This is a genomic window from Altererythrobacter rubellus, assembly GCF_030284385.1.
GTDB classification, from domain to species: Bacteria; Pseudomonadota; Alphaproteobacteria; order Sphingomonadales; family Sphingomonadaceae; genus Erythrobacter; species Erythrobacter rubellus.
The window spans coordinates 1,581,878-1,638,148 of sequence record NZ_CP127221.1; the positions used below are offsets into that span (position 1 = coordinate 1,581,878).

A 56,271-nucleotide genomic window follows, 5' to 3' on the forward strand; every position below is an offset into this window, starting at 1 on the left:
TGCAAACAACCGGTTCTCGCTTCCGATGAAAATCCGCGTAGCTTCGGCTTCGCGCGCGCTTTCCAGCAATTCGGCAACTGATTGCTTGCTTTCCAAGTCTTCGATCAGGCTGCGCACACGCTCAATGTCCTGCATCGCTGCGTCATCGAGAAGATTCGCTTGTCCGCGTACGATTAAAACCGGACGCTGTGCTGCGTCTTCGCTAAGAACCGCAAGACCACGCTCGACCAGATTGCGGCTTGCGCTGTCGAGCTGAGACTTGCCCGATTTGATTTCTGCCCCGATCGCAGCATTGGCTTCGGCCAACGTCCGCCCAGCAAGACGTGCCGTGATGTAATTGCTCGCTTGCTCCAGCACTGAAGGTGCCAATGAACCACCCAACTCGATTACGCGGTTCTCGATCGATCCATCTTCGCTGACGAGCACAGCTAGCACCCTCCCCTGGCCCAGATTGACCAGGCTGAACTGTGCAAGCTTGGCCTCGCGGGTTGGGACCAACACCATCCCGGCAGCGCCTGAAATGTCAGACAGGATTGCGCTGGTTTGCTCCAATGCTTGTTCGATCGGGCCGCTGTCTGAAAGACGCCCCTCTATCGCGGCGCGCTCCTCCGCATTGGGCTCTGACACGCGCATCATCCCGTCAACAAACAGGCGCAAGCCGCTTTCGGTTGGCATGCGCCCTGCACTTGTGTGCGGCGCGGATAGCAAACCGTGTGCCTCAAGGTCCGACAACACCGCGCGGATCGAGGCCGGCGAAAGATTGACCGTACTATCGCTGGCAAGCGTTTTTGACCCGACCGGCTGCCCGCGATCCAAATAGCCTTCGACCACGAGACGGAAAATCTCTCTCGCACGGTCGGTCAATTCTGCGATGGGTGGTGTGGACATATAACGCTATCTAGCGCTTTGCTCCACAGCCTCAAGCCTTGCAGGTGACACCGCGCACAGCCTATCCCGGCGGCAACGAATCAAAACACAAGGGATTCTCATGCGACCTTCCGGCCGCGCGCCTGACGAAATGCGCGCTATTAGTATCGAAACCGGCTTTACCAAGCACGCTGAAGGCAGCGTGCTGATTAGTTGCGGCGACACGCGGGTGCTGTGCACAGCGAGTATCGAAGAACGCATTCCACCCTGGCTGCGCGGCAAAGGCGAAGGTTGGGTCACAGGCGAGTATTCTATGCTGCCCCGTTCTACGCATACGCGCAGTGGGCGCGAAGCAGCGCGCGGCAAGCAATCGGGCCGAACGCAGGAAATCCAGCGCCTGATCGGCCGGTCATTGCGAGCTGTCGTTGACTTGAAGAAGCTTGGCGAGCGTCAGATCACTCTCGACTGCGATGTGCTTCAGGCGGACGGCGGAACACGCACGGCATCCATTTCAGGTGCCTGGGTGGCGCTGCGTTTGGCGGTGAACGGCCTCATGGCGTCTGGCGACCTCAAAGAAGATCCGATCACAGGCCAGGTCGCTGCAATCAGCTGCGGAATCTACAATGGCACACCTGTGCTTGACCTCGATTATGATGAAGATTCCAGCGCCGATGCAGATGCGAACTTTGTCCTGATCACAGGTGGCCAAATCGCCGAAGTGCAAGCAACAGCAGAAGGCGCAACCTATGATGAGGAGGGCCTGCTACGCTTGCTGCGTTTAGCCAAAATCGGCTGTGACGGCATCTTCAAGGCACAGCTGGACGCCTCAAAATGACTCGGAAGCTGGGCGGAGGGTCACTCGTTATCGCCACTCACAATGAAGGCAAATTGCGCGAAATCTCTGCCCTGCTTGCGCCATATGGCCTGAAATGCATTTCGGCAGGTTCGCTTGGTCTGCCGGAGCCCCCCGAGGATGGAAAAACCTTCGTCGACAATGCGTTGATAAAGGCGCGCGCAGCCGCCGAGGCGTCGGGTCTCGCGGCGCTGGCCGACGATAGCGGATTGTCCGTGGACGCATTAGGTGGTCGCCCCGGTGTGTACACCGCGGACTGGGCCGAACGGCAATGGTTCGAAGGCGATCCGGGCCGCGATTGGTATATGGCGATGGGCAAGGTCGAAGGGATGCTCCAACAGCTTGGCCCGGATACAGACCGCAGCGCGGCTTTCCATTGCGTACTGGCGATTGTGTGGCCCGGTGGCGAGCATGAGGTTTACGAGGGAACATGCTCGGGTTCGCTGACGTGGCCGCCGCGCGGTGAGATGGGTTTCGGTTACGATCCTGTTTTTGTCCCTGAAGGCCGCGATCAGACCTTTGCTGAAATTGACCCGCAAGAGAAACACAGCATGAGCCACCGCGCGGATGCGTTTGCCAAGCTGGTCGCGGACCAGTTTGGCAGTTAGTATGGGCGCATGGCGCGCGCACTATACATCCATTGGCCCTTCTGCGCGAAGAAATGCCCCTATTGCGACTTCAATAGCCACGTCCGCGACTTGGTGGATGTGGCGGCGTGGCGCGATGCCTTGTTGGCGGATATGCGCCACGAAGCCGAACTGGCAGGCGGTGAACCACTGCATTCGATATTCTTTGGCGGTGGAACGCCTTCCTTGATGCCACCTGCCCTGGTCGAGGCATTGCTTCAGAAAGCGGAGGCGTTGTGGGGTTTTGACGCCAATATCGAAATCACGCTCGAGGCCAATCCATCGTCGGTCGAGGCTGCGAACTTTGCCGCTCTAACGCAAACAGGCGTAAATCGGGTTTCTCTTGGTGTTCAATCACTTGAAGACGATACCTTACAGTTTTTGGGGCGCCTGCATGGGGCGCAGGAAGCGCTGGATGCGTTCGAGACTGCGCAACAGAATTTCGACCGCGTCAGCATCGATCTGATTTATGCGCGCCCGGGGCAGTTGGCTGAACAATGGACAGCGGAGTTGAGCCGCGCTCTGGCGCTCGGCACGGACCACATGTCACTCTATCAACTCACGATCGAGCCAAACACGCGCTTTGCCACCGATGTCCGACGTGGCGTGTTCACCCCGCTGGACGACGATCCGGCAGGTGATCTGTATGCGCTAACGCAAAAGATCATGAACGCGGCGGGCCTTCCTGCCTATGAGATCAGTAACCACGCCAAACCGGGGCAGGAAAGTCGCCATAATCTGACCTATTGGCGGTATCAGGATTATTGCGGGATCGGCCCCGGCGCACACGGACGACGCGGTGGAGTGGCAACCGAACGCCACAAGAAGCCGGAGAATTATCTGTTGGCGGTCAGCGAGCACGGACATGGCATCAAGGATCAGCGCGCACTCTCGATGGGTGAACAAGCATCCGAAGCGCTGCTTATGGGCCTGCGCCTCGCTGAAGGGATTGATTTGAGCAAGTTGGAGGCGCGGTTTGGAATCCCTTCTACCGATCTGATCAATGCGGATCGCCTTGCACTTCATAGTGACCTTGGCCTGCTTGAATACGATAGTGGCCGGATCACCGTGACGCCCTCCGGAATGCCGTTGCTGGACGCGCTTCTTGGCGAAATTGTTGCGGACGCGCTGGTAACCGCATGAGCGCGGCGGATCTCCTCGAAGCGTGGAACAATGAGTTGACCAATTCGCGCCGGCGTAGCCCGCATACGGTGCGCGCCTATCTGGGCTGTGCGGATCGTTTGCTGAAAGCGCGTGATTTGGTCGATTGGGATGGTGTGGCCTTGTTGGAGGCCCAAGATTTACGCCGTCATCTGGCCGAGCGCCGCGCGGATGGAATCGGCAATGCCAGCGCCGCGCGTGAATTGTCCGCGCTCAAAAGCTTTATCGCTTTTGCACGTGAGCAAGCGGGCGATCCTGACCCCGCCTCACCGCGCCTACGCGGGCCGCGCGTCAAGAAGGGCTTGCCCCGCCCGGTTATGCCCGATGAGGCAAGCAATCTCGCCGATCTGGTCGCGGACAATGCCAAGGCGGAATGGCTGGGCGCGCGCGATCGCGCGGTGCTGCTGCTGCTGTATGGTTCAGGCTTGCGGATTGCCGAGGCGCTGTCGCTCAAAGCCAATGACGTGCCGTTGGGAGAGGTGCTGCAAGTGACGGGCAAAGGCGGGAAGCAGCGTATGGTGCCGGTGCTGCCGATCACCCGCGCTGCGGTGGCGGATTATTGCGCAAAATGTCCGTGGCCGCTGCCGGGCAATGAGGTGCTGTTCCGCGGCGAGAAAGGTGGCCCGCTTAGCCCCGGCATGGTTCAGAAGGCGACCGCGCAAGCGCGCCGCGCGCTGGGCTTGCCTGAGACCGCCACCCCGCATGCATTGCGGCACAGTTTTGCGACGCATTTGCTCGGGGCGGGAGCGGATTTGAGAAGCTTGCAGGAATTGCTCGGCCATGCTTCTTTGGGATCGACGCAGATTTACACCAAGGTTGATGCGGCCACGATGCTGGAAAACTACCGCGACGCGCACCCGAGGGCGAAGAAGAGGTAATTTCCACCAAAAGCAGACATTCCGCAAACGACCCAATTGCAGACATTTGGCTGCAAGATCGGCTAAATCTTGAGCGGACCTAAGCTAATCGCGCCTCAATCGCGTCCCAGATCATTCCGGCGGTATCGGTGCCGTTGAACTTATCAATCGCAACAATCCCGGTCGGTGAGGTGACGTTGATCTCGGTAAGGTATCTGCCGCCGATCACATCGATGCCGACGAATGTCAGCCCGAGCCGTTTCAGTTCCGGTCCCATCGCATCGCAGATTTCCTGCTCGCGCTCGGTCAACTCGGTCGCTTCGGCGCTGCCGCCCATGGCTAGATTTGAACGAAACTCGCCCTCGCCCGGCCGGCGGTTGATCGCGCCCGCCACCATGCCATCGACCAGCACGATGCGCTTGTCCCCTTCGGCCACTTCGGGAAGGAAAGGCTGCACCATATGCGGTTCGGGCCAGGTCTGGTTGAACACTTCGAACAGTGCAGACAGATTGTCGCCATCGGCGGGCACGCGGAAAATTGCCTTACCGCCATTGCCGTGTATCGGCTTCACCACCACCGCGCCATGCTCAGCCATAAAACGCCGCACTTCGTCGACTGATCGCGTCACCAGCGTAGGCGGCATAAAGCGGCGATAGTTCAGCACCATCACCTTTTCCGGCGCATTGCGCACGCTGACCGGATCATTGACCACCAGCGTCTCGTCCTTAACTCGCTCGAGCATATGCGTGGCGGTGATATAGCCCATGTGGAATGGCGGGTCCTGCCGCATCAGAACAACATCGATATCCTTGCCCAGGTCGAGCCGCTGCGCTGCGCCCTTAGTCACATGGTCGCCCTTAACGCGTTGAAGTTTGACCGGATGGCATTCGGCATAAAGCCGATCGTCTGCATCCAGCGTCAGGCTCTCAACGTGGTATTCAAATACCTCATATCGGCGCTCCTGCGCGCTCATCATCAGAGCAAAGGACGAATCCCCGTCTATGTTGACGGTTTCGATCGGGTCCATCTGAACGGCGACGCGTAGGCTCATTCTGTATTCCTAATTCTCGCCCTACTCAGGGCATCAATGCATTGGTGATGTGGCGAGGGATGCTCGCGGGTGCAAGCAGGATTACATCAACTCGTATATCATCGCCGTCGCGAACATATTGATGTGCAACCGCTACTGCCGCTGCGGCAAGCCTACGCAGCCGGTATTCATCAATCGCATGATCAAGGTCTTCGCGGCGTTTGCGCCTTTTAACCTCGGTGAATGCGACCACACTATTTCGCCGCGCGATCAGATCAATCTCGCCCAGCGGGGTTTTCACCCGCTCAGCCAAAATTTGCCAGCCTTGCAGCCGCAAAAAAATGGCGGCGCGAAATTCGCCTTGCCGCCCAGCTCGCTCGGCACGTTTTCTGGTCGCTGCGGGCCGCTTCATTCGGCCTTCAGTTCCATAGCACGAGCGTATAGCGCCTTACGGTCAAGCCCGGTTGCCTTCGATACCCTGGCGGCAGCCTGAGAAGTCTTCATCGTAGCAAGCGCCTCTCGCAGCAGCACGTCCGGATCAACATCGCAAGAGTTCTCGACCGGCGGACCCACCATCAGCACAATCTCGCCCTTGGGCGGGTTGGCAGTATAATGATCGGCCAGTTCCGTCGCTGTCCCGCTGCGGCATTCCTCGTACAACTTGGTCAGCTCGCGCGCGACCGCCACTTCGCGGGTGGGCCACAGTTCCCCCAACATATTCAGCGATTTCACCAGGCGCGGTCCGCTTTCGTAGAATATCAGCGTAGCGTGGATGCTGGCCAATTCCGCAAGTGCGTCTGCACGCGCTTTTTCCTTGGTCGGCAGGAATCCCGCAAACAGAAAGCGGTCATTGGGCAGCCCGGACATGGTGAGCCCCGCGATTGCAGCACACGCGCCTGGCAAAGTTGTGACCGCAACGCCGCTTTCGCGGGCAGCCTTCACCAGACGATATCCCGGATCGGATATCAAAGGTGTGCCTGCATCGCTGACCAGTGCAATCGCTTCACTGCGGGCGCGTTCGACAATTGCCAAACCCGCCGCCTCGCTCGCGTGATCATCATATCGAATCAATGGTTTATGAGTGAGCAGACGCTTCAGCAGCTTGCCCGTCACCCGCGTATCTTCGCAGGCGACAGCATCGCATTTGCTCAGTATATCGACCGCACGGAGCGTTATATCGCCAAGATTGCCAATCGGCGTGGCGACGATGTACAGCCCCGGATGAAGAGGTTCAGACAGGGCTTGCTCAGGGGCGATTGTGTTCACAAGATGCTCTTTGGAACAGCCAAGACAGGGTCGGCAAGTATGAAGCGTAATTTGTTTAATCGGCGCAATCTGGTTGTGGGCGCCACAGCACTGCTTTTGGCAGGGTGTCAGGTCATACCCAAAACCGGTCCTGCCACAACTGAGCCAGTAGCCGGTCCAACTCCCGAACCAAGCGCAACAGCGCTTCCCACAGACGAAACACGCCACCGGATAGCAATTCTGGTGTCTTTGTCCGGTCGCAACGGCGCGGTTGGCGAATCGATTGCCAATGCGGCCAACATGGCGATCCTCGATACCGGCGCGGATAATATCCGTATCACGACCTACGATACATCCAGTGGTGCGGCCGAAGCTGCGGCCCAAGCGGTCGCAGATGGCAATCGACTGATACTTGGCCCGATGCTGGCAGACAATGTTCCCGCGGTGCGTAACGAGGCTGCCCGCGCGGGCGTTCCGCTGATCTCGTTCTCCAACGACACCAATGTTGCGCGGCCAGATGCATTTGTGATGGGTCACATCCCGGAACAGTCTATCGCGCGCTCTGTCGCCTACGCCCGTTCGCGCGGGGCGGAACGGTTTGCCGCATTGTTGCCCAGTGGCGACTATGGTGATCGAGCAGCCAGCGCGCTCGACAATGCATTGCAGGACTACGGAGGTCTGTTGTCTCAGACACGCCGTTACGACCGGGGCAGCAGCGCGGTCATCAGCGCAGCGACGCAGATGCGCGAAGCTGGTGGCTATGACACCGTTCTGATCGCAGACGGGGTACAATTGGCGTCGCAAGGTGCCAATGCCCTGCGTGAAGATGAGACAGGCTTGCCGCCGCGGGTGCTGGGCACAGAGCTTTGGAGTGGTGAAAGCGCTGTGACGCGGACCAGCGCATTGCGCGGCGCGATCTTTTCCGCGGTGTCTAACCGTCGGTTCCAGCGTTTTCGCGATAGCTATCAGGAGCGCTTCGGCAGCGCGCCCTACCGGATTTCGACATTGGGCTATGACGCTGTCTTGCTGACCTTGCGGGTTGCGCGCGATTGGGAGGTTGGCCGCCCTTTCCCCACGCGTCAGCTGACGACCAACGACGGGTTCCTAGGTCTCGACGGGGCTTTCCGCTTTGGCGGCAATGGTGTGATTGAACGGGCCATGGAAGTGCGCGAAGTTCAGCAGAACCAAGTTTCCGTTGTGGATCCAGCGCCTGCCCGCTTCAGTGACTGAGCAAAACATTCTGTGCCCGCTTGTCGCCGTGATCGCGCGCGGCATATAGGCTGACCTATGTCCGATGACCTGTTTGAAAACGCGCCAGCTTCCAGCGGTGACTATGATTCCTCCTCGATCGAGGTCTTGGAGGGGCTTGAGCCTGTCCGCCGCCGCCCTGGCATGTATATCGGCGGCACCGATGACCGCGCGTTGCACCACTTGGCAGCCGAAGTGCTCGATAACTCAATGGACGAAGCGGTTGCCGGCCACGCCAACCGCATTGAGGTGCGGTTAGATGAAGGCAACAGGTTGTTGATCAGCGATAATGGTCGCGGCATTCCGGTTGACGAGCACCCCAAATTTCCGGGCAAGTCCACACTCGAAGTGATCCTGTCTACACTGCACTCAGGCGGGAAATTTTCTGGCAAGGCCTATGCCACATCTGGCGGTTTGCACGGCGTGGGCGTGAGTGTGGTCAATGCGCTGTCGAGCCACACCCGCGTCGAGGTGGCACGCGACAAACAATTGTTCGCGCAGGAATTCTCGCGAGGCCAAACCCTTGGCAAGATCGAAAAGCTGGGCGCTGCGCCCAATCGCCGTGGCACAACGGTCAGTTTCACGCCCGATACGGAGATTTTCGGCGACCGGCAGTTCAAACCGGCCCGCCTGTTTAAACTGGCCCGGTCAAAGGCGTATCTGTTTGCTGGCGTCGAAATCCGCTGGAAATGCGCACCTTCGCTGGCAAGTGAAGATGTACCCGAAGAAACAACCTTCAAATTCCCCGGCGGATTGGCAGATCACCTGGCCGAACAGATCGGTGAGCGCGAATGCGTGACGGCTGAAGCCTTTACCGGCAGCCAGGATTTCCCTGAAGAAAAAGGCCGCGTGGAATGGGCCGTCGCATGGCCGCTATATTCCGACGGCTCGACCAGCTGGTATTGTAACACTGTGCCCACCCCGGATGGCGGCACACATGAACAAGGCTTGCGCGCGGCATTGACCAAAGCATTGCGCGCGTTTGGCGAACTGACCGGCCAGAAGAAGTCAAAGGATATCACGGCAGACGATGTGATGACCGGCGGCGAAATCATGCTGTCGGTTTTCATTCGCGATCCGCAATTCCAGTCACAGACCAAGGACCGGCTGACTTCATCGGAAGCCTCTCGCCTGGTTGAAAACGCTGTGCGCGATCATTTCGATCACTTCCTGACCGCTAATATGGAGCGCGGTAAAGCGCTGCTGGGTAGCGTGATGGAACGCATGGACGAGCGGCTGAAGCGCAAGCAAGAGCGCGAGATCAAGCGCAAGACCGCGACCAATGCAAAGAAGTTGCGGCTGCCCGGCAAGCTTACCGATTGTAGCGGTGAAGGTGACCGCGAGACCGAGCTGTTTATCGTCGAGGGCGATTCTGCGGGTGGCAGCGCCAAACAGGCGCGCGACCGCAAGAGCCAGGCAATTCTGCCGATCCGCGGCAAGATCTTGAACGTTGCCAGCGCCACCGCTGACAAAATCCGCGCCAATCAGGAGATAGCCGATCTTTCGCTGGCGCTGGGTTGTGGCACCCGCAAGGACTGTGACCCAGAACAGCTCCGCTACGACCGCATCATTATCATGACCGACGCTGACGTTGACGGCGCGCATATCGCAACGCTGCTGATGACATTCTTCTTTCAGGAAATGGCGCCCATTGTGCGTGGCGGTTATCTCTATCTAGCGCAGCCTCCTCTATATAAACTCAGCAGTGGCAAAGAGACGCGTTACGCGCGCGATGATGATCATCGAGCCGAACTGGAAGAGACTGTCTTAAAAGGCAAAAAGGTCGAAGTGGGCCGTTTCAAGGGCCTTGGCGAAATGAACCCTGGTCAGCTGCGCGAAACCACCATGAATCCGGAAACGCGTTCATTGATCCGTATAACCTTGCCCGAACAACATGAGCAGCGTTTTGCGGTGAAGGAACTAGTCGACCGTTTGATGGGACGCAATCCAGAACACCGGTTCAACTTTATCCAGAACCACGCCAGCGATGTCGATCGTGACATGATTGACGCCTAAAAAGGTGCGCCTTCGATAGGCATTGCAGAGAATATCGATATCTCTGGAGGTATGATCGCCAACCCGCCAATCTGCTGAACAAATGTACCGGATTAGGGCACTGCAAAGTGTCTTTGAACGGTATCCATATCACGCCATTGCTCGAAGAAATGTATCCGGTTCGCATCCTCGGCATCATCACGCTTGGTCGGATCAATAACGACCGTGCCTGTGATAATGATCATTGAGCGACCTCCGTATGAATATGCAAGTGTCCTTCGAGCGTGCGGTGCACCGGGCATTTGTCAGCAATTTAGATCAGCTTGGCGCGTTGTTCCTCGTCTGGCTCCTTACCCAGGATCTCGATCTTTCGCTTCAGAGCCTGGATCCGCACCTTTTCATCCAGCACATGATCGCAATCTTCAGCGTGATCGCGTTCCTTCGAACGGCCATTCCTTGCGATCCGCATACATTTTCATAGTCATCGCCGTGCATGTGCCAAGCGCTGCATTGAGCAAATCGTATGGCGTCGGGCTGGTGTCGTCACCGTACATAACTCACTGGTTCATCGGCAACGAAGCGATGGCTGACAGTGTGCACCTCTGTGCCGAATTTGCCATTGCCGGTCTGCACGATCACGCCCTCTTCCGGCATCTCTAGCTGATCTTTCTGGGGCAGATATCGCCCCGCCCATGCCGCGATCATTTGCGCAGCAAACCTGGCGTCCGCCTCGTTCAGCAGCAATTGATCCGCACCTGCCAAGCTGACAAAGTTCTTGGGATGCTTGGCCGCTGCGAACAGGTTCGATGCATGCTCAACACCAACAATGTCGTCGGTCGGCGAATGCATAATCAGCAAGGGCACGCGCAGAGCGCCGATGCGATCAAGCAGATCAATCTCGCGCGTCTTGTCGAGGAATTCCTTGCTCAGCTTAAACGCGCGGCCACCGATGGTGACATTGCCTTCGCCATTGCGCTCGATCTCGTCCAGATCGCCTTTGATATTGTGTAGGACATGTGGCACTTCGCGAGGCGCGCCAATAGTCGCAACCGCGGCGACATTGTCCCGCTCGAGTTCGGTGGCAGCAGCCAATACCGCCGCCCCGCCCAAACTGTGGCCGACAAGCAGAACCTGGCAATCGAACCGCTCGATCAAATGCTCTGCCGATGCAATCAGATCCTCGACATCGCTGGCAAAGCCCGCCCGCCCGAATTCGCCCTGGCTGCCGCCAGTCCCGTAAAATCGAATCGCAGCGATGCGATGCCTTCGCGCGCCAAAGCTTGCGTTACCGCCTTGGCGCCCTTCGATTGCTTGGTGCGCGTAAAACAATGTGCAAACACCGCCGCCCCCCGCACCAGCCCAGTTGGCAATTCCAACGCGCCAGAAAGCTCATGCCCTTCAGATGTTGTGATCTTTAGCGTTTCAGTTGGCATTGTTCTCTCCTTGGCCTGATAGCTCTAGAGCTTTATTCGCGCGCCAGTGTCAAAGGTTTCATGGACTGCATTACCCACTCGCCAATTCGATAGCTTACGCAGCGTCACCCTTGCGCTGGTCGCGTGTGTAACTTAACGCGCTCGGCAAGTTTCAAACGAAAACCTCATGGGAAAATTCATGACCGATCAGCCGCAACGTTTCGAAGGTACAAACGACTATATAGCTACTGACGACCTGAAGGTTGCGGTGGATGCTGCGGTCATGCTGCGACGGCCCTTGCTGGTCAAGGGTGAGCCAGGCACCGGCAAAACCGTGTTGGCACACGAGATTGCCAAGGCAATCGGTGCCCCGCTGATCGAGTGGAATGTGAAGTCGACTACCAAGGCCCAGCAAGGTCTGTATGAGTATGACGCAGTTGCCCGTTTGCGCGATGGCCAGTTGGGCGATGAGCGCGTTCATGACATTGCGAACTACATCAAGAAGGGCAAATTGTGGGAGGCATTCACCTCCAAAGAACTGCCTGTCTTGCTGATCGACGAGATTGACAAGGCGGATATCGAATTCCCCAACGACCTTTTGCAAGAGCTCGATCGGATGAGCTTCGACGTGTATGAAACGCATGAGACAATCACTGCGAAAGAGCGCCCGATTGTCGTGATTACGTCGAATAACGAGAAAGAGCTGCCCGATGCGTTCCTTCGCCGCTGCTTCTTCCACTATATCAAGTTCCCAGATCGCGACACGATGCGCGACATCATCGAGGTTCACTATCCCGGAATTCAGAAGAACCTTGTCAGCAAGGCGATGGATATCTTCTACGAATTGCGCGACGTTCCCGGCCTGAAAAAGAAGCCGTCAACCAGCGAGCTGCTCGACTGGCTCAAGCTGCTTCTGAATGAAGATATGCCGATGGATGTCCTGCAAGACAGCAATCCGAACAGCGCCATTCCCCCACTGCATGGTGCCTTGCTGAAGAACGAGCAGGATGTGATGATGTTCGAACGGCTCGCGTTTATGGCGCGCCGCAATCCGAGTTAAGCCAGCGGCCAGCTTTAGTCGAAGCTGTAGGCCAGTTCGTAATTACCGCAGCTTTCCGGAATCATGTCGAGCGCACTCGCGCTTCCCGTGTCGATCTCAATTGGCTTCATGCCGTGTCATGCCCCTGAATTTCCGTCTTGAGAACCTCGGTAACCGCGTATGGTTATCGTTGGGTTAAATTAGATAGGGGTTTGCACTCAGGGCTGGCGAGGCCACGATAGGTGCGCTATCGAAATCGTCATGTTCTTCAATTTCGTCGATGAGCTTCGCGCTGCGGGCATACCCGCTAGTTTCAAAGAGCACCTCACATTGCTTGAGGCGCTCGACAAAGATGTGATCGAGCAAACGCCAGAAGCGTTTTACTACCTGTCGCGCGCCACATTCGTGAAGGACGAAGGCCTGATCGATCAGTTCGACCAGGTCTTCAACAAGGTATTCAAAGGCATTCTGTCAGACTACGGGCAAAACCCGGTCGAGATCCCGGAAGACTGGCTGAAGGCCGTAGCTGAGAAGTTCCTGTCCGAAGAGGAAATGGAAAAGATCAAGTCACTGGGCGACTGGGACGAGATCATGGACACGCTCAAGAAGCGCCTTGAAGACCAACAAAAGCGCCACGAGGGCGGTAACAAATGGATCGGCACCGGCGGCACATCCCCGTTTGGACATTCCGGCTACAACCCGGAAGGCGTGCGTATTGGCGGCGAAAGCAAGCACAAGCGTGCAGTGAAGGTGTGGGAAAAGCGCGAGTTCAGGAACTTGGACAACACCAAGGAGCTTGGAACGCGCAACATCAAGATGGCGCTGCGCCGCTTGCGCCGTTTTGCGAGGGAAGGTGCGCAGGACCAGCTTGATCTGGACGCGACAATCGATGGCACGGCCAAGCAGGGCTGGCTCGATATCCATATGCGCGCCGAGCGCCGCAATGCGGTGAAGCTACTCTTGTTCCTTGACGTAGGCGGTTCGATGGATCCGTTTATCAAGCTCTGTGAAGAGCTGTTCAGTGCGGCGACTAGCGAGTTTAAAAATCTGGAGTTCTTCTACTTCCACAACTGCCTTTATGAAGGTGTGTGGAAGGACAACAAGCGTCGCTGGCAGGAACGGACCAAGACCTGGGATGTGCTGCACAAATACGGACATGACTACAAGGTCGTGTTCGTCGGTGACGCCGCGATGAGCCCTTATGAAATCACTCATCCGGGCGGCAGTGTAGAACATATGAACGAAGAAGCCGGTGCGATTTGGATGCAACGTGTCACGAACACCTATCCAGCGACTGTGTGGCTCAATCCGGTGCCGGAGAAGCAATGGGGCTATTCACAAAGCACCAAGATGCTGAAGCAACTGGTCAATGACCGGATGTATGGGCTGACATTGGATGGCCTGGATGAAGCCATGCGCGAACTCAGCCGAAAGCAAGGGCATTGACCTTCAGATCGGAATATCAGGCATTTGCCGTAATTATCGCTTGTTCCCGTCACCAACTAAGGCGTAGGTGTATAGCGTCACTTTCGTGCAAGCTAGAGGGGCATGTGGTCGCAAGCCAACCTTAAGGGTCGCAAAACCTAAAAGGGGGAATGACCAATGAAACGCATTATACTGAGCAGCATCGCAACTGCATCTTTAGCCTTTACCGCAGCACCTGTAACTGCACAGGATGAACCGGAAGAGGCGCGCACAACCTACACCGTCGAGTTCTTGCGTTTTGAGCCGGACAAGGCGGAAACATGGACGGAAATGCGCGAAAAATACTGGGTCCCTGCGGCCAAAGCGGCAGGCCTACCCGTACCCACAGTTCATTGGATGATGGATGGGGAATGGGATCTGATGGTGATTCGTGAGATTCCACGCGGCATGGCGTCTTTCGACAGGCACGGGTCTCCTGAGGGGGAGCGCTGGAATGAAGAGTTTCTGAAGCTGGTCGGCGGTGAATAAGCTGCTGCAGCCCTTCGCGAGAAAAACGGCCAACTGATCGAAGCCTCGGCAAGCTACTTCACACACACTCATCCTGACTAAGCGAAAGCCAGTCGGACAGTTTGAATTGATTACAAGGGCGTCATGTCATTCTGGGTGTGGCGCCCTTGCTAGGTCTGAAATCGTTCAGCCGCCGGCATCTGTATTGCTAATAAATCAGCAAATCCCGCACATCGGCGATCCACGCCGCTTCGTCATTGCTCGCTAGCGCATCCAGATCGGCAAGCCTGGCGGCAGGATCATCGACCCATTCGCGCAGCGCCGGCCCACCATTGATCACATCAATCGCGAGCACATTGTCCGTGTACTCGTATTTGAAGTCGGACCCGCGCCACAATTGATAGCCCGGATACACGTTACGGATCGCCTTGAACGCGAGCGCCTGCAACCTCCATGGTTTGAAGGCATGATGATCATAAAACGGCCCTTCTGCGTGGATCATCAATGCGTTACACAGCTTACCTGCATGTTTGTGAAAAGTAGGTTCGAACCAACATTCACGGATCGCGCAGCCTTCGATCCAATCAGGCGCTAGCCTCCACATTTCGGCCAAGACAGCCTTTGTGTCGATGTCAGGCGCACCGAACAATACCTCCAGCGGGCGAGTAGTGCCCCTGCCCTCGCTCACCGTCGCGCCTTCGATCATCACCGTTCCGGCATAGGCGCGCGCCATGTTTACATTGGCGGCATTCGGTGAGGGATTGATCCATATGCGTGTCAAAGGCCAGCCATGGCCTGGACCGTCAGGCTCCCAACCCTGCATCTCGATCACGCGATAATCTACGTTCAGGTCAAAATGGCGGATGAACCAATGCCCCATTTCTCCCAGCGTCAGCCCGTGCCGCATCGGCATTGGAGCGGCCCCGACAAAGCTTTCATTGCCCGGAATCAGCAAACTTCCTTCCACGGGCCGGCCTGCCGGATTTGGCCTGTCTAGTACCCATACGGTCTTTCCAAATTTCGCGGCTTCTTCAAGTAGGTAGAGCAGAGTGGTGACAAATGTGTAGATGCGGCAACCGAGATCCTGCAGATCGAACAGAAACACATCCGCACTCGACATCATCTGACACGTTGGCCGACGCACTTCGCCGTAAAGCGAGAATACGGGAATGCCGTATTGCGGATCGTTTTCATCCGCGGTTTCGACCATATTGTCTTGCTTGTCGCCTTTCAGCCCATGTTGCGGGCCAAATGCGCTGGCGACGTTGACCCCGGCGGCGATCAGCGCGTCCAGACTATGCGTCAGGTCTCTGGTCACTGATGCGGGATGAGCGACCAAAGCCACGCGCTTGCCATCGAGCTCACGGAGAAGCACTGGATCGCCAAGCAGCCGGTCGATACCGAATTGCACGCTCATTCTCCTCGCTCCACCCGCAATTGGCGGCAAACCTCGCTGTGGAATTCCGGCTTTCCATCGGGGAATGCCAATGCCCAGAACTGGATATTGCCCTCAAGGTCCTCGACAATTGCATTGAGCGCCACTTGCGCAGGGTCCCCTAGCTCGGACGCAATGCCCGCGCGCAGCAGCAGACCATCGGCGGAATGGGTACAAGCGACCGCAATTGCCTCAACTGGCCCATCACGTGAATTGAGGCGGAAATCGTCAAAATCATAACACGCCCATTTCGATGAAGGTGAAAGATTGAATTCGCGGTACCACTGGCCACCGTTTGGCTGCCAGAAGATCTCGAAACAGGTGGTCTTCCATAGGAAATCCTCGCGCAAGGGTGTCGCTTGCGTCGGAATCTTTATTGCGCCGATGTCTCCTTGAAGGCGAAACTCGGCCGTACAACCCCCTGCCGTTGGTGAGAGGCTGGCCGTTACCGATGTAATCGGCCCAGGCTTGCAATCGGGATGAAGAACTAGCTTATGCATGGCTTTCAGCCCTATGTCTGTGCGAACAGGCAAGCAAGAGGCTTACCTTCCGCAAAATGCATTGCTAGAGGCCTCTCCACAATGAGCACATACAAATCCGATCTTCTGCGCGTCCTCGATGAACGCGGTTATATCCACCAAACAACTGATGCAGAGGGTTTGGATAAGCTTGCCTGTGACAGAGTGATCCCGGGCTACATCGGCTTTGACGCGACTGCACCCTCGTTGCATATTGGCAGCCTGGTGCAGATCATGATGCTGCGCCGCTTGCAGCAGGCGGGGCACAAGCCGATTGTCGTGATGGGCGGCGGGACGACCAAGATCGGTGACCCGTCTGGCAAGGATGAGAGCCGCAGGCTGCTGACCGCTGAACTGATCGATGAGAATATCGCGGGCATCCGCACGGTATTTGAGCGGCTTTTAACCTTCGGCGATGGTACGACCGATGCGATCATGGTCAATAACGATGAATGGCTGAGCACGCTTGGTTATATCGAATTGCTGCGCGATGTTGGCCCGCATTTCACAATCAACCGCATGCTGACCTTTGATTCAGTCAAGCTGCGGCTTGAGCGAGAGCAGCCGCTCACCTTCTTGGAATTCAACTACATGATCCTGCAGGCCTATGACTTTCTCGAGCTGGCACGCCGCTATGGCTGCCGCTTGCAGATGGGCGGCAGCGACCAGTGGGGCAACATCGTCAACGGTATGGAGCTTTCACGACGCAAGGATGGGCGCGAGCTCTACGGTTTGACTACCCCGCTGCTGACCACTGCCGATGGCGCGAAAATGGGCAAGACCGCAGCGGGTGCTGTTTGGCTGAACGAAGCCCAGCTGCCCGGATACGATTTCTGGCAATACTGGCGCAATTGCGATGACCGCGACGTCGGGCGTTTCCTTCGCCTGTTCACCGATTTGCCGCTGGATGAGATTGCCCGGCTCGAAGCGCTAGAGGGTGCAGAGATCAACGATGCCAAAGTCGTGCTGGCCAATGAGGTGACCAAATTGGTCCGCGGCGAAGATGCAGCAAGAGCGGCGGAGGCCACCGCGACGCAGACTTTTGCTGGCGACGGAACCGGCGATGACCTGCCCAGCGTGGCAGTCGGCGACGAAGGTATGCGCATAGGCGCATTATTGACTGAGATCGGGTTCACAGCTTCGAATGGCGAAGCGAAACGCAAGATTGCCGAAGGCGCGGTGCGACTTGATGGATTGCCCATTATCGACCCTTCAACCTTGGTCGAGGTCGGTGAAGGTGATCAACGCAAGCTGAGCCTTGGAAAAAAGAAGCACGGCATCGTGACACGTTAACCGCACTTAATATCTGTATCATAAAGTCGTTTGCTCAGACCGGCACGAAGAGCCTGGCTCAATTGTCGTTTTGATCCAACCGGTCCTTACCAAATATCAGCCTTTAGCGCGCATACCGCATCCTCAGAACGATAACTGGAGGTTGTGTTGTGAGTGCCGGAGCAAATCTGAGCGTTACTGATCTACGTCGCGCTGCGCGTCACCCGGTTGATTTCCCGGTGATTGCAGAACACCGCCGTCTCGGTGATATCGAACTGCACGTGGCCAATCTGTCAGCCCACGGTTTCATGGTCGATGACGCTGAGAGCCTTCAACGTGGAGACCGGGTTATCATCCGTCTGCCAGTTGTCGGACGCATCGAAGCCTATGTGATCTGGACCCGCGACGAGCGAGCCGGCTTCCAATTCGAACGCATTTTGCGCCTGGACGATTTCCTCGCCATCATCGACGAGCTTCAGCCAAACCCGCGTTTGCGCAAACTGCGCTGAATAATCGCAACTCCGATAAGATAAATTTTTGATATCTTGGCACAGGGCATTGGCCCTGCCATGGCGGTTGGGTGAATAACGCAGCCTCCCCCTCTCCGGATGACTTGAGCGAGCCTTCGCACCCGTTCCGTGTCGCTAACTTCCGTTACTATTGGGTCAGTCGTCTCAGTATGACACTGGCGCAATATGCCATGCTGCTGATCATCGGTTGGCAGACCTACAATATCGCGCGTGATGACGGGATGGGCATCGCCGAAGCATCTGGCCAACTGGCACTGATCGGCCTGCTTCAGTTTCTGCCCCTGTTTATCCTGACCCCGTTTAGCGGGCTCGCAGCAGACCGGTTTGACAGGCGTAAACTGGGCCGGCTCACCGTGCTGCTTCAGCTAGCATCTGCGTTGGTTCTGGCATGGTTCAGTTGGACCGAAGAGATTACGATCCCGATCCTGTTCAGTGTGGCTGTGGTGTTGGGAATTGCGCGCGGCTTTGCTGGCCCTGCGCTCTCCGCACTGTCTCCAAACCTGGTGCCCAGAGCTATACTTCCCACCGCAATCGCGCTTTCCTCTATCTCTTGGCAAGTCGGCATGATCGTCGGGCCAGCGTTGGGCGGCGTGCTCTACCGGATCGCGCCCGCACTACCCTATGCCGGTGCCGCAATTCTTTTTGCTATTTCAGCTATTGCACTGACTTTGATCGGTAAGGTTCCGCAGCCAGCCACGCGCAAGGATCAGCGGCCAATTGGTGCGATCGTTGACGGCTTGGCCTATGTCGTGCGCAACAAGATGGTTCTTGGTGCAATAACACTCGATCTTTTCGCGGTGTTTCTGGCTGGAGCGACTGCGCTTTTCCCGGTCTATGCGCGTGATATCCTGCAAGTAGGTGAGATAGGATTGTCCATGCTTGCTGCCGCACCTGCTACTGGTGCAGCGCTCACCGCTCTATTTTTCAGCTTCCGTCCCTTGGAAAGCAATGTTGGCCCGAAGATGCTCTTGGCCGTGGCGATCTTTGGCGTTGCGACAATTGTCTTCGGTCTATCAACCAGCATGCCGCTGAGCCTTGCGATGCTCTTCATTGTCGGCGCGGCGGACATGTTCAGCGTCTACATACGCCAGTCGCTCATCCAGCTGCACACACCCGATGACAAGCGCGGGCGCGTATCATCGGTCAGCCTGCTGACCATCAGTGCTTCCAATGAAGGGGGGGATGCTTTTTCAGGTGCCCTCGCCTTCGTTATTGGCCCGGTTGCGGCAGTGGTGGTTGGCGGTGTCGGTGCGCTTGTAACCGTTGGGCTTTGGAGCCGAATATTCCCTGTATTGCGCACGACAAAGACCTTCGATCCGCCAGAAGACGTGCTACAAGCAGGTCGACGAAATTAATCTCAGGAGGCCTGACATGAAAGCCGCAAACATCCTCGAAACGATTGGCAACACCGCACATATCCGGCTGTCGCGTATGTTCCCTGACCATGAAGTGTGGATCAAGAGCGAGCGATCCAATCCGGGCGGATCAATCAAGGACCGGATTGCACTGGCGATGGTGGAAGATGCCGAACAATCGGGCGCTTTGAAGCCGGGTAGCACCATCATTGAACCGACAAGCGGCAACACGGGCATCGGCCTGGCTATGGTGGCGGCTGTAAAAGGCTATAGGCTGGTTTTGGTCATGCCGGAGAGCATGTCGCTTGAACGTCGGCGTTTGATGCTGGCTTACGGTGCATCCTTCGATCTGACCCCGAAAGAAAAAGGGATGAAAGGCGCGATCGAACGCGCGCACGAATTGGTCGAGAGCACCGAGAACTCGTGGATGCCCAGCCAGTTTGACAATCCCGCGAATGTCGCTGTTCATGTGAAGACCACCGCGAAAGAAATTCTGGCGGATTTTGCCGAAACACCGATTGATGTGATGATCACGGGTGTGGGCACCGGCGGGCACCTGACAGGGTCTGCAGAGGAGTTGAAGCGTCATTGGCCGGACATGAAGGCCTATGCCGTGGAACCGACGCTTTCGCCGGTGATCAGCGGCGGACAGCCAGGCCCTCACCCGATCCAGGGTATCGGCGCCGGCTTCATTCCCGGCAATTTGCACACACAAGCTATCGACGGCGCGATCCAGGTTGATCCCGAAGACGCAAAGGAAATGGCGCGCCGCGCAGCAAGCGAGGAAGGCATGCTGATCGGTATCTCGTCCGGCGCAACTCTGGCAGCGATTGCGCAGAAACTCAGCGATTTACCTGCTGGATCGCGCGTACTCGGCTTCAACTACGACACAGGCGAGCGGTATCTCTCAGTGCCGGATTTCCTGCCAGTCGAATAAGCGAAAGAACAGGCCACAATACAAAAGGCCCGAAGGATTGTTCCTTCGGGCCTTTTTTGTTTCCGAATTCAGATCGGTTTAGGCTGCCGTGGCAAAGGCCTCTTCACCCAGCGCCATCATGCTCTCGCTACCTGCTTCGATCTTGCGGCGAAACGCACCGGCATCCGGCAAATACCGTTCAGCGTAATAACGCGCGCTGGTAAGCTTTGCTTCGTAATAGGCCTTGTCCTCGGTATCCGCGGCCAAAGCCTGCTTCGCAGCCTTTGCCATGCGCAGCCACATCCAGCCAAGCGTAACAATGCCCATAATGTGCATGTAGTGATGCGCGCCCGCGCCGAGGTGGTTCGGGTTCTGCATCGCATTGTTCATGAACCACATGGTGGCCGCTTGCTGCTGCCCGAGAGCTTTCTCCAGCATTTCGGCGATGTCTTTCAGCGCTTCGTCTTCCTTGGCTGAAGCGATGTCTTCACCAACGATCTTGAAGAAGGCCTGGATTGCGGCGCCACCTTTGCTCGCGAGCTTGCGCCCGCAAAGGTCCATCGCCTGCACGCCGTTGGTGCCTTCGTAGATTTGCGCAATGCGCGCATCGCGAACGAACTGGCTCATGCCCCATTCTTCTACATAACCATGGCCGCCGAAGACCTGCTGCATGTTGGTGGCAATGTCATAGCCCTTGTCAGTGCCATATCCCTTGATCACCGGGGTCAAGAGACCAATCAAAGCGTCCGCCTGGTCGCGTTCTTCCTCAGTCTGCGCCTTGTGAGTCAGGTCGACCTGCAATGCGCCCCAAAGGCACAATGCCCGCATGCCTTCTGTGAAGACCTTCGCGTCCATCAGCATCCGGCGAACGTCAGGGTGAACGAAAATCGGATCTGCTTTTTCTTCTGGCTCCGCTGGACCGGTAAGCGCGCGGCCCTGTCGGCGATCGAGCGCATAGGCAACTGCATTCTGATATGCCGCCTCAGCCTGTGCGAGGCCTTGAATGCCAACGCCAAGACGCGCGGCATTCATCATCACGAACATGGCCGCCAGCCCCTTGTTCTCCTCGCCAACCATCCAGCCTTTCGCACCGTCATAATTGAGCACGCAGGTAGCGTTTCCGTGGATGCCCATCTTGTGCTCGATTGAACCACACGAAACCGCATTGCGGTCGCCTAGCGAGCCGTCATCATTGACCAGCACCTTTGGCACCACGAACAGGGATATGCCTTTGGAGCTATCCGGTGCGCCTGGTGTCTTGGCGAGTACCAGGTGAATGATGTTTTCAGTCAGGTCGTGCTCGCCTGCCGAGATGAAGATCTTCGTTCCGGTAATCGAATAGCTGCCGTCTGCCTGTGGCTCTGCCTTGGTGCGGATCATCCCCAAATCCGTGCCGCAATGCGGCTCAGTCAGATTCATAGTGCCAAGCCATTCGCCCGAGATCATTTTCGAGACGTATTTCTCTTTCTGCTCTTCAGTCCCCGAAGCGATCAGCGCCGCCACGGCTCCAGTGGTCAAACCCGGATACATACCGAATGCCTGATTGGCTGATGCAACGAATTCCTCAATCACGAACCCCAAAACGTGCGGCATGCCCTGTCCGCCGAATTCTTCAGGCGCAGAGATCGTACCCCAACCTGCTTCACGATATTGCTTGAAGGCTTCCTTGAAGCCATCTGGTGTTGTCACGCTGCCGTCATCGTGGCGCGTGCAGCCTTGCTGGTCGCCAATCTGGTTGATCGGGGCCAAAACCTCGGAGCAGAACTTGCCGGCTTCGTCCACAACCGCTTCGACCATGTCGGGCGTTGCCATTTCAAAGCCTGGCAGATTACCGAAGGATCCTAGCTCCAACATTTCGTTGATTACGAAACGGGTGTCACGGGTGGGGGCGTTGTAGGTGGGCATCTGTGTGTCCTTGCTGCAATAGGGTTGCGACTATAGGAAAAAGCTCACTTGTTGAGGTTGAGCGTTTCGATCTGTTTGATGAATTCGCTGAGCTCTTTGATCGAGGAATCAATGTCTGCGCGCTGGCGCTTCAGCTTTGCAACATGCGCCTTGCATTTTTCGATTGTAACGCGGCGCTGTTCAACACGGCCATCATCGAGATCGTAAAGGTCGATCATTTCACGGATTTCGACGAGGCTAAAGCCGACATTCTTTGCCCGCATGATCCACGCCAGACGAGCCCGATCGCGCTTCGAATATACGCGCGTCAATCCGACCCTTGCGGGCGAGATCAATCCTTCGTCCTCATAAAAGCGCAGCGCGCGGGCGGTGCACTCAAATTCCGTTGTCAGATCGGAGATTGAGTATTGCTGGCGTGCGAGTTTATCGGGTCGGTCGATATGGGCCCCGGCATGCTTGCCGTCTTGAGCTATTTGATTCGATTTTGCTGGTGCTGTTGCCATACCACTGGCTATAGCTTACCTTTACGTTAGCGTCAAGTCTTGACCCTTACGAGAGTGCCGTCACTGACAATCCGATAAAAGCACGAATGCTCTCCGGTATGACACGCAGGACCGGCTGGATCGACGTAAAGAAGCAGCGCATCCTGGTCGCAATCAGTACGCATTTCAGTGACGCTCAAGTTATTGCCCGAGGTCCCGCCCTTCATCCAAAGCTCTTGCCGCGAGCGTGACCAGAAATGCGCTATTCCACTACTCTGCGTTTGAGCAATGGCATCTGCATTCATATGTGCCACCATCAGAACATCCTTGGTCGAATTCTCGATCACAACCGCGGTAACAAGCCCGGCCATGTCGAACTTAGGCCGGAACTCTAATGACAGTTCGGGTGATTCAGATCCGCCATTGTGATCAGTCAAAATATCTTCCTTCGATGAACGGGTGGTGGCTTACGATGGGTTGTTGCAGGATAACCACATTGCCGCTCCAAAATCTATTGGCAAGCGACTTCACACTTTGAGTTTTGACGCTGCAGTGAGACGTAGCGTCATCGGGCTCAGGCTCGACCACCGGACAAAGGTGCAAAATGCGCCGGGTTCAGGGGGCAGTCGGAATGCAGCACTCCTTTTGGAAGAGCTCTTTCGGCAAGAACGATGAGGGATAGGACCCGAACAACCAAAAAGGGGGTGGTTGTTCAAGCTTCTATGAAGAGGGTTTGTTTAATTTCGTCACGTGGCGCCCGGGGCCTTTTCGGCCTCGGGCGTTATGTTTTCAGACCTTGGGGTATCGCGGCATGATCGCCATGCAGAGCACCCGACATCACCCTCCCAAAACACGCGATGGAGACGGACCGCGCTCCGCTTTTCAGAAGTACGCGCGTGCACACATCACTGGTTGCTCCGCTGGTCAGCACATCATCGACCAATATGATATCCTGACCAGATAGCATTGTTGCCCGACGCGGGTTCAATCGAATCGCACCTGAAAGGGTTTTCTCGCTTTGTTTAGGAAGCATTCCGCCAAGCATTGGCGTATTCCTGATTCGGTATAGCCCGTCGACAAGTGCTTTCCCTTTTCCCAACTTCTCCAGTTCTAGCGCGAGAAGCGCGGATTGATTGTATCCCCGCCGCCATAGCCTCCACCTGTGCAGTGGCACCGGCACCAGCAAGGGAGGTGGCACCACACCATCCGTTTGTGGAATCTTGGACCCGATCATTTCTGCGAGCTGCCGCGCCAATCCGATCTTTCTGCCATGTTTGAAAGAGAGGATCAGCTTGCGCGACGCGTCATTGTAAATCGTTCCTGCGTAAATCCCGGAGTGCTTCGGCATACGCTCGAGGCAAACGGCACATTGTGCGCCATCGGGATTGGTCATGTCGCTTGGAAAAGGCCTGGAGCAAGTCGCGCAAGCAGGATCACCGGGAATAACAAGCCCACTCCAACATGGTGCGCAAAGCCCGTCTTGATTGGCTGTCGCATTTCCGCAGATCGGGCAGCGCGGCGGGTAAACTAGATCAATCATCGGCGCGAAGGCTTGCGCGGCCTGCGCAAGAACTCTTCCGCCCGATCTGCTGCTGGTCATGCGGCCCTCTTGCGTTGGCAATGTAAGCACGGCAGTGATCGCATGATGTCGCAAACACAGGTACCTACTATATTCTCAAGAGCGCGCCGGGAGCAGCGAGAGCAACGGGCGTCAGTCCGCATCGGCACAAGCTGGCTCTATGACGCTATGCAGGAAGATATCGGTGAGCGGCTCGACTTCATGCGGCACGAGGCAAAGAGTGCCCTTCTGGTGGGGCACGAAACTTCCTTGCTTGAGACAGCACTTGCGGCCTCAGCATCGAATATCTGTTCAGCCCGCACTCTTGATGAAGAAGAGCCACTGCCATTCTCCGAGCTTAATCTGCTTGTCAGCCTCGCCCGGCTAGATAGCGTCAACGATCTGCCGGGCGCGCTTATCCACGCGCGCAATGCACTGGCTCACGGAGGGCTGATGATCGCGCAGATTATCGGGGCTGGTAGTTTAACATCGCTTCGGGAGATCATGCTGGCTGCGGACGGCGATCGGCCAGCGGCGCGCATTCACCCACAGATTGATGATCGCGCGGGGACTGCTCTGCTCCAACGCGCCGGGTTCTCAAAACAAGTGGTCGATACACACAAACTTACGGTGCGCTATAAATCAGTGACGACGTTGATTGATGATCTTCGCGATCAGGCGCTGACTTCAGTGCTGGTATCACCGGCCCCGTATTTGGGAAAGTCGGGTCTGGCCCGCGCGCAGGCCAAGTTCGATGAGCTGCGCGAGGACGACGGGAAAGTTTCCGAAACCTTCCAGATCCTGACGCTGACCGGTTGGCGCTACGCCTTCAGTGATGATTGCGCCGCCGCCAGTCGCGCGATCGGCACGCGGTATGGCGATGCGCTGACATAATCCAGGCCAACGCTCTCGTAGAAGGCGATGCTGGCAGGATCACCGCCATGCTCGCCGCAGATGCCTAGCTTGATATCAGGGCGCGTTGCCCTGCCGCGCTCTGCCGCGAGTTCGACCAGTTGCCCGACACCTTCGATATCCAGACTCACAAACGGATCACGCGGGAAAATGCCCTTCTCAACATAAGGCGCCAGGAAACGTGCACTGTCGTCGCGCGATACACCAAGCGTGGTTTGCGTAAGGTCGTTCGTGCCGAAGCTGAAGAATGCACCTTCTTCCGCGATCTCTCCGGCCATCAAGGCCGCGCGTGGCAGCTCAATCATGGTGCCTACTAGATAGTCGACCGCAATACCCTGCGCCGCGAACACCTCAGCCGCGGCTTTGTCGACCAAGGCTTTGAGAATCTCCAGCTCCCGCTTGGTCGCAATCAGCGGGATCATGACTTCCGGAATCGGGGCTTCGCCCGATGTCTTTGCCACCTCACACGCGGCTTCAAAGATCGCCCGCGCCTGCATCTCGTAGATTTCAGGGAAGGTGATCCCAAGGCGGCAACCGCGGTGGCCCAGCATCGGGTTGAATTCGTGCAACTCTCCCGCGCGGCGCTTTAGGTGATCCACGCCAAGGCCGGTTGCATCCGCGAGATCGGCAAAGTCTGCATCCTCGTGCGGCAGAAATTCGTGCAGAGGCGGATCAAGCAAACGGATGGTGCATGGCAAGCCGACCATCACTTCGAAAATGGCCTTAAAGTCTGCGCGCTGTTCCGGCAGCAGTTTATCGAGTGCAGCACGCCGTGTTTTCTCGTCTTCTGCAAGGATCATCTGACGCACTGCCCGGATCCGGCTCGCGTCGAAAAACATATGTTCTGTGCGGCAAAGCCCGATGCCTTCAGCACCAAATTGCCGCGCCATCTTGCAGTCTGCGGGCGTTTCGGCATTGGTTCGCACACGCATGCGGCGGTGTTTGTCCGCCCATTCCATCAAAACACCAAAGTCGCCGGCCAGTTCTGGCTCGATGGTGCGAACCTCACCGGCCATGATCTGGCCATTCGCGCCGTCTATGGTGATGGTATCACCCTCTTTCAGCTCACGATTGCCGATGCGCAAAGTCTTGCTCGCGCGGTCGATCGAAACGGTCGACGCGCCCGAAACACAGGGCCGCCCCATACCGCGCGCAACCACGGCTGCATGTGACGTCATGCCGCCACGCGCTGTCAGAATGCCTTGCGCGGCGTGCATTCCGTGGATGTCCTCTGGCGAGGTTTCTACCCGGACCAAGATCACTTTCTCGCCGCGACCGGACCACTGTTCCGCGGTGTCTGCATCCAGCACGATCTTGCCTGAAGCTGCGCCTGGTGAGGCGGGCAAACCGGTACCCAGAATATCGCGGTGCGCCTTGGGATCAAGCGTGGGGTGCAGCAACTGATCCAACGCCATCGGATCGACGCGCAGGATCGCGGTTTTCTCGTCGATCAGGCCTTCACCAACCATATCGACCGCCATCTTCAGGGCAGCCTTGGCAGTGCGCTTGCCCGATCGTGTCTGCAGCATCCACAGCGTGCCCTGTTGCACGGTGAATTCGATGTCCTGCATGTCCTTGTAGTGATGTTCCAGCAGGTCAAACACGCGGGCTAGCTCGCCGTAAGCCTCTGGCATCGCCTCTTCCATACTCAGCGGTTTGGCATTCGCTTTCTCGCGCGCAGCTTTCGTCAGATATTGCGGCGTGCGGATGCCAGCCACCACGTCTTCACCCTGCGCATTGATGAGATATTCGCCATAGTACGCACGCTCGCCTGTTGCCGGATCGCGCGTGAAGGCAACGCCAGTGGCCGATGTGGCGCCCATATTGCCGAACACCATGGCCTGCACATTGACGGCGGTGCCCCAGTGGGCAGGAATATCGTTCAACCGGCGGTAAACCTTGGCGCGGTCGCTATCCCAGCTGTCAAACACTGCCTGGATCGCGCCCCACAGCTGCTCGGTCACGTCTTGCGGGAACGGATGGCCTAGCTCTTTTTCGGCGATGGTTTTGTATTCGGCGACCAGTTCCTTCCAGTCGCGCGCCTCCATCTCGGTATCGGCGTAGAGGCCCTTCTCGTCTTTCGCGATCTCCAGCGCTTCCTCGAACAATCCGTGATCTAGGCCGAGCACAACGTCCGCATACATCTGGATGAACCGGCGATAGCTGTCCCACGCGAAGCGTGCATCGCCCGATGCACTGGCGAGGCCAGCAACGGTATCATCGTTGAGGCCGAGATTCAGGACGGTGTCCATCATGCCCGGCATGGAAACGCGCGCGCCCGATCGGACCGAAACGAGCAGCGGGTCACTCGCATCACCAAAGCTTTTACCAACGGTCGCTTCGATATGCTTCAGCGCGCCTGCAACTTGCGCGCGTAATTCTTCCCCGAATTCCGCACCTTCTTGCAGATACTTCACACATTCTTCAGTGGTGATGGTGAAGCCCGGAGGGACCGGCAGGCCGATGCTCGCCATCTCTGCCAGATTGGCGCCCTTCCCGCCGGTAACGGTCTTGTCCTTTTGGCGTTCATCCGAGTGATCTGCCGATCCGCCGAAAGTGTAAACCGTTTGAACCATCAACCTTCAATCCTTGAGAAATCTGCTACTTGATGCACTGCATCGTGGAAGCGCGATAGCAGCGTCAGGCGCGCTGCGCGAACATGCTTTTCTTCAGCGTTGACAATCACGTCTTCAAAGAAGTGGTCGATTGGCGCGCGCAGACTGGCGAGAGCAGACATGGCAGCAGCAAAGTCTTCTTCGGCAATCGCTGCGACTACCTTGGGTTCCGCAGCCTGAAGCGCATCGATCAGAGCCTTCTCGGCGTCTTCAGGCGCATGCGAAGGCTCGGTCGGCTCGAATTCCTCTTTCTTGAGGATATTCGCGGCACGCTTGTAGCCTGCTAGGAGGTTTGCGCCATCTTCGGTGTCTAAGAACACTTGAAGCGCTTTGGCGCGACGAACAACGCGATCCATTCGAACGTCTTCCCGGAAGTTCCAGCGGTCTGAAGCGTCAATTCGATCGTGCTTAATACCCTGCTCTTTTAACTGAACCTTGAGACGATCAAGTAAGAAGACCGGTATCGCCGTTAGAATGCTTCGACGCGCAATATCCTGCTCAGAAAGATGCTGCGTCGGATCAGCCTGTCCGAGCCACTTCTCGATTACAAAGTCTGTTTGGACCCTAATGTCATTTTCTAGAAGCAACCGAAGGATTCCCAGTGCCGCGCGCCGAAGGGCAAATGGGTCCTTCGACCCGGTCGGGAATTCCATGATATCAAAGAATGCGATGAGCGTATCAAGCTTATCCGCCAAACTCACCGCCACGGTCACCGGCTCGGTTGGCACTTCATCACCCTGCCCCACCGGCTTGTAGTGATCGCGGATTGCGTCGGAAACTTCCTGACGCAAGCCTTCCTTCTCGGCGTAATATCCGCCCATCAGGCCTTGTAGCTCGGGGAACTCGCCGACCATTTCAGTGACGAGATCGGCCTTGCACAGGCGCGCGGCCCGTTCGGCCAAATCGGGATTGGCTTTGACGATCCCTTCCTCGCACAGCCAGCGGGAAAGCTTCGCCACACGCTCGACCTTGTCGGCAACGGTGCCGAGCTTCTCGTGGAAGGTAATCCGCTCCAGCTTTTTTGCGTGATCTTCAAGGAAAGTCTTCTGGTCCAATTCCCAGAAGAACCGCGCGTCGGAAAGCCTTGCGGCAAGGACTTTGCGGTTTCCGTCGACCACAACCGCCGGATCGTCGGCTTCGATATTCGCAGTGCAAATGAACGCATTGGCCAGTTTGCCATTCGCATCCTCGCACACGAAATACTTCTGGTTCACCCGCGCAGTCAGCTGGATCACTTCGGGCGGAACGTCGAGATAACTCTCATCGAAACGGCCGAGCAGCGGCACCGGCCATTCGGTCAGGCCGGCATTCTCGATCACAAGACCTTCATCTTCGACTAGATTCAGGCCCGCATCTTCCGCTGCCTTTTTCGCACCCGCGCGCACAGCATCCTGCCGCTCTTCATGATCAACGATCACATGACATGCGCGCAGCTTCTCGACGTAGTCATCAGCCGAACTGATGGTGATTTCACCTTGGTGATGGAACCGGTGGCCAACCGTGGCATAGCCGCTTGTGATGCTGTCTACGCCGCATTCGATCAGATCTTCGCCCAATATCGCCACAATGCCAGACAATGGACGCACCCAGCGCGGGCTTTCCGTGCTGATCGAGGCATCGCCCCAGCGCATCGACTTGGGCCAGGCGAAATCGCGGATGATCGCAGGGATAGCCTCAGCGAGCAGATCCTTCACTGCCCTGCCCGGCTTTTCGATCACGGCAAAATAGGTATTGCGCCCTTTGACCTCGCGCACTTCCAGCTGATCACGCGTCACGCCGTTCTTGCGGCAGAAACCCTCGATTGCTTGATCGGGCGCGCCTTCGGGCGGCCCCTTGGCTTCTTCGCGAACCGCCTCGGTCTCGGTCGGTAAATCGCGCGCGATCAGCGCCAGCCTGCGCGGGGTCGAGTAAACGGTCAGATCACCGACCGAAACACCCGCCGCATCCATCTCGCGACGGAACAGTTTCTCCAGTTCAGCGCGCGCACCAGCCTGCATCCGCGCGGGGATTTCTTCGGATAGGAGTTCCAGGAGGAAGTCGCTCATTTCGACCACTCCGGATATTTCTCCGCCCAGCCCGCGGCTTCTTTTTCCATATGCGCTTCGCAGCTTCCTCGCGCCAGATCACGTACGCGGCCCATATAGCTCGCGCGTTCCTGAACGCTGATTACGCCGCGCGCCTGCAGCAGGTTGAAGATGTGGCTCGCCTCGACTGCCTGTTCATAGGCCGCGATCGGGACATTGGCCGAAAGTGCGTTCTTGCACTCCGCCTCTGCCTTGTTGAACAGGTCAAACAGCGCGTCTGTGTCAGCAACCTCGAAGTTCCACTTCGACATCTGTTTCTCGTTTTCGAGAAACACCTCGCCGTAGCTTACACCGCGACCGTTGAAGTCGAGGTCGTACACATTGTCGACGCCCTGGATATACATCGCCAGTCGCTCTAGGCCGTAAGTTAGCTCGCCAGCAACGGGTTTGCAGTCAAACCCGCCCATCTGCTGGAAATAAGTGAATTGCGTGACTTCCATTCCGTCACACCACACTTCCCAGCCCAGGCCCCATGCACCCAAGGTGGGGCTTTCCCAGTCATCCTCGACAAATCGGATATCGTGCTTAAGCGGATCGATCCCGATGACCGAAAGGCTATCGAGATACCATTGCTGGATATCCGGCGGGCTTGGCTTCAGGATCACCTGATACTGATAGTAATGCTGCAGGCGATTGGGGTTCTCGCCATAGCGCCCGTCAGTCGGGCGGCGGCATGGCTGAACGAAAGCCGCGTTCCAAGGCTCCGGCCCTAGCGCGCGCAGCGTGGTGGCGGTGTGGAACGTGCCAGCGCCCATGCGCATGTCGTAAGGTTGCAGCACCAGACACCCCTTTGCGCTCCAGAAATCATGGAGCGCAAGGATCATGTCCTGAAAAGACCGCTTTGGATCGCGTTTTGGCGGGTCGAAACTCATAGCGCAGGCCAATGGCTCAACCCCCTGCCCTCGTCAATGCTGCGATGCAGCGTTGGCGCGCGTAAGCACGATTTTCCCACGATACACAGCAAGACTTCATTGCGTGTTAAGGGCAGGTGCGGATACGGTCGATTTCAACATTAGCGAGACAGGACTAACCCGAAGATGCGCATCAGGATCACCACAGCACTAACCGTGTCTGCTTTGCTACTGGCCGGGCCAGCCCTGGCACAAGATGAGATTGCTCCTGAGGTAACAGAAGAAACCGCGGCAGAAACGGGATCCCCCGCGCTTTGGAAAGTCGCAGACGAAGACACCACGATCTATCTCTTTGGAACCGTCCACGCGCTACCTGACGACGTCGAATGGTCGACACCGATGCTGGAGAACGCGCTTGCCGAATCCGATAGCATCGTGACCGAAATCAAGATGGGCCCTGAAATCGGGCAAGAAATGCAAACTCTTGTGATGACCAAGGGGGTCCTACCGAAAGGTACCACGTTACGCAGCTTGCTGTCAGCGGAACAAAAGGCTTCATACGAAGAAGCGATGGGCAAACTTTCTGTCCCGCCAGCGGCGTTTGACCAGTTCGAGGCATGGTATGCTGGTATGATGATGAGCATGTTGCCCTTGCTGCAGCAAGGCTATTCGCCGGATGCTGGCGTTGAGAAAGTGCTGCTCACAAAGGCCGGCGAAAAAGACCAGCAAGCACTTGAGACCATCGAATTCCAGATCAGCGTGTTCGATGAACTGCCCCAAGAATCGCAGATTGGATTCCTGATCGACGCCGCAAATGGGATCGACGAGATCAAGCCCATGCTGGACAAGATGGTGGCAGAGTGGGTCGAAGGTGACGCTGATGCCCTGGCAAACCTGATGAACGAGGGCCTGACCGATCCCGCGGTCGCTGAGAGCCTCCTCTACATGCGCAATCGCAATTGGGCCGACTGGATTGACACGCGTTTAGACACCCCTGGCACTGTCTTCATCGCCGTGGGTGCGGGCCACCTCGCGGGTGACAAGAGCGTTCAAGACTATCTGGCAGAACGCGAGATCGAAACAATCCGCGTTCAATGATCGCAAGGTTCGCTTTCTTGCTGGCGGGTGCCTTGGTGCTAGCCGGCTGCGAAGCTGGCGGTGAAACGGTCGAAAACGACCAGCTCACGCCGTCTCCGATCTTGTACGAGATCGCGGACGCGAAAGGCGAGCCTCAGGGCTGGCTGTTTGGCACTATTCATGCGCTGCCCGACGGGGTCGAATGGCGAACCGCTGATCTCGAAAGGGTTATCGATCAGGCACAGCTACTTGTCGTTGAAGTTGGCGATTTGTCTGACACACGCTCGATCAACAGCACATTCACCACTCTTGCCACGACCCCCGGTCAACCCGACATACGGACCCGGGTCGATGCCGAAGACCGTCAGCAACTCGATGAAATGATGGCAAAGGGACATTTTTCATCGCGCGATTTTGCAAATGTGGAAACCTGGGCGGCAGCCCTTATGCTCGCGCGGGTTTCCAACACCGGCTCCCCGCGTAACGGAGCGGACAAAGCACTTCTGCTTGAGTTCCCCGACCATCGGGTGCGCGAGCTCGAAGGCACACTCACCCAAATGCGCATCTTTGATGATCTGGCACCGCAGGATCAAACAGATTTGCTGACCGGAATTATAGACGAGTACCGCTCGCTTGGCGACAATCCGGAGCGATTACGGAAGGCATGGCTCAGCGGTGACGAGGAAGGGCTGATCAACGCAACCCAATCGGGCATTATGGCTGATCCCGAACTCTATGAGGCCCTACTAGCCGGCCGTAACCGTGCCTGGATGAAAGAAATTGACGACCTACTGGCTGATGGGCCCAATCCTCTCATCGCTGTGGGCGCTGCCCACCTGGTTGGCCCAGACGGGCTGACGACCCTGATTGAACAGCGCGGATACACCCTCACCCGCCTGCAATAGCGCTTGCCATTCATCTGCACCCCCTCTAAAGGCCCGCGCTTCGGCGTCATGGTCATCCCTGGAGGTGTGGCGCGCGAAGTAACCAAATAAGCATTTCGAAAGGTAAGCGACATGAGCGACGCTCTGACACTTCCGGCCGAGACGCGCGAACGGGCTGGCAAGGGAGCCTCCCGTGCACTGCGTCGCGAAGGCCGAGTACCCGCTGTAATTTATGGCGGCAAAGAAGCACCAACGACAATCCATCTGGAAGAAAAAGAACTGGTCAAGCAACTCGGGACCGGTCACTTCATGAACTCGATCGTTGAGATCAAGCTAGGTAGCGAAATCATTCGCACTCTTCCCAAGGACGTATCGCTCCATCCGGTCACAGATCGTCCGGAACATGTCGACTTCCTCCGCATGACCAAAGGTGGCAAGATCGGCGTGTCTGTCCCTGTTGTCTTCATCAATGAAGACGCATCACCAGGTCTCAAGAAGGGTGGAGTTCTCAACGTAGTCCGTCACGAGCTGGAACTGGTCTGCGAAAACGACAAGATTCCGGGCGAGATCGAGATCGATGTCACTGGCAAGGAAGTGGGCGATTCGATCCACATCAGTGAGTTGACGTTGCCAGAGGGCAGCGAGAGCGCCATCACCGATCGTGACTTCACCATCGCAACGCTGGTTGCTCCGTCCGCACTTAAGAAGAGCGAAGATGAGGCGGCAGCAGGCGATGAAGATGCAGGCGAAGCAGCGGAAGCTGAAAGCGGCGATGACGCAGCTGACAGCGAAGAAGGCGGCGACGAGTAACTCGCTTCCAACCGCTTTCTCATTGAGAAATCACCAAGGCGCCGGGCTTCGAAAGAAGTCCGGTGTTTTGTTTTTTGCATCCGCTCGCTAGGGGATCTGCATGCAAATTTGGGCTGGCCTTGGTAATCCTGGACCGTGTTACGCGATGAACCGGCACAATGTCGGTTTCATGGTGTGTGACGTCTTGGCTGAAATGCACCCGTTCGGCCCGGTGCAGAAGAAATTTCAAGGATGGGTGCGGGAAGGCCGGATCGGCTCCGAAAAAGTGCTTTTGCTGAAACCTGCGACTTTCATGAACGAAAGCGGGCGTTCCATTGGCGAAGCGCTGCGTTATTACAAGCTTAGTCCGCAAGACCTGACCGTATTTTATGACGAGCTTGATCTCGAACCGTTCAAGATCAAGGTAAAGCGCGGCGGTGGGGCTGCTGGACACAACGGAATACGTTCTACAATTCAGCACATAAGCGAGGATTTTCGCCGCGTTCGCATCGGTATAGGTCACCCTGGACATAAGGAACGCGTCACTGGCCATGTGCTGGGTAACTATGGCAAAACGGAACAAGATGATTTGGTTCAGATGCTAGGGGCGATCGGAAGCGAAGCTGAATTGCTGGCGAAGGGAGATGATGCCCGGTTCATGAGCGACTGCGCGTTGCGCATAAATGGCTGATACAATGCAAAGAGTGATAGTCATTGGGCCATGCGGGGCTGGCGAGAGCACGGCGTCACATCGGATCGCGACAGCTCTAGGCCTGCCAATCTACCACCTGGACAAGCTCCATTAGAGTGCCGGGTGGGTGGAAGGCTCGAAAGATGAATTGCGAACAGCTCTGGCGCCGATTGTCGCGAGCGATTGTCGGCTAATCGATGGCAACTATGGCAGCACAATGGAGGCGCGCCTTAAGCGCGCTGATACGGTTGTCTACCTCGACTACCCAATCACCCTTTCCCTTTGGCGAGCAGCCAAACGAGTGTGGTTTTACCGCGGGCGATCTCGACCGGACATGGCAGAAGATTGCCCTGAAAGGTTCAGTTTCGAGTTCTTCTGGTACATTGCGAATTGGAACCGCCGCGCGCGACCAAGAACCGAAAACTTGCTCAAGGGATCTGAAGCACGCATCCTGCGTTTCAAGAAACCACAGCAACTCGATCGCTGGTTGTCGAACCTGGAGAGTAGATCATGAGCAGTATTTCCCGTCGCGGCCTTCTTGCTGGTGGCGCAGCAGTTGGAACTTTTGCAGCCACCGCCAGCTTCGCGCAGACAGATCAGATTGCGGTCAAGCACGACATGCGCGGCAAAAGCATCCTTATCACCGGTTGTTCTTCCGGCTTCGGACGGTTGATGGCTGAAGATTTCGCGCGCAAGGGTGCCAAGGTTTTCGCGACCATGCGCAATTTGCCGCGCCCGGAAGCAGGCGAGCTTGAGGCGCTGGCAAACACGGAAAACCTTGATCTGCATGTGATCGAGATTGACGTGCAGTCCGATGAACAAGTCACCGCTGGTGTTGCCAAAGCGGAAGAGATTGCAGGCGGCGCGATAGACATTCTGATCAACAATGCTGGGATCGGTTATGCTGGCCCGATCGAGTTGCAGGATATGATCGCAACGCAGCTGATCTTCGATACCAATGTCTATGGCCCTCACCGTATGTCGCGCGCTGTCCTTCCCGCGATGCGCCGCGCCAAGAACGGCTTGATCTTCAACATCTCCTCTCAGCTAGGGCGCGTAATCGTTCCATCAGCGGGGCATTACTCGCCAACAAAGTTCGCGTTGGAGGCGATGAGCGAAGCAATGGCTTATGAGCTTGTCCCGCACGGCGTAGAAGTGTGCGTGATCGAGCCGGGCGGCTATCCGACCAAGGTCTGGGTCAATCGCAACAAGCTGGCAAGTGAACTTAAGGAACGCCTCAATTTTGACGAGCGCGCCGCCTATCCGCAATTGGTTGCACGCATGGGGCGGGAAGATGGCACTCGCCGCACTGCGGACCCGATGGATGTGCCAAATGCTATCGCCGAAATCATTTCCATGCCGCCCGGCACGCGCCCGCTGCGAAAGGCGGTTCATCCTGGCAGCAAACCGCAGATTGCGATCAATGATCTAACTGCGAAGGTTCAGGTCGATTTGCTGGGTGAGACCGCCTTCGGCCCTTGGATCAAGGACGTTCACAACGTCTGACCTGATCAGATCGGGCTGCCTGGTGGTAGATCAGGCAACATGCTCTTGTTGCTGATCGCCGCATCCAGCGCCTGACGGTCTGACAGAAGCGCGCCCAGCCCGCGCGCCCAGTCTCCGTCAGCACCCTTGGCACGGCTGCGGCTGAGTTCCGCCGCCCAGGTCGCAATGCGCCCGTCCATCTGCATCCCAATCGATTGCGAGAGCGCGCTTTCACGCGATGCTTTGGCCATGGACAGCGCTATCGTGGTCGCGATCCTGCGGCCCAGCGCTCCCTTTCTGGCGGAATCATTGGCATGCCCGATCAGTCGGTCAAGCACACGTTCGACATCGGGCGCGGCAATCCCGTCTGCCTGCTGAATGTCGAGCCGGTTGAGCCGGTCTGGCGCAAGCAAATTGTCCAGAACCGCGACGGCACCGATTTCGGCAGCGCGCATAGGATCGAAAACCGATCCACCAGCCATTGGCAAGATCTCGATTGTCGTCGAGTAATCGTAATCGGTGCGCGGGCCGTATGACAGCGCATGCCATAGTTGCCGGGGTATGCTCAGCGTTTCGACTGACAGGGCACGCATGAGCGCATCCAGCGCGGCATCCTGCTGGTGAGCCGGAACCTTTGAGACTGCGACATCGTCTCCGTTCAGTCCGATGGGAGTATAGACCCCGCCAAGCAGCTTTGCGCTCGCCTCTGTCTGGTAGCGATGAAGCAGCCAGATTGGCACGAACGCGCGGCGTAGGCTCGCCAGATCCTGACCCGCAGGGATCGCATCAATATTGAAGCGTTTAAGCGCCGCTTCGCGCACATCCAGCACCCGGTGCAGTTCGGCCGCAGGCTCCAACCCGTCATCCCACAACCCGCCATATGGATTGGCCGCGCCGGTTCCATCAGTGTCGGCATTGGACGCAAAGCGTAACCCCCTCGCTTGCGCTTCCTGCACCATGGCGCGGGCCTCTTCATCTGTCTTGGCAGCATAGAGGTATTTGATCGCGAACTTGTCCCACTCGCCCACGCCTACGCCATATGCATTGGCAATGGACAACTTGCCTTCAACCAGCTCCACCCGTGGCGCAGGGTAATCCATGACCGAGTATCGATCCTGCGTGCTGGCCGCAAAATTATGCGCCAAGCCTAGAGTATGACCTACTTCATGCGCGCCCAATTGGCGAATGCGCGCCAACGCAACCGGAACAGGATCGTTGGGATCGCCAGTGTCCGTCAGCCCCGCCCCCATCAGCGCCTGGAAGATCATGATATCCTGCCGCACGCGCAGCGAGCCGAGCATTACGCTGCCCTTCAGGATCTCTCCGGTACGCGGGTCGACTATGCTCGGGCCATAAGACCAGCCCCTGGTTGCTCGATTGACCCAATTGACGGCATTGTAGCGCATGTCGAGCGGATCGACGTTTGCCGGAAGAACTTCAACGCGGAAAGCATCGATAAAGCCCGCTTCGTCAAACGCCTCTGCCCACCAACCAACACCATCAATCAGCGCTTGGCGCACGGGCTCTGGCGCGGCCCCATCAACGTAATAGACAATCGGCTCTTTCACCGGACCGCGCTCGGCCGCCGGATCGACTTTCTCCAAGCGGTGCCGTTCGGCCAGATTGACCAGCATGGATTTGCCCAGAGGCGCAGAAAAGTCATAGGTTTGCGTGCTGAACGCAAAGCCATAGGGATCGGTGCGCCGCGGCATCGGATCATCCGGCAGTTCGACAAGCGAATGGCGCACCCATAGCGAGATGTCGCTGCCATTTGGCGACACATTGCGCAGCGATGGATCAGGCTTCTTGGAGGTGAAACTGAGCAGCGCGGAAAACTCCACGTTCTCGGGAAAGGCCTTCACCTTTGCCGGGTCCGCAAGGGAGTAATCCCCTTGCAGAGTGTACCCGTCGCCCAGTTGTTGCGCGAAGCCGAAGTGATCCTTGGCTAAGAAAGGCGCGAAGTCAAAACTGAAGCTGCCATCTTCGGATGTTTCCTTGATATCGCCAACCCACATGGTCGCATTTGAGAAGCTGTTCGCGATGGAGTCCTGTTGCGCCTTCGAACCATTGGGCGCGATGAACTTGGTATTCTCAAGCTCTGCCACAACCTTCTTGCCAAGACGGCGGAACCGCAGGATCCCTGTGCGCAAAGGTGCGCCGCGATCTACACCAGTCGCGGCTGATCCCACGCCTGTTTCTATCTGCGCAACATAAAGATATCGTCCTGCTATGCCGGCATCGTCGGGGGCTGACATTTTTAACATGATCGTGCCCGTTTCGGTATCGGCAGCAACCGGCAGCAAAGTGTCTTGAGCAGCTAGCGGTCCGAACGGCATGGCGCTCGCTAACGCAGCAGCAAGGATGAGTTTACGCATTGTCTATCCCCTGTTGTTGCACAAAGAGTTAGCAGCTTCACACAATCTGTCGAGCATCGCGCTTCCCCCCGCGCCGCTAACCCGCTAAGGCCCGCGCGAAATCACTTTTACCGGAGTTTTGCGATGGGTTTCCGTTGCGGGATCGTCGGCTTGCCCAATGTTGGCAAGTCCACCCTATTCAATGCATTGACTGAGACGCAGGCTGCGCAAGCTGCTAACTATCCTTTCTGCACGATTGAGCCGAACGTCGGCCAAGTCGCCGTTCCGGATGAACGGCTCGACAAGATCGCCGCGATTGCCGGTTCGGCCAAGATCATCCCCACGCAGCTGGCGTTTGTCGACATTGCAGGCCTCGTCAAAGGCGCAAGCAAAGGCGAAGGATTGGGCAACCAGTTCCTGGGCAACATCCGCGAAGTCGACGCGATTGTGCATGTGCTGCGCTGTTTCGAGGATGACGATATTCAGCATGTTGCCAACAAGGTCGATCCGCTGGCCGACGCTGAAGTGGTCGAGACCGAGCTGATGCTGTCCGATCTGGAAAGCCTGGAGAAACGTGTACCCAATGCGCAGAAGCGCGCCACCGGCGGCGACAAGGAAGCCAAGATCATGGCGTCCGTGCTTGGCCAAGCGCTTGAATTGCTGCGCGAAGGCAAGCCAGCCCGGCTGACACAGCCCAATGACGAAGAAGAAGCGCGGGTCTTCGCGCAAGCGCAATTGCTGACAGCGAAGCCGGTTCTCTATGTCTGCAACGTTGCTGAGGAAGATGCGGCAGAGGGCAATGAACTGTCCGCACAGGTATTCGCCAAGGCCGAAGCAGAAGGCGCGCAGGCAGTGGTCGTCTCGGCTGCGATCGAGGCTGAGTTGGTTGCAATGCCACTGGAAGACCGCGCGGAATATCTTGAAGCGCTGAGCCTTCATGAAAGTGGCCTCGCGCGCGTTATCCGCGCCGGATACGAGCTACTCGATTTGCAGACATTCTTCACCGCGGGGCCAAAGGAAGCGCGCGCATGGACGGTCGCAAAGGGCGCGAAAGCTCCGCAGGCCGCTGGCGAGATTCACACCGATTTCGAGAAGGGATTCATCCGCGCAGAAACCATCGCCTATGACGACTACATAGCTCTGAACGGCGAAGCGGGCGCAAAAGAGGCAGGCAAGATGCGTCAGGAAGGCAAGGAATATCTTGTCCAAGATGGCGACATCATGCTGTTCAAATTTAACGTCTAAATCGGAGCACCTGATGAGCGACGACATGATCTATTACGAAGATCTGGAAATCGGTGCGAAGCAAAACTTTGGCCGCTATGAAGTCACGCGCGAGGAAGTGATCGAGTTTGCGAAGCAATACGATCCGCAAGCCTTTCATCTCGACGATGATGCCGCTGCCAGAACGCATTTCGGCAGGCTTTCCGCAAGCGGCTGGCACACCTGCGCCATGACCATGGCGATGATGGTCGAGAATATGAAGAACGTGAAGCAGGCCGGGCTCGGCTCGCCGGGGCTCGATAATCTGCAGTGGAAGAAGCCGGTCTATCCCGGCGATACTTTGCGCGTGGAAAGCGAAGTTATCTCGAAACGTCGCAGCCAGTCGCGCCGCGAAATGGGCCTGTTCAAGAGCCGCGCGCAAATTTTCAATCAGAACGATGAAATTGTGCTGGAGATGACCTCGAACGGCCTTATCGCGGTGCGTGATCCTGACGCCCCGATCGAAGGATGATTGTCTGATTTTGGGGTGGAAAGCGGACGTTAGTGGGAACGGTCAAAATACCATTTCAACAAACGGTTGATACCAAAAGCGATACAGAAGGCCACGATAGCTAGAACAGCAGGCCCGATCCATGTGGAACTGTAATCCAATATGCAGTTCGCAGGATCAGCGACGAACTCGCATCCTCCACCACCCATAGCTCCCACCATGAACCAAAGAACGGCGAGAGGACTAACTAGGAGGGGGCTTACCAAATAGCCCCACCTTGGGGGTCCGTGGTCACTGAATGCCATAAGTCACCATACGTTTTTCGATAAGGTCAGCAATTGGGTCGTAAGCGGACAGTCCGCTTTCTAGTGCCGCCCGAACAGCTTTTCGACGTCTTCCATGCTGAGTTTTACCCATGTCGGGCGGCCATGATTGCATTGCCCTGAACGCGGGGTGGCTTCCATCTCGCGCAGCAGGGCATTCATTTCCTCGACACGAAGCACGCGCCCAGCCCGCACCGATCCGTGGCACGCCATGGTCGCGAGCACATGTTCGAGCTTCTCTTCCAGCAACAAAGCTTGCCCGTGCTTGGCGATATCATCGGCCAGATCGGTTAGTAGCGCTTGCGGATCGCCCTTGCGCAACGCGTGCGGCATTGCGCGCACCAGCATGGCGGATGGTCCAAACCGCTCGATTACCAGACCGAACTTCGCAAAACCCTCGGCTGCCTCCTCAAGCCAGTCGCAATCAACCTCGTCCAATTCCACAACATCGGGAACCAGCAGAGCTTGCGAACGTGCCACTGCGTCCCCTGCCCCCGCCGCACGCAACCGTTCCAGTACAAGCCGTTCATGCGCTGCATGCTGATCAACCAGCACCAGACCATCAGCTGCTTCAGCAACAATATAGGTGTTTGCCACCTGCCCACGCGCAACGCCCAGCGGGAATTCCTCTGGCGCTTCCCGCTGTTCGGCCTCTGTCGCCCTGCCCCGCGGCGCGTAGTCATCACGCGCCATCACAACGCTCTCATAGGCTCGGTATGTCAGGCCCGCGCCGCTTACCCGCGATTGCTGCGCCGACCAGTCACGTCCTTCGAAGATCGAACGCAGGGCCGGCGATGGCTCAGATACTGGCTCTTGCTGCCAACGTTCCATCGCACCGCGATCCGGCCCCTGAGCGCTGCGCCTGTCACCCGTCCCAAGCGCTTGCCGCAAGCCCGAAACAATAAACCCGCGCACACCACTGGCATCACGGAAACGAACCTCCGTCTTTGCCGGATGGACGTTCACATCGACGTCTTCGGGCGGCAGTTCGAGAACCAGCGCGAGCACTGCATGGCGATCACGCGCCAGCATATCGGCATAGGCCCCGCGCACCGCACCAACCAGCAGCCGGTCTTTCACCGGGCGACCATTGACGAACAAGTATTGATGATCAGCCACGCCGCGATTGTATGTCGGCAGACCCGCAACCCCGGTCAATCGCATCACACCGGCGGGGCTTGGTCGCTCAAGATCGATGGCAACGCTGTTGTCCTTAAGCTCGCGCGCGATAATGCCCGACACGCGGTCGATCAGCGGCTCATCCGCTTGCAGACCGAATATCCGGCGCTCGCCATGCGTCAGAGAGATCGCAATGTCAGGCCGCGCCATGGCAAGTCTGCGAACCACATCCAGGCAGGCAGCATACTCGCTGCGCGGCGTGCGCAGGAATTTGCGGCGCGCAGGCACTTTGGCGAAGAGCTTTTCAACCTTCACGCGTGTGCCGGGCGGTAAAGCAGCTGGCCCTTCTTCAACCATCTGGCCGTGATCGACTATCTTCCGCCATCCATCAGCGGCGTCTCTAACGCGGCTCTCGATGGTAAGTTGCGCGACGCTGGCAATTGAAGGCAGCGCTTCGCCGCGAAACCCCAATGTGCTCACCAGCTCGATCGCTTCATCCGGCAGCTTGGACGTGGCATGACGTTCAAGCGCGATGGACATTTCCTCCGCACTCATCCCGCAACCATCGTCGACAACCTCGATCTTGCCGAGCCCGCCTTCAATCAGCTTCACATCGATGCGACTCGCGCCGGCATCAATTGCGTTCTCGACCAATTCCTTGAGCGCGGCTGCCGGTCTTTCGACCACTTCACCTGCCGCAATACGGTTGATCAGGCTTTCTGGAAGGCGGCGGATTTGCGGCATTTTGACAAGGTAGCGGCCAATCGCTGCAAATTCGAGGCCAGCGGTGGAAAATACTGTGTGGATCGAACAATTATTTTGGCCTTTTCCCTGGCGATCCGTTAGATAGAGATCATCCTGTCAAATTGGGATCGCAGGGGAGGCACCGTGGGGGTTGCCAAGGCGGTCCACTACACATGAATTGCATGGTCAAATGAGCTTCTTTTCCAAATTTCTGAAATTCGGTTCACACAATATGGCTATCGATCTGGGCACAGCAAACACGCTGGTCTATGTCGAAGATCAAGGCATCGTGCTGGATGAACCTTCTGTGGTCGCGATTGAAACTATCAACGGGATCGAACGCGTCAAAGCCGTGGGTGATGACGCAAAGATGATGATGGGCAAGACACCCGATACGATCAAGGCAGTCCGCCCGCTTCGCGACGGTGTGATCGCTGATATCGAGGTGGCAGAAAAGATGATCGAGCACTTCATCCGAAAAGTGCACGGCAAGCGTACGCTGTTCCGCTATCCCGAAATCACGATCTGTGTGCCGTCTGGCGCTACTTCGGTCGAGAAACGTGCGATCCGCGATGCCGCCTCGAATGCCGGTGCCTCGGAGGTCTATTTGATCCTTGAGCCGATGGCCGCCGCGATTGGAGCGGATATGCCGGTAACCGAACCGGTTGGTTCAATGGTGGTCGATATCGGTGGCGGCACGACAGAAGTCGCCGTGCTTTCGCTCCGTGGTCTGGCCTACACCACTTCGGTGCGTACTGGTGGCGACAAAATGGACGAAGCCATTGTCTCCTACGTTCGCAGACATCACAATCTCCTGGTCGGTGAAACCACGGCAGAGCGGATCAAGAAGGATTATGGCATCGCGATCATTCCCGAGGACGGCGTAGGCGAGACCTTCACCCTCAAAGGGCGTGATTTGGTCAATGGCGTCCCCAAGGAAATCACGATCAATCAGGCGCACATTGCAGAAGCATTGTCCGAGCCGATCGGGGCCATCGTGGAGGGCGTGCGTATCGCGCTTGAAAACACCGCGCCTGAACTGGCGGCCGACATTGTCGACCAAGGCATTGTGTTGACCGGCGGTGGTGCCCTTATTCGCAAACTTGACGAGCATCTTCGGGAAGAAACCGGCCTGCCGGTTAGCATTGCGGAAAACCCGCTAACTTGCGTAGCGATCGGGACAGGCCGTGCGATGGAGGACCCAATCTATCGCGGCGTTCTGCACACGGCGTAGCTCATGGCGCCGCCGTCGTCCCGGGCTTCTGGCCACTCACGCAAAGCGCAATACTCACGTTTTACGAGTTATCTGATTGCCGCCGTCGGGGCGGCCATCGGTCTGGTTCTGCTCGGCATTTCGCTTTGGCAACCAGCGACATTCAGCTCGCTGCGCGGCGTCGCAGGTGATGTCGGTGAACCCGCCGGACAGGCGGTTGCCGTATCACGCGACGGAAGCGGAACTGTGCTCGATCGCATTGCCGGATTTTGGAATGCCGGCAAACAAAACGCCGCCCTTCGCGAAGAACTTCAGCTCGCGAGAATTCGACTGAAGGAGCTGGAGGCGACCGAACAGGAGAATGCGCGGCTCAAGGCACTCCTCGATTTGACCGAGGAAAGTGGAGCGCCCGTCGCTATCAGCCGCATAGTCGGGTCCAGCGTGGTCAGCGCGCGCAGGTTTGCCTATATCGGAGCAGGTTCCAGGGATGGAGTGCAGGCCGGAATGCCCGTTCGTTCCGAACGAGGAATTCTGGGCCGCGTTTTCGAAACAGCATCGTCAACCGCACGCGTTCTTTTGCTATCCGACAGTGAGAGTGTTGTCCCAGTGCGGCGGGCTCAGGATGATCTGATTGCTTTTGCCGAGGGGCGAGGTGACGGCCTGGTCCGAATTCGCTTGATCAATCTTGGCATCAACCCTGTCGAGGAGGGTGATGTCTTTGTGACGAGTGGCGCCGGCGGCTATTTCAAGCCAGGCCTCGCCGTCGCGGTGATCCATGAAGTAACCGATGACGGAGGTCTGGCTCGCATGATTGCAGATCCTGCGGGGACTGACTTTGTCCGTGTCGAGGCATATTGGGAACCGGAGGCGGTCGAAGCCGCCCAACAGTCGCCTGATCAGATGCTGCAAGGCACGAACGCGCCACAATGATCAACAGCGATCTTCAGATGGGCCCGCATCCAAAGTACTCTCGGCGCCAGATCAATCGAGAGCCTTCGCCCTTACTTGCCGCCTCGGTACTCTATGGATCCATCATTCTCGCGTCTTGGGTCCCAACATTCCTGGTGACTACCAGCATGCCGTTGGTTCCGCCGATGGGATTTCTCTTGCTAATCGGCTGGCGCCTGATGCGGCCGGGAACCCTGCCCGCCTGGATCGGCTGTCCACTTGGTGCGATCGACGATCTGGTTAGCGGTCAGCCCTTCGGCAGTGCCATCTTGCTCTGGGCTGTCACTCTGCTTGCCTTTGAGTGGTTTGAGAGCCGGTTTCCATGGCGCGGCTTCTTTCAGGATTGGCTTGCAAGCGCAATTGCTTGTGGTTTTTACGTCGTTTTGGCAGCGCTGGTATCAGGAGCGGTGCTCAGCCTGCCGATTCTTGCAGCAATTACGCCTCAACTCTTGCTGTCGATGGCGCTCTATCCCATGATAGCCGCCATGGTCGCCACGCTTGATCGCATCCGTCTCATACGCATCAGGGAAATTCGCTGATGGCGCTACGCGGTGCGCGTTCGACACTTAATCCAACGAAGCTGAAGAATGCCTTCGATCGCCGGAGCTTTGTAGTCGGCACGGCGATGGGCGGGATTGGTGTGCTGCTGGCCGCGCGGATGGCCTATCTCTCGATCGGAGAAAATGAAAAATACCGCACGGAAGCGGAAAGCAACCGCGTCAATCTGACTCTAATTCCGCCGCGCCGGGGCTGGATTCTAGATCGCAATGGTGCGCCATTGGCCTCGAACCGTGCGGATTTTAGGGTCGACATCATTCCGGAGCGAATGAACAACCCCAATGCCACGATTGAGCAATTGGGCGATCTTCTTGGTCTTGAGGCAGACCGGATCAGCGACATCAAATCCAAAGTTGAGGGCTCGCGTGGTTTTCGGCCCATCGAAGTTGCCAGCGGTCTCGATTATCATGACTTTGCTGCGGTTAGCGTCCGCCTGCCGGATTTACCGGGGGTCGTTCCGCAAAGGGGTTTCTCACGGTATTATCCAACCGGTCCTACAGTCGGTCACTTGATCGGCTATGTCGGCCCGGCATCGGCCGAAGAATACGAGCTGGATCGCAATCCCCTTCTCATTACGCCTGGTTACAAGATTGGCAAAGACGGGATGGAGAAGCAGTTCGAACAGACGTTGCGCGGGGTACCCGGTGCCCGCCGTGTCGAGGTTACGGCATCAGGCCGTATTGTGCGCGATCTCGAAACACGTGAGAATATTCAGGGCAATGCTGTCCGACTGACTATTGACGGGCCATTGCAAGACTATGCCGCGCGGCGGATCGGACTGGAAAGCGGTTCCGTAGTCGTAATGGATTGCCGGACCGGCGATTTGCTCTGCATGTCGTCCATGCCCAGTTTTGATCCCAACAGCTTTTCTGCAGGCATTGGCAGTATCGAGTATTCGATGCTGCGCGAAGACGAACGGGTTCCCCTTCGTAACAAGGTCCTGAAGGGACTTTATCCGCCGGGCTCCACCGTCAAGCCAATGGTTTCCATGGCCTTCCTCAAGGAAGGCATCGATCCTGAGGAAACCGTGTTTTGCGGTGGGGGATTGCGGGTTGGCAATCGTGTTTTCCGCTGCTGGAACCGGAGCGGGCATGGCCAAGTCAACATGGCCAAGGGCATCTACCAGAGCTGCGATGTCTATTTCTACCATCTGGCCCAACGCATCGGAATGGACCCGATTGCGGAAATGAACCGCCGTTGCGGCCTGGGCGAAGAATTTCCCTTGCCGGTCACAAGCCAGTTTTTCGGCACCGTCCCTGATCCGGAATGGAAGCTCAGCAAGTTCGGCCGGGAATGGCAGGCTTTCGACACCGTTAATGCTACCATTGGTCAGGGTTATATGCTGGCCAGTCCACTTCAATTGGCGGTCAGCGCCGCTCGGGTCGCGACAGGCAGGCATGTCATGCCGCGCCTGACAATTGATACGCCGCCCAAGGGCTTCGATCAGGTAGACTTTCCACCCGAGCATGTGGCGTATGTGAGGCAAGCCATGAGCGATGTCGTAAATGGCCCGGGAACCGCAGGGCGTGGCCGCCTGCCGTTCGATGATATATTGATGGCAGGCAAGACGGGCACTGCACAAGTCGTCTCGCTAAATGTTTCTGACGGCAAAAGCGGGCCGTGGAAGTACCGCGACCATGGTCTGTTCACTTTCTTCGCACCGTTTGATAATCCGCGCTACGCAGGCGCGGTTGTGATCGAGCATGGCGGTGGATCAGGCGCCGCTTACCCGATCGCTCGCGATGTAATGACTTTCCTGTTCGACCCGCAACAGGGGTTGGAAAAACTCCGCGCCCTGGAAACCCAATGGGGAGGCAATGCGCAAGACCGGCTGTCCGCAAAATACGCGGCATATGCCGAAGCAAGGGGCGAAGTGGTCAGCCCTCCACCTCGGCGCGACGAGGACATATTTGCAAGGGTCGAAGCCGAAGCACGAAGTGCCGCCGCGCAATCTGAAGCGATTGCCGATCAGGCTGTTGCGCCGCGGCCAGAGGCTGCACCGACTGGCGAACCCCGGCCCAGTCCGATCGAATTGATCCGGAACGAGGCGCGACCATGAGCAGATTCGGCGAGCCCGCCAATACATCGCTCATTCCTGCGCCCATCGCTCGGCTGCCTTGGGGCATGCTGATCCCTCTGTTCCTGCTGGTAATGTTCGGCGCAGCCGTGCTCTATTCGGCGGCTGGGGGTGCAATGCAGCCATTTGCCTCCTCTCATCTCATCCGTTTTGCCGTGTTTATGGTGATGGCTGCCATCATCGCTTCATTGCCACAACCATTCGTGAAGTTCATGACATATCCGGCATACATCGTCGTCCTGCTATTGCTGCTGGCTGTAGAGATAGTCGGCGCTATCGGCGGGGGAAGCCAGCGCTGGCTCGATCTCGGCTTCATGCGCTTGCAACCATCAGAAATCATGAAACCGATAGTTGTTCTGGCCCTGGCGCGGTTCTTCTCATCCCTTCCTCCGGGCATGGTCGGCAGTTGGCAGGCTCTGGCGCTCCCCGGCGTGCTGATCGGATTGCCGATGGCGCTTGTCTTGATGCAGCCAGACCTTGGAACCTCGCTTGCGTTGGCATTTGGCGGCGCTGTGGTAATGCTGCTTGCAGGCCTTCCGATCAGATGGTTCGCAGCCGGTGGCGCAGTCGCAGCGGTAGCCGCGCCGATCGCGTTCTTCTTCGGACTGCAGGATTACCAACAGCGGCGCGTCACAACTTTCCTTGATCCGGAAAGTGACCCACTCGGCGCCGGATATCACATTACCCAGTCAAAAATTGCGATCGGATCCGGCGGTATTACGGGAAAGGGATTCAATCAGGGATCGCAGAGCCACCTCAACTACCTCCCCGAGCCGCATACCGACTTCGTCTTTTCAACGATGGCAGAGGAATGGGGCCTGATCGGCGGTCTTTTCGTCATGGCTATGTTCGCGCTTATCCTGCGTTGGGGTTGGCGTGTTGCCGCTGCATCAAACGATCGATTTTCCATGCTCCTCGCAGGAGGGGCGACAGCCACCATTTTCTTCTACATTGCGATCAATCTGATGATGGTGATGGGCTTGACCCCGGTTGTCGGCATCCCGTTGCCGTGGATGAGCCATGGTGGATCGTCGATGCTGACCAATATGATCTGCATTGGCCTGTTGATGATAGTGAACCGATGGAATCGGACCGCACCGCGGCGCGGATTGTCGGGCTAGGCTTTCAAACGCCTAACAATCGCTTCCAATTCGAAACAGCATCGCTATATGAGCCCGTCTATTGATTCGAAGCGGCTTGCTCAAGCTTCTCCGAAAGTCAGGAATGGACGCATAGCTCAGTTGGTAGAGCAGCTGACTCTTAATCAGCGGGTCCTAGGTTCGAACCCTAGTGCGTCCACCATAAATATCAACGACTTAGAACTGACTCTAGCCCCACCTAAACAGCCAAAAATCGGTTAGGGTAACAAATGGGGTAACAAACGGCGGCGAACAAACCCCGTTGCCTGACCGGTGCGCCGCGCTAATCTGCGGCAGGGGGTCAGCCTTCACCCACCAAGGACAAAAAGGGTCGTACAATTTTCAAGGCTGTCTAAGGCAATACTTTCCAGAAGTATACCAACCTGAAGGACAAGAACCGCCAACCTTTGGGATCGCGATTGCTTCATTTGAAGTGGAAGCGACGCAGTAGTTGCCGCTGCTAAAAAATCCTGAAGGGCAAGAGTTCAATCTCTTAATCGCTCGGCGCGCACCCGTCGAAGGGACGCAATACGCCCCACTGGTGAAATATCCGCTCGGGCAGGCGCCGTCTTTCGCCAAAGGCTCGGCATGACACGAAGCCGCCGCGGGAAGAGAGTAAGAAAGCATTGCTATGAGAATTAAAGCGAGGCGCATGGACTATCCGAACTAATTTTCAGCGAAGCAGACAGAGGTATATAAGAGCTCATTAACAGGACATTATCCTTCGCCGTCATTATCGACAATACCACCAAGTCTGGCTTTGTGCGTTTAGCCAGTTAAGGCGGGCCCGTTCCCGTTTCGACTATTGGTCCAGGAAGTGTAAGCGGATCCTAAGTTCGAACCAAAGTGCGTCCACCATTTTTCTCCTCTTAGAGACCCTCCTCCGCGAACACTTACACATCTTGGTGTGAAGTTGTGTGGTTTTGACAAAGTTCTTACCCTTGATATCACATCATGGTGTGATACTGATAATAAATGGACACATCAATCATCACACGCGTCCGCGAGATTATTTCCTCGGGCGAACTCACCAAAGCCGGTCTGGCTCGCGCCTCCGGCCTTCACGCAAACACACTTCGCGAATGCACAGAAGATGGCTGGAACCCCACAGCTGAAACGTTAGCCAAGCTCGAAAACTTTCTGTCGGGCAACGACGACCGCCCTGCCCTTGTCGGTATCGAGGAAATTATTGACGAGGCCCGGAACGGCCGGATGTACATTCTGGTCGATGACGAAGACCGGGAGAACGAAGGCGATCTGATCATACCTGCACAGATGGCCACTCCCAATGCTGTCAACTTTATGGCGACATACGGCCGCGGTTTGATCTGTCTGGCGCTGAGTCGCAGCCGGGTTGAAGCCTTGGGGCTTGAACCCATGACCGCGAACAACACTGAAAGTATGCAAACCGCCTTCACCATTTCGATCGAGGCGAAAGAAGGCGTAACCACCGGCATTTCAGCCGCCGACAGGGCGCGGACAGTCTCTGTCGCGATTGATGCGACCAAGGGCCCCGGCGACATTGTCAAACCCGGCCATGTGTTCCCTTTGACTGCACGCGATGGCGGGGTTCTGGTGCGCGCCGGACATACCGAAGCAGCGGTAGATATTTCGCGCCTTGCGGGGCTCAATCCCTCCGGCGTGATCTGCGAGATCATGAACGAAGATGGCAGCATGGCTCGGCTAGACGATCTGATCGGATTTGCGCGGAAGCATGACCTCAAAATTGGTACAATCCGCGATCTGATCGAATATCGCCGCCGCAACGACCACTTGGTCGAGCGGGTTAGCGAGCGTACGTTTGAATCCGATTATGGCGGGCAGTGGAAACTCATCACCTATCGGAACACCGTCGACGGGAGTGAAGCGCTGGTTCTGCAAAAGGGGCATGTAGTACACGGTGAGCCCACTCTTGCCAGGGTGCACCCGATCTCGGTGCTGGACGATGTTCTTGGTCAACCCGGCGAACGCAAACGCGTTTTGCAGCGTTCCATGCAGGCCGTTGGCCAGCATGGTTCAGGCGTCATCGTTGTCCTTCGCGACCGCCCGGCCACAGGTAGTTATAGCGAAGAGGATGAGATCAGAAATGTGGGCATTGGTTCGCAAATTCTTGCAGACCTCAAGATCCATGACATGATCCTGCTCAGCAATTCCCAACCCAATGTTGTCGCGATTGAAGGCTATGGCCTCAATATCGTCGACCATATGCCTATTCCGGAGTGACTAAAATGGCGAAAATTCTGATAGTTGAAGCACGCTTTTACGGTCATTTGAATGACATGCTGATCGCTGGTGCGAAGGCCACGATCGAAGCGGCAGGGCATGAGGCCGAAGTTCTGACCGTTCCCGGCGCGCTGGAAATTCCCGGCGCAATCGCTCTCGCGTTGGAAAGCGATCAGTATGACGGTTTCGTAGCGATTGGCGTGGTGATCCGCGGCGAGACCTACCACTTCGAGATAGTCGCCGGCGAAAGCGCTCGCGCGATCATGGCGCTGACCATGGATGGCATCGCCATTGGCAACGGCATCCTGACGGTCGAGAATGAAGATCAGGCGCTGGTGCGCGCAGACCCTGCACAAAAGAACAAGGGTGGCGAAGCAGCCGAAGCCGCCCTCGCCTTGCTCAATTTGCAGGAACGCTTTGGCGGCTAGTCAGGCAAGCCGACCGAAGCAGCCGGCGCCGGCGTAAACTGCGTTCGCGCCCAGCTCTTCTTCGATCCGGATCAGCTGATTGTATTTCGCCAAACGGTCAGAGCGCGCCAGCGAGCCGGTTTTGATCTGCCCGCAATTGGTTGCGACTGCCAGGTCAGCGATGGTGGAATCCTCGGTTTCGCCCGAGCGGTGGCTCATTACAGATGTATAGCCCGCGCGGTGTGCCATATCGACCGCAGCCAGTGTTTCTGTGAGCGAGCCGATCTGATTGACTTTCACGAGCAGCGCATTGCCCAGCCCCTTGTCGATACCCATGGCAAGGCGTGCCGGATTGGTAACGAACAAGTCGTCACCCACAAGCTGAACCTTGCCACCAATCTTGTCGGTCAGGATTTTCCAGCCTTCAAGATCATCTTCATCCATACCGTCTTCGATCGACCGAATGGGATAATCATTGCAAAGCACCGCGAGATAATCAGCCATTTCCTCGCTCGAAAGCGATGCCCCCTCACCCTTCATCTCGTACCGGTCTTCAGAGAAATACTCGGAAGACGCACAATCAAGCGCCAACACGACTTCGCTGCCAGTTTTGAAGCCAGCCCGTTCGATCGATGCCATAATGAAATCGAGTGCGGCGCGCGTGCTGGCCAAATCAGGCGCAAACCCGCCCTCGTCGCCGACAGCTGTCGACAAGCCTTTGTCTGACAGGCCCTTTTTGAGGGTATGAAATATCTCTGCGCCCCAACGCACCGCTTCGGCCAGGCTGCTTGCCCCAACCGGCATGATCATGAATTCCTGAATATCGATCGGATTGTCGGCATGTTCGCCGCCATTGATGATGTTCATCATAGGTACCGGCAGGACATGCGCAGACACACCGCCAAGATAGGAGTAGAGCGGCAGGCCGCGCGCATTGGCCGCTGCCTTTGCCACCGCAAGACTGGTGCCCAGAATGGCATTCGCCCCGATCCGTCCCTTGTTCGGCGTCCCGTCCAGTTCGATCATGGCGAAATCGACGTCGCGCTGATCTTCCGCATCCAAGCCAAGGATTGTATCGGCGATCTCGGTATTCACTGCATCCACCGCCTTGAGCACACCCTTGCCGAGGTAGCGATCTGCGTCACCATCACGCAGTTCTACCGCTTCATGTGCGCCAGTCGAGGCGCCTGATGGCACTGCGGCGCGCCCGAAACTTCCGTCCTCAAGCAAAACATCGACTTCCACTGTCGGGTTTCCGCGGCTATCAAGAATTTCTCGGCCATGGAGGTCGATAATTGCGGTCATTTTCAGGCTCCTGGATGGGACTGTTGTATTCGGGTAAAACACCCCCATATGAGGGTTGCAATCGCGCTCTATGCGCCCGCTCATCGTGGTGCAAGCCGCGTTGCAGAATTAGTAGGTTCGGCAGACGTATTCATGCCGAACGTTTTAACACATTAGGCAAAGGACGGATCATGGCAGAAACCAGCAAAACCAAGACCCGAAAGTCTGCCGCCAAGAAGCCGGCAGCAAAGAAAACAACCAAAGCAAATGCGCCTGAGAGCAATACCGCTGAAGCGAAATCGCGCTTCAACGCGGCGCTTGACGAAGCAAGGGCCGGTGCTGCCGCATTGAAGGCGGAGGCTGGCGAACGTGCAGGCGCCTATCGTCAACAGGCCCGTGAGAAAGGAACGGATCTCGTGTCGGAAGCAAAGAATTACGGCAATGAAGCCAAAACAAAAGCCAGCGATCTGGCGGTTGAGGGCAAGACTCGCGCGAGCGATGCGCTGTCATCTTTTGGCAAGATTGTAGCAGACGTGGCCCCTCAGATTGATGAGAAGGTCGGCGAGCAATATGGCGACTATGCTCGCAAGGCATCGCGTAGCCTTCAGGAAGCCTCTGCCAAGCTGGAAGCCAAAAGCGTAGATGAGATCGGCGAAGATGCGCGTGAATTCGTGCGGAAAAGCCCGGGCACAGCGCTTGGTATCGCAGCTATTGCAGGCTTCATCATTGCTCGGCTATTCCGTGGGAGCAAATAAAGCGCCACACGGAAGGGGCTGATCATGAGCGATACGGATCGGGCTGAACGCAGCCCGGCCGAATTGGAGGACGAATTGAACGCTGCGGTTCGCGGCGAGAAGGATTCTGCGCCTCCTGAATCCTCTTTGATCGATGATCTGACCGCACTCGCTGACGATGGTAAAACGCTATTCGAGGCTGAGATTGGATTCCAGAAAACCCGTCTTGCATTTGCAGCGAACCGCAGCAAAACCGCAGTTCTGTCCGGCCTTATGGCGATCGGGTTTCTTCATCTCGCTTTGATTGCACTCGTGGTTGGAGCGGTGATTGGATTGACTCCCTGCCTTACCGCATTCGGCGCCACTACCGTAGTTGTAGGCGCATTGCTGCTTGGCGCTCTCGCGTTCTTGAGTCGTGCACGTGGATCCGCGCGTGACATTGGTGAAGCATTCGACAAAAGTTCGGGTGAGACTGATGACTGATCTCAAACGGCAATTAAAGGAAGACAAGGCCATTCGCAGCGCGGCCCGCTCGATATTGTTGGCGCAGATAGCACAGGTTCGCCATGGCCTGTCCGGTCAACGTATCGGGGAAAAACTAGCGGACAAGATTGGTAATCCTGCGCTGGAAAAACTCGAAAACGCGGGAACACCTGCAAAGGTGATTGCGGCTGCCGTTGCCGGGGCCGCCAGCGTCGTTGCCGTCGCACTGGCCTGGAAACCTTTAACTGACCTGTTTGCGACAACTGCCGAAGAAGAAGCTTTGGAGACCGACGATGACGCGTGAACACAAGCGCGAAGCGCTTAAAGAACGGATCGCGGCTGCTCAAGCGCGCTTCAGTGACCGGCCTCCCGAAGAGATCGTGGCGGATGCTGCCGGTGCAGCCTTTGATTTTGCCAAACAAAATCCATTGGTGGTGATCGGCGGGGCGGTTGTTTTGGGGTTGACGATTGGAAGCCTTAGCCGGCGTGACCGCAAGGCAGCCAGGACAGGCGGAATTCTCGCCCGGATCGCTATCGACGCCGCAATAGGATTTGCGCTGGCAATGTATGAGAAAGCCAATCATGCACCAAAGGAAGTTGGTCTTGCGAAGGGCCAGGATTTGATCGAGCAACAAAAGACCGATCAAGAATAGACCTACACAAGCCCCTCCCCTTGCCTCTGCGGCACACTTGTTTATTTCGCGCGGCATCAGAACAAGCTTACAGGACAATCCATGGCCGAACTCGAAACCAAACAACGACTCCACCTTGTTATGGGTGGCCGCGTCAGTGATCCGCGATCATACGAATTTCAGGACCCGGAAAGCATCCACGTCGTCGGCGTGTTCAGCAATTATGAGGACGCGGTTGAGGCATGGCGTGGCCAGGCCCAGCGCACCGTTGATGATGCTGAAATGAAGTATGTCGTGGTGCACATTCACAAGCTGCTCGAACCGGACGCATAAATCCAACTAATGTCGTATTCTCTTCGCCTGTTCCGGAGCATCGATGCCGCACGCCTCGGCGAAATCTTCGCGGAAGCTGTCCGCGTTGTGGGTGCGCATGGCTATACGAACGAGCAAGTTGCAGCATGGGCGGCGAGGTCACCCGCCGCAGAATCTCGCATCTTTGAGCGCATATCGGCAGGCGATAGGATAATGGTCGCAGTTGGCTCAGACGATGATCCTGTCGCCTACGCCATTCTCGAACAAGACGGACATCTGGACCACCTCTACTGCCACCCGGATCACACTCGGCAAGGTTTGACTGATTTGCTGCTAGAAGCGGCCGAGGAACAAGCACGTGCGCGGGGGTGTTCGCGCCTATACACCGAAGCGAGCGAGCTTGCTCGCCCGGCATTTGAACGTGCGGGCTATATCGTGACGCATAGACGCGACTTTTCCATCGCACATGCCGGGCAAGATGTGCCGATCCACAACTACGCGATGGAGAAAGCGCTCGATTGAACGCCGCTCAATTCGAGATCAGATGAATTCGATCTTGCTGACGAGATAGAACTTGTCGCCTGACGGGACAGTCACTTCGATCTCGTCGTCGACCTCTTTGCCGATCAGAGCGCGCGCAAGCGGTGAACTGTAAGAGATGCGGCCCGATGCCACATCAGCTTCTGTTTCGCCAACGATCTGATATTTGATCGGCTTATCGTTTTCATCAAGCAATGTAACGGTCGCGCCGAATACAATCCGGTTACCGCTCAACGTTGCAGGATCTATAATCTGCGCGCGGCTCACCTTGCTTTCGATGTCGCCGATCATGGCCTCAACCTGGCCCTGACGCTCCTTCGCGGCATGATATTCAGCGTTCTCGGACAGATCGCCATGTGCGCGAGCTTCCTCAATCGCATCAACAATCTTGGGTCGTTCCTCGCGCAGCACTTTGAGGTCGGCTGTCAGCCGTTCGTAACCCTCTGCCAGCATTGGAACCTTTTCCATCGTAGCCATCCAGTCTTTCCTTCAGCGCTCTTCCCTACTGAAATCACAGTCATTTCGAACGTGACCGCTTCTGTCGAAGCGGCTTGGTCACGCTTGAAATGTGGGGAAAGAGCTAAGTTTCGCTAGCGATAATAGTCCTGCAATGACCGGACTTCAAGGTCACTTGCGCTTATAGCACGAATTGCATTGGCAACGGCCAGCGATGCGGCGGCTGTTGTATAGTATGGTAACTTCGCCTCCAGGGCCGAAGCGCGGATCGATTTTGAGTCCAGCAAGCTCTGCCAGCCTTCGGTTGTATTGAAAATCAAATCCACATCGCCATCGATGATTTTGTCGACAATATGCGGCTGTCCTTCGGCAACCTTGTTGACGCGTTCAACGGCCAATCCCTGCTCGCTCAGATAGGTCTGCGTGCCGCCTGTGGCAATTGCGCTGAAGCCTTGCTCGATCAGAGACTTTACTGCCGGAAGGATGTACGCCTTGTCGCTATCCTTGACCGATACGAACACAGTTCCTTCAGACGGCAGTTTCATGCCGGCCCCGAGTTGCGACTTGAGGAAGGCCGCTTCGAAGGTCAAATCGATGCCCATGACTTCGCCGGTCGATTTCATTTCCGGTGAAAGAATCGGATCCGCGCCGGGGAAACGGCTGAACGGGAAAACCGCCTCTTTCACTGCCATGTATGGCAAGTCGCGCTTGAACGGCTCAAAGTTAGAGAGCGGTTCGCCCGCCATTACCCTGGCAGCGATCTTTGCCACCGGCTGACCGATTGCCTTGGCGACGAAGGGCACCGTGCGTGACGCGCGCGGGTTCACCTCGATCAGATAGACCTCGCCATCCTTCACCGCGAACTGGACATTCATCAGGCCCACGACATTCAGCGCCTTGGCAAGCGCATTTGCCTGGCGCTCCATCTCTTCAACGATATCAGCCGGAAGCGAATATGGCGGCAATGTGCACGCGCTATCGCCCGAATGGACGCCCGCTTCCTCGATATGCTGCATCACGCCCGCAATGCGCACTTCCTTGCCATCACACAGGGCATCGACATCGCATTCAATCGCATCGCGAAGATATTGATCAACCAATACGGGACTGTCGCCCGATACGTTCACAGCGGTGCGGATGTAGTCATCGAGTTGCGCTTCGCTGTCGACGATTTCCATCGCACGGCCGCCCAAAACGTAAGACGGGCGCAGCAGCACCGGATAGCCGATCCGCGCTGCCACAGCTGCGGCTTCGTCGCGGCTATATGCAATGCCATTGTCCGGCTGCTTCAGGCCGAGCTTGTCGACCAGTTTGGCGAAGCGTTCGCGATCTTCGGCCAGGTCGATCGCATCCGGCGAAGTGCCAAGGATTCGCACGCCTGCATCTT

Annotated in this window: 56 protein-coding genes and 1 tRNA gene (2 of these 57 only partly in view); 35 read left to right on the top strand and 22 right to left on the bottom strand. The window is 57.0% G+C overall.

Translation table 11 applies throughout. The features are described 5' to 3' along the window. Positions 1-888, bottom strand: the 5' portion of a protein-coding gene (gene hrcA, locus QQX03_RS07910; RefSeq protein ID WP_285975214.1) for a heat-inducible transcriptional repressor HrcA. It extends 156 nt beyond the left edge of the window; only the first 888 of its 1,044 coding nucleotides appear in the window; the start codon lies at positions 886-888; its stop codon lies beyond the left edge, outside the window. A 100-nt stretch (positions 889-988) separates the two neighbouring features. Here hrcA and rph point away from each other — a divergent pair, with 100 nt between their 5' ends. From rph to QQX03_RS07930, 4 genes are read left to right on the top strand one after another with little or no spacing between them, the layout of a single operon-like run. Further along, on the top strand, positions 989-1,702 hold the full coding sequence (gene rph / locus QQX03_RS07915) for a ribonuclease PH (protein ID WP_285975215.1): 714 nt from the start codon (positions 989-991) through the stop codon (positions 1,700-1,702). Beyond that, entirely contained in the window at positions 1,699-2,328 is a 630-nt protein-coding gene (gene rdgB, locus QQX03_RS07920; RefSeq protein WP_285975216.1) for an RdgB/HAM1 family non-canonical purine NTP pyrophosphatase, read from the top strand. Before rph ends, rdgB begins: the two co-directional genes overlap by 4 nt. A 9-nt stretch (positions 2,329-2,337) precedes the next feature. Continuing rightward, complete coding sequence (hemW, locus tag QQX03_RS07925) at positions 2,338-3,489, top strand: radical SAM family heme chaperone HemW (RefSeq protein ID WP_285975217.1); 1,152 nt, start codon at positions 2,338-2,340, stop codon at positions 3,487-3,489. Beyond that, positions 3,486-4,385 carry a tyrosine recombinase XerC gene (locus tag QQX03_RS07930; protein WP_285975218.1) on the top strand — a complete coding sequence of 300 codons (900 nt, stop codon included), beginning with the start codon at positions 3,486-3,488 and terminating at the stop codon, positions 4,383-4,385. The genes hemW and QQX03_RS07930 overlap by 4 nt, the downstream gene beginning before the upstream one ends. A gap of 79 nt (positions 4,386-4,464) precedes the next feature. Here QQX03_RS07930 and gshB read toward each other — a convergent pair whose 3' ends face one another. Genes gshB through rsmI form a run of 3 tightly spaced genes read right to left on the bottom strand, consistent with a single transcriptional unit; the run spans position 4,465 to position 6,660 of the window. After that, complete coding sequence (gene gshB, locus QQX03_RS07935; protein ID WP_285975219.1) at positions 4,465-5,415, bottom strand: glutathione synthase; 951 nt, start codon at positions 5,413-5,415, stop codon at positions 4,465-4,467. Positions 5,416-5,440: 25 nt separating this feature from the next. Next, entirely contained in the window at positions 5,441-5,806 is a 366-nt protein-coding gene (locus QQX03_RS07940; protein ID WP_285975220.1) for a YraN family protein, read from the bottom strand. Beyond that, positions 5,803-6,660, bottom strand: coding sequence for a 16S rRNA (cytidine(1402)-2'-O)-methyltransferase (rsmI, locus tag QQX03_RS07945; RefSeq protein WP_285975221.1), 858 nt, complete (start codon positions 6,658-6,660; stop codon positions 5,803-5,805). Before rsmI ends, QQX03_RS07940 begins: the two co-directional genes overlap by 4 nt. Before the next feature lie 39 nt (positions 6,661-6,699). Between rsmI and QQX03_RS07950 the strand changes: the two genes are divergently transcribed. Both QQX03_RS07950 and parE read left to right on the top strand, forming a co-directional pair. After that, positions 6,700-7,869 (top strand): penicillin-binding protein activator, encoded by a 1,170-nt coding sequence (locus QQX03_RS07950; RefSeq protein ID WP_285975222.1) that lies wholly within the window; start codon positions 6,700-6,702, stop codon positions 7,867-7,869. 57 nt (positions 7,870-7,926) lie between these two features. Beyond that, complete coding sequence (parE, locus tag QQX03_RS07955) at positions 7,927-9,903, top strand: DNA topoisomerase IV subunit B (RefSeq protein ID WP_285975223.1); 1,977 nt, start codon at positions 7,927-7,929, stop codon at positions 9,901-9,903. Positions 9,904-9,995: 92 nt separating this feature from the next. Here the strand turns inward: parE and QQX03_RS07960 are convergent, their stop codons facing one another. The 4 genes from QQX03_RS07960 to QQX03_RS07970 form a co-directional block, all read right to left on the bottom strand. After that, positions 9,996-10,127, bottom strand: coding sequence for a hypothetical protein (locus QQX03_RS07960; RefSeq protein ID WP_285975224.1), 132 nt, complete (start codon positions 10,125-10,127; stop codon positions 9,996-9,998). 68 nt (positions 10,128-10,195) lie between these two features. Beyond that, entirely contained in the window at positions 10,196-10,351 is a 156-nt protein-coding gene (locus tag QQX03_RS07965; RefSeq protein ID WP_285975225.1) for a hypothetical protein, read from the bottom strand. After that, the gene (locus QQX03_RS11515; protein WP_349665832.1) at positions 10,305-10,436 is read right to left on the bottom strand and encodes an OsmC family protein; all 132 of its coding nucleotides are present in this window, start codon (positions 10,434-10,436) and stop codon (positions 10,305-10,307) included. Before QQX03_RS11515 ends, QQX03_RS07965 begins: the two co-directional genes overlap by 47 nt. Beyond that, positions 10,426-11,211: an alpha/beta hydrolase family protein gene (locus QQX03_RS07970; RefSeq protein ID WP_285975226.1), complete on the bottom strand. Its 786-nt coding sequence runs from the start codon at positions 11,209-11,211 to the stop codon at positions 10,426-10,428. Before QQX03_RS07970 ends, QQX03_RS11515 begins: the two co-directional genes overlap by 11 nt. 282 nt (positions 11,212-11,493) lie before the next feature. Here QQX03_RS07970 and QQX03_RS07975 point away from each other — a divergent pair, with 282 nt between their 5' ends. The 3 genes from QQX03_RS07975 (at position 11,494) to QQX03_RS07985 (ending at position 14,286) form a co-directional block, all read left to right on the top strand. Next, positions 11,494-12,354 (top strand): AAA family ATPase, encoded by an 861-nt coding sequence (locus QQX03_RS07975; RefSeq protein WP_285975227.1) that lies wholly within the window; start codon positions 11,494-11,496, stop codon positions 12,352-12,354. Between the two features lie 240 nt (positions 12,355-12,594). After that, positions 12,595-13,779, top strand: coding sequence for a vWA domain-containing protein (locus QQX03_RS07980; protein WP_285975228.1), 1,185 nt, complete (start codon positions 12,595-12,597; stop codon positions 13,777-13,779). Between the two features lie 156 nt (positions 13,780-13,935). Then, positions 13,936-14,286, top strand: coding sequence for a hypothetical protein (locus QQX03_RS07985; RefSeq protein ID WP_285975229.1), 351 nt, complete (start codon positions 13,936-13,938; stop codon positions 14,284-14,286). Positions 14,287-14,473: 187 nt separating this feature from the next. On the opposite strand, the gene QQX03_RS07990 is transcribed toward QQX03_RS07985, so the two are convergent. Next, positions 14,474-15,676 carry an exo-beta-N-acetylmuramidase NamZ family protein gene (locus QQX03_RS07990; RefSeq protein ID WP_285976984.1) on the bottom strand — a complete coding sequence of 401 codons (1,203 nt, stop codon included), beginning with the start codon at positions 15,674-15,676 and terminating at the stop codon, positions 14,474-14,476. A 2-nt stretch (positions 15,677-15,678) separates the two neighbouring features. After that, entirely contained in the window at positions 15,679-16,200 is a 522-nt protein-coding gene (locus QQX03_RS07995) for a DOMON domain-containing protein (protein ID WP_285975230.1), read from the bottom strand. Between the two features lie 81 nt (positions 16,201-16,281). Here QQX03_RS07995 and tyrS point away from each other — a divergent pair, with 81 nt between their 5' ends. The 4 genes from tyrS (at position 16,282) to cysK (ending at position 20,312) form a co-directional block, all read left to right on the top strand. Next, positions 16,282-17,511: a tyrosine--tRNA ligase gene (tyrS, locus tag QQX03_RS08000; protein WP_285975231.1), complete on the top strand. Its 1,230-nt coding sequence runs from the start codon at positions 16,282-16,284 to the stop codon at positions 17,509-17,511. A 149-nt stretch (positions 17,512-17,660) separates the two neighbouring features. After that, positions 17,661-17,999 (top strand): PilZ domain-containing protein, encoded by a 339-nt coding sequence (locus QQX03_RS08005; protein WP_285975232.1) that lies wholly within the window; start codon positions 17,661-17,663, stop codon positions 17,997-17,999. Between the two features lie 71 nt (positions 18,000-18,070). Beyond that, positions 18,071-19,375 (top strand): MFS transporter, encoded by a 1,305-nt coding sequence (locus QQX03_RS08010; protein WP_285975233.1) that lies wholly within the window; start codon positions 18,071-18,073, stop codon positions 19,373-19,375. A 16-nt stretch (positions 19,376-19,391) separates the two neighbouring features. Further along, the gene (cysK, locus tag QQX03_RS08015; protein WP_285975234.1) at positions 19,392-20,312 is read left to right on the top strand and encodes a cysteine synthase A; all 921 of its coding nucleotides are present in this window, start codon (positions 19,392-19,394) and stop codon (positions 20,310-20,312) included. A 78-nt stretch (positions 20,313-20,390) separates the two neighbouring features. Here cysK and QQX03_RS08020 read toward each other — a convergent pair whose 3' ends face one another. From QQX03_RS08020 to QQX03_RS08035, 4 genes are all read right to left on the bottom strand, one after another. Continuing rightward, on the bottom strand, positions 20,391-22,196 hold the full coding sequence (locus tag QQX03_RS08020) for an acyl-CoA dehydrogenase C-terminal domain-containing protein (RefSeq protein WP_285975235.1): 1,806 nt from the start codon (positions 22,194-22,196) through the stop codon (positions 20,391-20,393). A 44-nt stretch (positions 22,197-22,240) separates the two neighbouring features. Further along, the gene (locus QQX03_RS08025) at positions 22,241-22,699 is read right to left on the bottom strand and encodes a MerR family transcriptional regulator (protein ID WP_285975236.1); all 459 of its coding nucleotides are present in this window, start codon (positions 22,697-22,699) and stop codon (positions 22,241-22,243) included. 32 nt (positions 22,700-22,731) lie between these two features. Next, positions 22,732-23,115 carry a phosphoribosyl-AMP cyclohydrolase gene (hisI, locus tag QQX03_RS08030; protein WP_285975237.1) on the bottom strand — a complete coding sequence of 128 codons (384 nt, stop codon included), beginning with the start codon at positions 23,113-23,115 and terminating at the stop codon, positions 22,732-22,734. A gap of 344 nt (positions 23,116-23,459) precedes the next feature. Beyond that, a complete protein-coding gene (locus tag QQX03_RS08035; RefSeq protein ID WP_349665833.1) occupies positions 23,460-24,278 on the bottom strand; it encodes a double zinc ribbon domain-containing protein in 819 nt (272 codons plus the stop codon). Between the two features lie 42 nt (positions 24,279-24,320). On the opposite strand from QQX03_RS08035, the gene QQX03_RS08040 reads away from it, so the two are divergent. Continuing rightward, positions 24,321-25,130 (top strand): methyltransferase, encoded by an 810-nt coding sequence (locus tag QQX03_RS08040; protein ID WP_285975238.1) that lies wholly within the window; start codon positions 24,321-24,323, stop codon positions 25,128-25,130. On the opposite strand, the gene ppdK is transcribed toward QQX03_RS08040, so the two are convergent. Genes ppdK through QQX03_RS08055 form a run of 3 tightly spaced genes read right to left on the bottom strand, consistent with a single transcriptional unit; the run spans position 25,058 to position 30,671 of the window. Continuing rightward, on the bottom strand, positions 25,058-27,724 hold the full coding sequence (gene ppdK / locus QQX03_RS08045) for a pyruvate, phosphate dikinase (protein WP_285975239.1): 2,667 nt from the start codon (positions 27,722-27,724) through the stop codon (positions 25,058-25,060). The two genes, QQX03_RS08040 and ppdK, sit on opposite strands and share 73 nt — an antisense overlap. Then, on the bottom strand, positions 27,724-29,808 hold the full coding sequence (gene glyS / locus QQX03_RS08050) for a glycine--tRNA ligase subunit beta (protein ID WP_285975240.1): 2,085 nt from the start codon (positions 29,806-29,808) through the stop codon (positions 27,724-27,726). Before glyS ends, ppdK begins: the two co-directional genes overlap by 1 nt. Further along, entirely contained in the window at positions 29,805-30,671 is an 867-nt protein-coding gene (locus QQX03_RS08055) for a glycine--tRNA ligase subunit alpha (RefSeq protein ID WP_285975241.1), read from the bottom strand. Before QQX03_RS08055 ends, glyS begins: the two co-directional genes overlap by 4 nt. 213 nt (positions 30,672-30,884) lie before the next feature. Here QQX03_RS08055 and QQX03_RS08060 point away from each other — a divergent pair, with 213 nt between their 5' ends. The 5 genes from QQX03_RS08060 to QQX03_RS08080 all read left to right on the top strand — a co-directional run bounded on the left by QQX03_RS08060 (position 30,885) and on the right by QQX03_RS08080 (position 35,645). Continuing rightward, the gene (locus tag QQX03_RS08060; RefSeq protein ID WP_285975242.1) at positions 30,885-31,796 is read left to right on the top strand and encodes a TraB/GumN family protein; all 912 of its coding nucleotides are present in this window, start codon (positions 30,885-30,887) and stop codon (positions 31,794-31,796) included. After that, positions 31,793-32,680 (top strand): TraB/GumN family protein, encoded by an 888-nt coding sequence (locus QQX03_RS08065; RefSeq protein ID WP_285975243.1) that lies wholly within the window; start codon positions 31,793-31,795, stop codon positions 32,678-32,680. The genes QQX03_RS08060 and QQX03_RS08065 overlap by 4 nt, the downstream gene beginning before the upstream one ends. 111 nt (positions 32,681-32,791) lie before the next feature. Continuing rightward, a complete protein-coding gene (locus QQX03_RS08070; protein ID WP_285975244.1) occupies positions 32,792-33,469 on the top strand; it encodes a 50S ribosomal protein L25/general stress protein Ctc in 678 nt (225 codons plus the stop codon). Positions 33,470-33,569: 100 nt separating this feature from the next. Then, the gene (gene pth / locus QQX03_RS08075) at positions 33,570-34,139 is read left to right on the top strand and encodes an aminoacyl-tRNA hydrolase (RefSeq protein WP_285975245.1); all 570 of its coding nucleotides are present in this window, start codon (positions 33,570-33,572) and stop codon (positions 34,137-34,139) included. A 510-nt stretch (positions 34,140-34,649) separates the two neighbouring features. Further along, a complete protein-coding gene (locus QQX03_RS08080) occupies positions 34,650-35,645 on the top strand; it encodes an SDR family oxidoreductase (RefSeq protein ID WP_285975246.1) in 996 nt (331 codons plus the stop codon). A 5-nt stretch (positions 35,646-35,650) separates the two neighbouring features. On the opposite strand, the gene QQX03_RS08085 is transcribed toward QQX03_RS08080, so the two are convergent. Beyond that, entirely contained in the window at positions 35,651-37,999 is a 2,349-nt protein-coding gene (locus QQX03_RS08085) for a zinc-dependent metalloprotease (protein WP_285975247.1), read from the bottom strand. Between the two features lie 123 nt (positions 38,000-38,122). On the opposite strand from QQX03_RS08085, the gene ychF reads away from it, so the two are divergent. Continuing rightward, positions 38,123-39,223: a redox-regulated ATPase YchF gene (gene ychF / locus QQX03_RS08090; protein WP_285975248.1), complete on the top strand. Its 1,101-nt coding sequence runs from the start codon at positions 38,123-38,125 to the stop codon at positions 39,221-39,223. Positions 39,224-39,248: 25 nt separating this feature from the next. Next, positions 39,249-39,713, top strand: coding sequence for a MaoC family dehydratase (locus QQX03_RS08095; RefSeq protein WP_285976986.1), 465 nt, complete (start codon positions 39,249-39,251; stop codon positions 39,711-39,713). Positions 39,714-40,057: 344 nt separating this feature from the next. Here QQX03_RS08095 and mutL read toward each other — a convergent pair whose 3' ends face one another. Further along, the gene (gene mutL / locus QQX03_RS08100; protein ID WP_285975249.1) at positions 40,058-41,878 is read right to left on the bottom strand and encodes a DNA mismatch repair endonuclease MutL; all 1,821 of its coding nucleotides are present in this window, start codon (positions 41,876-41,878) and stop codon (positions 40,058-40,060) included. A 190-nt stretch (positions 41,879-42,068) separates the two neighbouring features. On the opposite strand from mutL, the gene QQX03_RS08105 reads away from it, so the two are divergent. From QQX03_RS08105 to ribH, 8 genes are all read left to right on the top strand, one after another. Next, positions 42,069-43,112, top strand: a complete 1,044-nt coding sequence (locus QQX03_RS08105; RefSeq protein ID WP_285975250.1) for a rod shape-determining protein — start codon at positions 42,069-42,071, stop codon at positions 43,110-43,112. 3 nt (positions 43,113-43,115) lie between these two features. After that, positions 43,116-44,021: a rod shape-determining protein MreC gene (gene mreC / locus QQX03_RS08110; protein ID WP_285975251.1), complete on the top strand. Its 906-nt coding sequence runs from the start codon at positions 43,116-43,118 to the stop codon at positions 44,019-44,021. Continuing rightward, positions 44,018-44,578, top strand: coding sequence for a rod shape-determining protein MreD (mreD, locus tag QQX03_RS08115; protein WP_285975252.1), 561 nt, complete (start codon positions 44,018-44,020; stop codon positions 44,576-44,578). The genes mreC and mreD overlap by 4 nt, the downstream gene beginning before the upstream one ends. After that, entirely contained in the window at positions 44,578-46,656 is a 2,079-nt protein-coding gene (gene mrdA / locus QQX03_RS08120; protein WP_285975253.1) for a penicillin-binding protein 2, read from the top strand. Before mreD ends, mrdA begins: the two co-directional genes overlap by 1 nt. Further along, a complete protein-coding gene (gene rodA / locus QQX03_RS08125) occupies positions 46,653-47,795 on the top strand; it encodes a rod shape-determining protein RodA (protein ID WP_285975254.1) in 1,143 nt (380 codons plus the stop codon). Before mrdA ends, rodA begins: the two co-directional genes overlap by 4 nt. Before the next feature lie 105 nt (positions 47,796-47,900). Further along, positions 47,901-47,976: transfer RNA gene (locus QQX03_RS08130), tRNA-Lys, on the top strand. Positions 47,977-48,788: 812 nt separating this feature from the next. After that, positions 48,789-50,036 carry a 3,4-dihydroxy-2-butanone-4-phosphate synthase gene (ribB, locus tag QQX03_RS08135; RefSeq protein WP_285975255.1) on the top strand — a complete coding sequence of 416 codons (1,248 nt, stop codon included), beginning with the start codon at positions 48,789-48,791 and terminating at the stop codon, positions 50,034-50,036. 5 nt (positions 50,037-50,041) lie between these two features. Next, positions 50,042-50,464 carry a 6,7-dimethyl-8-ribityllumazine synthase gene (gene ribH / locus QQX03_RS08140; RefSeq protein WP_285975256.1) on the top strand — a complete coding sequence of 141 codons (423 nt, stop codon included), beginning with the start codon at positions 50,042-50,044 and terminating at the stop codon, positions 50,462-50,464. Here ribH and eno read toward each other — a convergent pair whose 3' ends face one another. Continuing rightward, positions 50,465-51,748 carry a phosphopyruvate hydratase gene (gene eno / locus QQX03_RS08145; protein ID WP_285975257.1) on the bottom strand — a complete coding sequence of 428 codons (1,284 nt, stop codon included), beginning with the start codon at positions 51,746-51,748 and terminating at the stop codon, positions 50,465-50,467. A gap of 170 nt (positions 51,749-51,918) precedes the next feature. On the opposite strand from eno, the gene QQX03_RS08150 reads away from it, so the two are divergent. The 6 genes from QQX03_RS08150 (at position 51,919) to QQX03_RS08175 (ending at position 54,410) form a co-directional block, all read left to right on the top strand. Next, positions 51,919-52,482 (top strand): hypothetical protein, encoded by a 564-nt coding sequence (locus QQX03_RS08150; RefSeq protein ID WP_285975258.1) that lies wholly within the window; start codon positions 51,919-51,921, stop codon positions 52,480-52,482. Positions 52,483-52,506: 24 nt separating this feature from the next. Further along, positions 52,507-52,944 carry a phage holin family protein gene (locus QQX03_RS08155; protein ID WP_285975259.1) on the top strand — a complete coding sequence of 146 codons (438 nt, stop codon included), beginning with the start codon at positions 52,507-52,509 and terminating at the stop codon, positions 52,942-52,944. Further along, a complete protein-coding gene (locus QQX03_RS08160; RefSeq protein WP_285975260.1) occupies positions 52,937-53,248 on the top strand; it encodes a hypothetical protein in 312 nt (103 codons plus the stop codon). Before QQX03_RS08155 ends, QQX03_RS08160 begins: the two co-directional genes overlap by 8 nt. Then, complete coding sequence (locus QQX03_RS08165) at positions 53,238-53,597, top strand: hypothetical protein (RefSeq protein ID WP_285975261.1); 360 nt, start codon at positions 53,238-53,240, stop codon at positions 53,595-53,597. Before QQX03_RS08160 ends, QQX03_RS08165 begins: the two co-directional genes overlap by 11 nt. An 81-nt stretch (positions 53,598-53,678) precedes the next feature. Then, positions 53,679-53,909, top strand: a complete 231-nt coding sequence (locus QQX03_RS08170) for a DUF4170 domain-containing protein (protein ID WP_285975262.1) — start codon at positions 53,679-53,681, stop codon at positions 53,907-53,909. A gap of 9 nt (positions 53,910-53,918) precedes the next feature. Continuing rightward, positions 53,919-54,410: a GNAT family N-acetyltransferase gene (locus QQX03_RS08175; RefSeq protein ID WP_285975263.1), complete on the top strand. Its 492-nt coding sequence runs from the start codon at positions 53,919-53,921 to the stop codon at positions 54,408-54,410. 18 nt (positions 54,411-54,428) lie between these two features. Here QQX03_RS08175 and greA read toward each other — a convergent pair whose 3' ends face one another. Together greA and carB are read right to left on the bottom strand one after the other, a co-directional pair. Then, positions 54,429-54,905: a transcription elongation factor GreA gene (gene greA, locus QQX03_RS08180; protein ID WP_285975264.1), complete on the bottom strand. Its 477-nt coding sequence runs from the start codon at positions 54,903-54,905 to the stop codon at positions 54,429-54,431. Positions 54,906-55,018: 113 nt separating this feature from the next. Beyond that, positions 55,019-56,271 carry the end of a carbamoyl-phosphate synthase large subunit gene (gene carB / locus QQX03_RS08185; RefSeq protein WP_285975265.1) on the bottom strand. Its footprint extends 2,071 nt past the window's final position, so the window shows 1,253 of its 3,324 coding nt (coding positions 2,072-3,324); its start codon lies beyond the right edge, outside the window; it ends in the stop codon at positions 55,019-55,021.

Excerpts from the sequence above, each read along its gene's own strand:
- rph (WP_285975215.1), top strand. The coding sequence starts at position 989 with ATGCGACCTTCCGGCCGCGCGCCTGACGAAATGCGCGCTATTAGTATC.
- rdgB (WP_285975216.1), top strand. The coding sequence starts at position 1,699 with ATGACTCGGAAGCTGGGCGGAGGGTCACTCGTTATCGCCACTCACAAT.
- hemW (WP_285975217.1), top strand. The coding sequence starts at position 2,338 with ATGGCGCGCGCACTATACATCCATTGGCCCTTCTGCGCGAAGAAATGC.
- QQX03_RS07930 (WP_285975218.1), top strand. The coding sequence starts at position 3,486 with ATGAGCGCGGCGGATCTCCTCGAAGCGTGGAACAATGAGTTGACCAAT.
- gshB (WP_285975219.1), bottom strand. The coding sequence starts at position 5,415 with ATGAGCCTACGCGTCGCCGTTCAGATGGACCCGATCGAAACCGTCAAC.
- QQX03_RS07940 (WP_285975220.1), bottom strand. The coding sequence starts at position 5,806 with ATGAAGCGGCCCGCAGCGACCAGAAAACGTGCCGAGCGAGCTGGGCGG.
- QQX03_RS07950 (WP_285975222.1), top strand. The coding sequence starts at position 6,700 with ATGAAGCGTAATTTGTTTAATCGGCGCAATCTGGTTGTGGGCGCCACA.
- parE (WP_285975223.1), top strand. The coding sequence starts at position 7,927 with ATGTCCGATGACCTGTTTGAAAACGCGCCAGCTTCCAGCGGTGACTAT.
- QQX03_RS07960 (WP_285975224.1), bottom strand. The coding sequence starts at position 10,127 with ATGATCATTATCACAGGCACGGTCGTTATTGATCCGACCAAGCGTGAT.
- QQX03_RS07965 (WP_285975225.1), bottom strand. The coding sequence starts at position 10,351 with ATGCGGATCGCAAGGAATGGCCGTTCGAAGGAACGCGATCACGCTGAA.
- QQX03_RS11515 (WP_349665832.1), bottom strand. The coding sequence starts at position 10,436 with ATGTACGGTGACGACACCAGCCCGACGCCATACGATTTGCTCAATGCA.
- QQX03_RS07975 (WP_285975227.1), top strand. The coding sequence starts at position 11,494 with ATGACCGATCAGCCGCAACGTTTCGAAGGTACAAACGACTATATAGCT.
- QQX03_RS07980 (WP_285975228.1), top strand. The coding sequence starts at position 12,595 with ATGTTCTTCAATTTCGTCGATGAGCTTCGCGCTGCGGGCATACCCGCT.
- QQX03_RS07985 (WP_285975229.1), top strand. The coding sequence starts at position 13,936 with ATGAAACGCATTATACTGAGCAGCATCGCAACTGCATCTTTAGCCTTT.
- QQX03_RS07995 (WP_285975230.1), bottom strand. The coding sequence starts at position 16,200 with ATGCATAAGCTAGTTCTTCATCCCGATTGCAAGCCTGGGCCGATTACA.
- tyrS (WP_285975231.1), top strand. The coding sequence starts at position 16,282 with ATGAGCACATACAAATCCGATCTTCTGCGCGTCCTCGATGAACGCGGT.
- cysK (WP_285975234.1), top strand. The coding sequence starts at position 19,392 with ATGAAAGCCGCAAACATCCTCGAAACGATTGGCAACACCGCACATATC.
- QQX03_RS08020 (WP_285975235.1), bottom strand. The coding sequence starts at position 22,196 with ATGCCCACCTACAACGCCCCCACCCGTGACACCCGTTTCGTAATCAAC.
- QQX03_RS08025 (WP_285975236.1), bottom strand. The coding sequence starts at position 22,699 with ATGGCAACAGCACCAGCAAAATCGAATCAAATAGCTCAAGACGGCAAG.
- QQX03_RS08035 (WP_349665833.1), bottom strand. The coding sequence starts at position 24,278 with ATGACCAGCAGCAGATCGGGCGGAAGAGTTCTTGCGCAGGCCGCGCAA.
- QQX03_RS08040 (WP_285975238.1), top strand. The coding sequence starts at position 24,321 with ATGATGTCGCAAACACAGGTACCTACTATATTCTCAAGAGCGCGCCGG.
- ppdK (WP_285975239.1), bottom strand. The coding sequence starts at position 27,724 with ATGGTTCAAACGGTTTACACTTTCGGCGGATCGGCAGATCACTCGGAT.
- glyS (WP_285975240.1), bottom strand. The coding sequence starts at position 29,808 with ATGAGCGACTTCCTCCTGGAACTCCTATCCGAAGAAATCCCCGCGCGG.
- QQX03_RS08055 (WP_285975241.1), bottom strand. The coding sequence starts at position 30,671 with ATGATCCTTGCGCTCCATGATTTCTGGAGCGCAAAGGGGTGTCTGGTG.
- QQX03_RS08060 (WP_285975242.1), top strand. The coding sequence starts at position 30,885 with ATGCGCATCAGGATCACCACAGCACTAACCGTGTCTGCTTTGCTACTG.
- QQX03_RS08065 (WP_285975243.1), top strand. The coding sequence starts at position 31,793 with ATGATCGCAAGGTTCGCTTTCTTGCTGGCGGGTGCCTTGGTGCTAGCC.
- QQX03_RS08070 (WP_285975244.1), top strand. The coding sequence starts at position 32,792 with ATGAGCGACGCTCTGACACTTCCGGCCGAGACGCGCGAACGGGCTGGC.
- pth (WP_285975245.1), top strand. The coding sequence starts at position 33,570 with ATGCAAATTTGGGCTGGCCTTGGTAATCCTGGACCGTGTTACGCGATG.
- QQX03_RS08080 (WP_285975246.1), top strand. The coding sequence starts at position 34,650 with ATGAGCAGTATTTCCCGTCGCGGCCTTCTTGCTGGTGGCGCAGCAGTT.
- QQX03_RS08085 (WP_285975247.1), bottom strand. The coding sequence starts at position 37,999 with ATGCGTAAACTCATCCTTGCTGCTGCGTTAGCGAGCGCCATGCCGTTC.
- ychF (WP_285975248.1), top strand. The coding sequence starts at position 38,123 with ATGGGTTTCCGTTGCGGGATCGTCGGCTTGCCCAATGTTGGCAAGTCC.
- QQX03_RS08095 (WP_285976986.1), top strand. The coding sequence starts at position 39,249 with ATGATCTATTACGAAGATCTGGAAATCGGTGCGAAGCAAAACTTTGGC.
- mutL (WP_285975249.1), bottom strand. The coding sequence starts at position 41,878 with ATGCCGCAAATCCGCCGCCTTCCAGAAAGCCTGATCAACCGTATTGCG.
- QQX03_RS08105 (WP_285975250.1), top strand. The coding sequence starts at position 42,069 with ATGAGCTTCTTTTCCAAATTTCTGAAATTCGGTTCACACAATATGGCT.
- mreC (WP_285975251.1), top strand. The coding sequence starts at position 43,116 with ATGGCGCCGCCGTCGTCCCGGGCTTCTGGCCACTCACGCAAAGCGCAA.
- mreD (WP_285975252.1), top strand. The coding sequence starts at position 44,018 with ATGATCAACAGCGATCTTCAGATGGGCCCGCATCCAAAGTACTCTCGG.
- mrdA (WP_285975253.1), top strand. The coding sequence starts at position 44,578 with ATGGCGCTACGCGGTGCGCGTTCGACACTTAATCCAACGAAGCTGAAG.
- rodA (WP_285975254.1), top strand. The coding sequence starts at position 46,653 with ATGAGCAGATTCGGCGAGCCCGCCAATACATCGCTCATTCCTGCGCCC.
- ribB (WP_285975255.1), top strand. The coding sequence starts at position 48,789 with ATGGACACATCAATCATCACACGCGTCCGCGAGATTATTTCCTCGGGC.
- ribH (WP_285975256.1), top strand. The coding sequence starts at position 50,042 with ATGGCGAAAATTCTGATAGTTGAAGCACGCTTTTACGGTCATTTGAAT.
- eno (WP_285975257.1), bottom strand. The coding sequence starts at position 51,748 with ATGACCGCAATTATCGACCTCCATGGCCGAGAAATTCTTGATAGCCGC.
- QQX03_RS08150 (WP_285975258.1), top strand. The coding sequence starts at position 51,919 with ATGGCAGAAACCAGCAAAACCAAGACCCGAAAGTCTGCCGCCAAGAAG.
- QQX03_RS08155 (WP_285975259.1), top strand. The coding sequence starts at position 52,507 with ATGAGCGATACGGATCGGGCTGAACGCAGCCCGGCCGAATTGGAGGAC.
- QQX03_RS08160 (WP_285975260.1), top strand. The coding sequence starts at position 52,937 with ATGACTGATCTCAAACGGCAATTAAAGGAAGACAAGGCCATTCGCAGC.
- QQX03_RS08165 (WP_285975261.1), top strand. The coding sequence starts at position 53,238 with ATGACGCGTGAACACAAGCGCGAAGCGCTTAAAGAACGGATCGCGGCT.
- QQX03_RS08170 (WP_285975262.1), top strand. The coding sequence starts at position 53,679 with ATGGCCGAACTCGAAACCAAACAACGACTCCACCTTGTTATGGGTGGC.
- QQX03_RS08175 (WP_285975263.1), top strand. The coding sequence starts at position 53,919 with ATGTCGTATTCTCTTCGCCTGTTCCGGAGCATCGATGCCGCACGCCTC.
- greA (WP_285975264.1), bottom strand. The coding sequence starts at position 54,905 with ATGGCTACGATGGAAAAGGTTCCAATGCTGGCAGAGGGTTACGAACGG.